At 38.5% G+C, this 44,800-nt stretch carries 28 protein-coding genes; 5 read left to right on the top strand and 23 right to left on the bottom strand.

Annotated elements, in window-relative coordinates; translation table 11 throughout:
* Positions 1 to 152 precede the first annotated feature (152 nt).
* The 4 genes from MWU84_RS20455 to MWU84_RS20440 all read right to left on the bottom strand — a co-directional run bounded on the left by MWU84_RS20455 (position 153) and on the right by MWU84_RS20440 (position 3,460).
* Positions 153 to 497, bottom strand: coding sequence for an N-acetyltransferase (locus tag MWU84_RS20455; RefSeq protein ID WP_246905165.1), 345 nt, complete (start codon positions 495 to 497; stop codon positions 153 to 155).
* A 150-nt stretch (positions 498 to 647) separates the two neighbouring features.
* Positions 648 to 1,517: a sulfite exporter TauE/SafE family protein gene (locus MWU84_RS20450; protein WP_246905163.1), complete on the bottom strand. Its 870-nt coding sequence runs from the start codon at positions 1,515 to 1,517 to the stop codon at positions 648 to 650.
* 118 nt (positions 1,518 to 1,635) lie between these two features.
* Positions 1,636 to 2,364 (bottom strand): cysteine hydrolase, encoded by a 729-nt coding sequence (locus tag MWU84_RS20445; protein WP_246905161.1) that lies wholly within the window; start codon positions 2,362 to 2,364, stop codon positions 1,636 to 1,638.
* Positions 2,365 to 2,818: 454 nt separating this feature from the next.
* Positions 2,819 to 3,460 (bottom strand): peroxiredoxin, encoded by a 642-nt coding sequence (locus MWU84_RS20440; protein ID WP_246905157.1) that lies wholly within the window; start codon positions 3,458 to 3,460, stop codon positions 2,819 to 2,821.
* An 86-nt stretch (positions 3,461 to 3,546) separates the two neighbouring features.
* Here MWU84_RS20440 and MWU84_RS20435 point away from each other — a divergent pair, with 86 nt between their 5' ends.
* Positions 3,547 to 4,305 carry a LytTR family DNA-binding domain-containing protein gene (locus MWU84_RS20435; RefSeq protein WP_246905154.1) on the top strand — a complete coding sequence of 253 codons (759 nt, stop codon included), beginning with the start codon at positions 3,547 to 3,549 and terminating at the stop codon, positions 4,303 to 4,305.
* Here MWU84_RS20435 and MWU84_RS20430 read toward each other — a convergent pair.
* Together MWU84_RS20430 and MWU84_RS20425 are read right to left on the bottom strand one after the other, a co-directional pair.
* The gene (locus tag MWU84_RS20430; RefSeq protein WP_246905151.1) at positions 4,297 to 5,343 is read right to left on the bottom strand and encodes a response regulator; all 1,047 of its coding nucleotides are present in this window, start codon (positions 5,341 to 5,343) and stop codon (positions 4,297 to 4,299) included. The two genes, MWU84_RS20435 and MWU84_RS20430, sit on opposite strands and share 9 nt — an antisense overlap.
* A complete protein-coding gene (locus MWU84_RS20425; RefSeq protein WP_246905148.1) occupies positions 5,333 to 11,110 on the bottom strand; it encodes an ATP-binding protein in 5,778 nt (1,925 codons plus the stop codon). Before MWU84_RS20425 ends, MWU84_RS20430 begins: the two co-directional genes overlap by 11 nt.
* 410 nt (positions 11,111 to 11,520) lie before the next feature.
* On the opposite strand from MWU84_RS20425, the gene MWU84_RS20420 reads away from it, so the two are divergent.
* Both MWU84_RS20420 and MWU84_RS20415 read left to right on the top strand, forming a co-directional pair.
* Positions 11,521 to 12,303 carry an AraC family transcriptional regulator gene (locus tag MWU84_RS20420; protein WP_246905146.1) on the top strand — a complete coding sequence of 261 codons (783 nt, stop codon included), beginning with the start codon at positions 11,521 to 11,523 and terminating at the stop codon, positions 12,301 to 12,303.
* A gap of 382 nt (positions 12,304 to 12,685) precedes the next feature.
* A complete protein-coding gene (locus MWU84_RS20415; RefSeq protein WP_246905145.1) occupies positions 12,686 to 13,420 on the top strand; it encodes a cysteine hydrolase in 735 nt (244 codons plus the stop codon).
* A gap of 577 nt (positions 13,421 to 13,997) precedes the next feature.
* Here the strand turns inward: MWU84_RS20415 and MWU84_RS20410 are convergent.
* From MWU84_RS20410 to MWU84_RS20400, 3 genes are all read right to left on the bottom strand, one after another.
* Positions 13,998 to 14,162, bottom strand: a complete 165-nt coding sequence (locus MWU84_RS20410; protein WP_246905144.1) for a hypothetical protein — start codon at positions 14,160 to 14,162, stop codon at positions 13,998 to 14,000.
* Between the two features lie 11 nt (positions 14,163 to 14,173).
* Positions 14,174 to 14,527, bottom strand: a complete 354-nt coding sequence (trxA, locus tag MWU84_RS20405; protein ID WP_348647881.1) for a thioredoxin — start codon at positions 14,525 to 14,527, stop codon at positions 14,174 to 14,176.
* 508 nt (positions 14,528 to 15,035) lie between these two features.
* Entirely contained in the window at positions 15,036 to 15,425 is a 390-nt protein-coding gene (locus tag MWU84_RS20400) for a DUF983 domain-containing protein (RefSeq protein WP_246905142.1), read from the bottom strand.
* Between the two features lie 144 nt (positions 15,426 to 15,569).
* On the opposite strand from MWU84_RS20400, the gene MWU84_RS20395 reads away from it, so the two are divergent.
* Positions 15,570 to 16,451, top strand: a complete 882-nt coding sequence (locus MWU84_RS20395) for an AraC family transcriptional regulator (protein ID WP_246905141.1) — start codon at positions 15,570 to 15,572, stop codon at positions 16,449 to 16,451.
* Positions 16,452 to 16,747: 296 nt separating this feature from the next.
* Here MWU84_RS20395 and MWU84_RS20390 read toward each other — a convergent pair whose 3' ends face one another.
* From MWU84_RS20390 to MWU84_RS20330, 13 genes are all read right to left on the bottom strand, one after another.
* Complete coding sequence (locus MWU84_RS20390) at positions 16,748 to 18,544, bottom strand: neutral/alkaline non-lysosomal ceramidase N-terminal domain-containing protein (protein WP_246905139.1); 1,797 nt, start codon at positions 18,542 to 18,544, stop codon at positions 16,748 to 16,750.
* A gap of 49 nt (positions 18,545 to 18,593) precedes the next feature.
* Complete coding sequence (locus MWU84_RS20385; protein WP_246905136.1) at positions 18,594 to 21,572, bottom strand: PVC-type heme-binding CxxCH protein; 2,979 nt, start codon at positions 21,570 to 21,572, stop codon at positions 18,594 to 18,596.
* Positions 21,573 to 21,719: 147 nt separating this feature from the next.
* Positions 21,720 to 23,144: a neutral/alkaline non-lysosomal ceramidase N-terminal domain-containing protein gene (locus MWU84_RS20380; RefSeq protein WP_246905134.1), complete on the bottom strand. Its 1,425-nt coding sequence runs from the start codon at positions 23,142 to 23,144 to the stop codon at positions 21,720 to 21,722.
* 190 nt (positions 23,145 to 23,334) lie between these two features.
* Positions 23,335 to 24,525, bottom strand: a complete 1,191-nt coding sequence (locus tag MWU84_RS20375) for an FN3 domain-containing metallophosphoesterase family protein (protein WP_246905132.1) — start codon at positions 24,523 to 24,525, stop codon at positions 23,335 to 23,337.
* Between the two features lie 223 nt (positions 24,526 to 24,748).
* Complete coding sequence (locus MWU84_RS20370) at positions 24,749 to 25,597, bottom strand: endonuclease/exonuclease/phosphatase family protein (RefSeq protein WP_246905130.1); 849 nt, start codon at positions 25,595 to 25,597, stop codon at positions 24,749 to 24,751.
* Between the two features lie 21 nt (positions 25,598 to 25,618).
* Positions 25,619 to 26,464 (bottom strand): endonuclease/exonuclease/phosphatase family protein, encoded by an 846-nt coding sequence (locus tag MWU84_RS20365; protein WP_246905129.1) that lies wholly within the window; start codon positions 26,462 to 26,464, stop codon positions 25,619 to 25,621.
* A gap of 303 nt (positions 26,465 to 26,767) precedes the next feature.
* The gene (locus tag MWU84_RS20360; protein WP_246905126.1) at positions 26,768 to 28,237 is read right to left on the bottom strand and encodes a RagB/SusD family nutrient uptake outer membrane protein; all 1,470 of its coding nucleotides are present in this window, start codon (positions 28,235 to 28,237) and stop codon (positions 26,768 to 26,770) included.
* A 17-nt stretch (positions 28,238 to 28,254) separates the two neighbouring features.
* On the bottom strand, positions 28,255 to 31,350 hold the full coding sequence (locus tag MWU84_RS20355) for a TonB-dependent receptor (RefSeq protein WP_246905123.1): 3,096 nt from the start codon (positions 31,348 to 31,350) through the stop codon (positions 28,255 to 28,257).
* A 1,856-nt stretch (positions 31,351 to 33,206) separates the two neighbouring features.
* A complete protein-coding gene (locus MWU84_RS20350; protein ID WP_246905120.1) occupies positions 33,207 to 34,772 on the bottom strand; it encodes a solute:sodium symporter family transporter in 1,566 nt (521 codons plus the stop codon).
* 59 nt (positions 34,773 to 34,831) lie between these two features.
* Entirely contained in the window at positions 34,832 to 36,016 is a 1,185-nt protein-coding gene (locus MWU84_RS20345; RefSeq protein ID WP_246905118.1) for an aldose epimerase family protein, read from the bottom strand.
* 30 nt (positions 36,017 to 36,046) lie between these two features.
* A complete protein-coding gene (araA, locus tag MWU84_RS20340; RefSeq protein ID WP_246905117.1) occupies positions 36,047 to 37,543 on the bottom strand; it encodes an L-arabinose isomerase in 1,497 nt (498 codons plus the stop codon).
* 21 nt (positions 37,544 to 37,564) lie between these two features.
* Positions 37,565 to 38,266, bottom strand: a complete 702-nt coding sequence (locus tag MWU84_RS20335) for an L-ribulose-5-phosphate 4-epimerase (RefSeq protein ID WP_246905116.1) — start codon at positions 38,264 to 38,266, stop codon at positions 37,565 to 37,567.
* Between the two features lie 11 nt (positions 38,267 to 38,277).
* Positions 38,278 to 39,942, bottom strand: coding sequence for a ribulokinase (locus MWU84_RS20330; protein ID WP_246905114.1), 1,665 nt, complete (start codon positions 39,940 to 39,942; stop codon positions 38,278 to 38,280).
* A 528-nt stretch (positions 39,943 to 40,470) separates the two neighbouring features.
* Here MWU84_RS20330 and MWU84_RS20325 point away from each other — a divergent pair.
* Positions 40,471 to 41,163, top strand: a complete 693-nt coding sequence (locus MWU84_RS20325; protein WP_246905167.1) for an NUDIX domain-containing protein — start codon at positions 40,471 to 40,473, stop codon at positions 41,161 to 41,163.
* A gap of 548 nt (positions 41,164 to 41,711) precedes the next feature.
* Here the strand turns inward: MWU84_RS20325 and MWU84_RS20320 are convergent.
* Entirely contained in the window at positions 41,712 to 43,868 is a 2,157-nt protein-coding gene (locus tag MWU84_RS20320) for a family 43 glycosylhydrolase (protein ID WP_246905112.1), read from the bottom strand.
* Positions 43,869 to 44,800: the final 932 nt, after the last annotated feature.

Here is a 44,800-nt window from a genome sequence, read left to right as displayed (position 1 = left end):
ACAATATCCTCTACCAAGTCGCTCGGAAGTTTACGACGAGCCATAATAGAAAGATAATCCTTGTGTCTAATGGACCACATTTGAGGATCCAATCCCGTTGATTTTACTATTGCTTCCATATTTTCAATTATTAAATTTTATTATAATTTTATTTAAGCCACTGGCTTGGCATAATGATCTAATGGACTATCCAAAGCCACCAACTTTTGGTACTGGGAGTTTTTTTGGAGGTATTTCTTTACCTCAGGGTCTATTGCTACGATCTTGAAATCTGCCTGATGAACATATTCCAACACCCGTTCGATCAGGGCATTTCCAACCTCAACCTTATTGAGATATTTGGATATTTCAAGTCTTTCCAAAACTATTCTACCCTTCTGTTTCATGTAGTATTCAAGTGAGGCGAGCTGGCCGTTTATGTGAAATTGGAAATAGTTTTTGCCGGCATCGGCCTTAAACACTAATGGCAAACGGTTAATATTGCTTTCTGGAAACATAATTTTATAGTTTTCTAGAGAAGGAAATACTTCCCTAAGTTGAAATATTTATAAAGTCATTAGAACCTGCACAGTCACTATATCCATTACAAAAATCATAGTTTAGTAGCTGCTATTTTTATTGGTAATTGCCGGATTATAGTAAAATTGCTATCCATTGGGATATACAAGATGGACCCCCAGCATTAGTAATCCTATTAGCATGAACAATACAGACAACCCAATTCTTAGATGGGCTTCAGGAAGAACCTTTTGTAATCGTGGACCTAATTGCCCTCCGATTAGAACACCGGGGATCGTAAACAAAACCACATTGGTGATTTGTGGCAAAACCCCTTCTTGAGCGTGAAAAAAGAATTGATAGAAATGTCCTGTGGAAGCAATCAATACTGTCAGTACCACAGTAAACACTGCGGTTGCAACCGCTACCGGTGTTGGAATTCTGCATCGCGAAACCAAATGATAGTCTATTAATTCACCCAACCCCACCGAGATTAGACCAACAAATGCCCCTCCTAGCAACCCAAAGAATCGGGCTATCGGCCTATTGCAATAGGTATATCTGAATTCCCGATGCCAGCGATCCACAAGACAAGTGGATTCAACGTAACTATCGGTTTCAACAGTCTGGCTTGGTAAGGAGGTAGCTTTATAATGGGCCCGTAATATCTGAATCCCGATATAGAGAATCCCTATGCCAAATACTATCTTAAGGATGTAGGCAGGAACAATAGGTGATATTAAAGCTCCCATAATGGCTGCGGGTATGGAATACTTTAATATGTCCAATCCGAGACTAAAATCAATTAATTTACTCCGTAAATAGGCTATCACCCCAGAGGTAAAACCAAAAAGTTCCGTCAACAAGGCCGTACCGATAGCGACCTGGGCCTCCAGACCCAAAACAAACATAAAGAGCGGGGAAAAGAAAATGGCTCCACCTACTCCTGAGGCCATAGCAGTAGTGGATATCGCAATGGATACAGGAAAAAGGTACCAAAGTTCAAAATTGAATTCCATATTGTATATTTTAAAAGAAGGGAGGCATTTTTAAACATACCTCCCTTCCAAACCAAACTAATTAAACACCACTAAGACGTTATCGTAAAAATGGGTCGACCCATTCATCAACCCTTAACTATTCTTCTGAAAGAATCCTACGAGCTTCCAACACTACCTCCAATTGACTTGTGGTATAGACCTCGCTTGCCATCATTACAAAATTTGTTTGGGCTGCCTGGTCTCCATCAAGGTTGGGCAATTTGGCGGAACCTGTCGCATCGCCAACCACAGCGACCTCAAATCCACATTCCAAAAGTTCCCTCATATGGGACTCCACACATAAATTTCCGGACATTCCGCCAAGTATTACCTTGTCAATCTTTTGTTTGCGCAATTGCAGGACCAAATCGTTATTCTCTGGGCCATATACCTTATGTGGACTCACCACAGTAACCCTCTCACCATCATTTATATAAGGCTTATACCTAGCAAGCCAGTCTGCACCAGATCCTTCAAAGTCCTCTACATTCAATTGATCTCCCCTATCGAACATATTAATATTGTGCATCAGTTTTTCCAAGGCACCCTCAAACTGCCACCCATGGTCGTGCTCATAGTAATAATGGGGAGAGACAAAAACGTGTATTCCATTCTCGACTCCTAGCCGAAATAAGGTTTCAATATTGTCTACGGTATTATTTTCCATAACACTTTCTCCAACAGCACCCCATGCTACGCCATCAGGGCTTAAAAAATCATTTTGTGGATCTACAATTACGATCGCCGTATGACGGTCAATTTCAAATCCCGATACTGGTAATTGCGCGACTTCCTTTCCTTGGTTTGCTTTTTCTGTAGAATTCATGATGTCTCCTTTTCTTTTAGTTAATTGTATATTTATTCAATTTTAGATACTGTAAATCTCCATGTAATTTGGAATACATACTTTACCTTATTTGCCAAAATGTTTAGAATTTGCTTAGAGGGTGCTTGATTTATCGTACTACAAACGTTTAGGGTCGTCAAGGGTAATCAAATTTCTATCGATGGTCTAGTAACTATAAAATGGTAGTCAGAAGGACTGTTTATTTTGTAGGTGGGTGTCAACATTTGGCAGACAAATTGGAATCATCATGTATTCCTTTTAATCATGTACAAGGTTTGGTATAAATTGATGTGGTGTTCGTTTTTGAAGTTTTAAAACGCCTAATCATAATTAATCTGGACTTTTAATTTTAAATCCAAATAGTATCCAATAAGGGGGTATAAGAAAAAATGGATTAGAGGATTCTTGGAAAGCTTAATTGTGCAATGGAAAACTAATTTTTGATGGAGGGATCTCCTGAAAATCGAAGGTATGGAACTCCCTTGCCCTTGGGATCAGAGTATTGTACATCCAATTGATTGTCGGACACATTGGGATCTAACAGTACGTCCTTTTCAGGAGTCCAATTTGCCGGTGTAAGTACATGGTGTTCGGCGTGTAATTGAAGGGCATCTACCGCACGCAAAATTTCATCGAAATTCCTTCCTATCGCCATTGGATAGGTAAGTTGAAGTTGTATGTCCTTATGCGGGCCGATTATATAAACCGAACGCACCGTATGTTTACTGGAAACGCCTTCGTGAATCATCCCATATAGCTTAGCGATTGTCCCGTCCACATCCGCAATGATAGGGAAACGCACGGATACATTCATGGAATTTTCAATATCTACTTTCCAGCCCATGTGGGATTCCAAGCTATCAACACTCAAGGCGATGGCTTTCACATCCCGTTTGGAAAATTCCATTTCCAACTGAGCTACAACACCTAACTCGGTGGTGCACACAGGTGTATAGTCTTCCGGGTGGGAAAAAAGTAAACCCCAAGAATCCCCAAGCCACTGGTGAAATTTAATTTTACCTTCTGTTGTAGTAGCTTCGAAATCCGGTGCCTTATTTCCAATTCCTAAAGTCATGTATAAATCCCTGGTTATGAACGCAAAATAAAAATATTTATACAAATTTTTCTATATTTAGGTGATTAATTCTAATATTACCTGTAATGGACCCCCGAATTAGTGCAATTCTAGTGGATGACGAACAGCGGCATCACGATATACTTGAAAAAATGCTGGTAACATTTTGCCCTAATGTAAATCTGACCGGTCATGCATTTTCCATAAACGAAGCAATTTCCCTGATCGAGAAGGAGCGGCCAGATCTGGTATTTTTAGATATTGAAATGCCCGATGGAAACGGTTTTTCCCTTTTTGAGCATTTTGAGGAACCACCCTTTGAGGTCATTTTTACTACGGCCCATGACCTTTATGCCATTAATGCCATTAAATATGCGGCCTTGGACTACCTCTTAAAACCCATAAATATTCAAGAATTGAAGCAAGCTGTTGCACGCGCGGCCAAAATTCTTGCTAAGCAGGCGCCTTCCAGAGGGGGAGAATACCAAGTGCTCAGGGAAAATATGCAAATACAGGACAGGAAATTTACCAAAATTGCCCTTAGATCTTCTGAAGGAATCGATTTCGTAGAAGCCAACCAATTGCTTCGTGTGGAGGCCAATCACGTCTATTCCAACTTTTATCTTGATAACGGCAAGATGATAATGGTCTCCAAACCGCTGGGAGATTTTGAACCATTGTTGGAATCCTGTAATTTTTTTAGGGTACATAAATCGCATATGGTCAATCTGGATCACATTAAAAAATATGTCAAAGGCAAAGGTGGCTATCTAATCCTAAAAGATGGGTCCCATGTAGACGTATCCGTGAGAAAAAAAGAGGAATTACTCAAAAGGTTAATGTAGATCATTGGGCAAAGAAAGTTTCACCAAAGTACCCGCAGGCTTCCCTCCCTCCAACAAATCTTCCACTATAACACTAAATTCATCCCCTCCAAATTCCATCTTCAATAGCTCCAAACGCGCTTCAATATTGGACATGGCAACGGATCTATGGTGTTTTCCTTTGATTGTAGAAGCCTTTTCCCTTCCTATTCCATTGTCCTGAATAGTACAGCAGATCAAGTTCTTTGTTTCCACAATTTCCAGAATGAGGAGACCAGGTTTGGTAGATTTGCGCAACCCATGAATGATGGCATTCTCCAGATAAGGCTGGATAAGCATGGGAGGAATCATTATATTTTCCGGGGTAGAAACCTTTACTCGGACCTCATAGTTAAAGATATGGTTAAACCGAGCTTTCTCAAGTTTTAAATAGGTATTCAAAAACTGAATTTCATTTGACAGCGTAATATGCGGGACCATGGAATTTTCCAGATTTTGCCGCATCAGACCAGCAAATTCGGAGAGAAAGTCAAGCACCTTTTCTGTTTCGTTTGCCAAAACGAATTCCTGAATGGAGGAGAGTGAATTGAAAATAAAATGAGGATTCATTTGGGAAGACAACATTTTCATACGCGCTCTAAGAGCCTCATGTCGTCGCTGATTTATTTCACTTTGATGGAACCTGGAGGCAGATATCACCGATCTTACACGAGCCTTTAGTATCTCATGATATATTGGTTTTCTGATGTAGTCGTTAGCCCCTAAATCAAAACATTTGGAAAGCGTTTCATCTTCTTCCTCCGCACTAATAATAATCACTGGAAGTGATTGGTATTTTGGGTTTGCCCTAATTTGTCTCAATAATTCGTAGCCGCTAAGCCCCGGAAGGTTTACATCCAATAGTACCAAATCAAATTGTTGATTGGACAGCCGCTGGAAGAGAAACTGTCCCTTTGGAATAAAAGAGATATTGTACCCGGCATCTGCCAGAACGTGATTCACCTGTTCCAGCACTTGACGGTTGTCGTCCACTATAAGAATAGAACCGCTATTTGGCATCCAAAGTACTGGTTAAAAATTCCTGTAATGCCAGATCATCACCAGTGTATATGGCATCCTCCAATTTACTAAACACATTTGGCGGCAAAATATCGCTCAAAGTTCCAGCCACCGTAACCAACTTTTCGGTTTCAAAAATTGGCAGACTTCTTAAGGTCTCCAGGGCGTTAATTTTCTGTTCCAATAGTTTTGCATTAAGAACCTCTACCCTATTTGAAGGTTCCGTTGTTTCGGGCAGGTAACGTTTAAGTAGTTCAACCAATTGCCCCAATTGAATAGGCTTGGTAAGATATGCCGAAAACCCTGCCTTGAGTGCGGCTTCCTGATGCTCCTTGAAGGCATCGGCAGATAACCCTATTATTGGTACTTTATGGTTAAATTTACGTATCTTGACCAGTGTTTCAAATCCGTCAATCTTAGGCATATGGATATCCATAAATATAATATCCGGATTAAAGCGTTTAGCAATAGAAATACCCTCCTTCCCATTACTTGCCACGAGGATCTCCGATCCCAGTTCGGCAAAAAGCGCACGAATCATTTCTTGATTCAAAGGATGATCCTCAACCACCAGAATCTTACTGGTCAAAGGTACCCTGTAGTTGGCGAACAATACTTCTGGATGCTCTGATTGGGAGGTGGTAGCCAAGTCATAGGGGATCCGAATAGTAAAGCAAGTACCTTTCCCCTCCTCACTTTCCACACTAACACTACCTTTTAGGTTTTCAACCAAGCTCTTGGTTATAGCTAGTCCAAGACCGGTCCCTCCATATTTTCTATCAGTTCCAGCATCAGCCTGGGTAAAAGGTTCAAAAATCCTCTCCAAATCAGAGGAAGGAATACCAATTCCCTGATCTGAAACTTTAAATACTAAAAAACTCCCTTCAACATTTAAATTAAGACTAACACAATTTTTAGGCGGGGTGAATTTTATGGCGTTACCAATAATGTTCATCAAAATTTGTTTGATTTTGCTCCGATCCGAACGTATATAACGTGGAGTACCGGGAGCCATGTCGTAAATCACTCTCACTTCCTTGGCTTTCGCAAGACTATTTTGAATACGGTAAACAGACAGGAACAATTGCCTAAGGTCCATATCCTCTAGAGAGATAGCCATTTTACCTGCCTCTATTTTGGACAGATCCAGTATATCCTGGATTATTTCAGAAAGAGATTCAGCGCTTTGATAAATATTACTTAGGTATCGGCGAAAGGAATAAGTTAAATCAAGGGATTTACTCTGGTTGGCCAAAATTTGTGCAAATCCTACTATCGCATTTAAAGGAGTACGTATTTCATGGCTCATATTGGCCAGGAATTGTGATTTTGCCTTATTGGCATTGTCTGCATCATCCTTGGCAAAAATAAGGTCTCGCTCCGCTTCCTTCCGCATCTCGATTTCATGTCGTAGATGCTGTGTTCGTTCCTTGATCTTCCCTTCCAGAGCCTGATTGAGTTTTGCAAGCTCTTTTTGGGAAGTTGCCAATTCCCGGTTTAAGTTTATGGCTTGTTCGTACAGAATTGAATTGGCAATAGAGATGGCAGCTTGTGAGGCAATAACGCGCAACACCTCCAGGCCTCCTTCGGTAAACATCCCTGTCATTTGGCTATTGGCAATATATAACACTCCAATAAGGTCATTCTGCTTAATAAGAGGTAATAACAACAAGGAACCAGTTGTAGTGGAGCCGGAAAATTCCGAACTGGTATAGTACTCCGCTAAATTGTCTATACACAATTCCTTTTTGCTTAAAATCACATGTTCAATCAAGCTAATTGGTAAGTTGGTCGATGTACTTAAATCATAGTCGGAAAATCGTATATTGGAGGAATTGCTTAAATCAATAAAGGCCGCCACATTTGGCTCGGAATCATTTAGTAAAACAAGAGCGCCCTTATCGGCCCCTGCGTTTTCCATTACAACCTGTAAAAGGTATTGCACAAGTCGGTCCTGATTAACTTCTGCAGAAATCGCCTGAGTAGCTTTTATCAAGCTCTGGAAATCAAAGCCAAGTGCCTGATTACTATAAATTTCCGAAGTCACTTGCGGGTGTATCTTATCTTTGGTTTCCCCGAGTTTCACCCCCCAAGATACAAATACCCTAACAGCTTCATTCTTAAGGGCAATCTTTAAAAATCCAAATCGCTCCTTTGGCAAAGCCCTTTGAAGGACGTCTGTCAATAAGGCTCTGGCAGCTATATGACCACTGCTTTCCGTAAATCTAAGTGCATCCTCGATCTTATCCGTTAAGTTTTGAAAGTCTCCCGTTTTACATGCCATTAAGAGCTCTACCGTCTGATATTCCGCCCAAAAATTATCCGGTAAGGTTTCTGTCCAATTCCTTAGGTGTTCCTGCCTTGATGCAACACGGGTAAAGACATTTTCATCTGGACTCTTCAATAACATAAGGTCACAAACCGACTGCAGGATGCGATACCTAAAAAACTGGGGTTCTGAGGTAGCGTATTGCAAAATTGCTTCATGTTGTCTATAATATTGGTCCGCCTTCCCATAGTTTCCTTCCAGACAATACACCCACCCCACAAGTATATGGTAACTTGCCAATGAAGCTTGACAATTGCATTCTTCCATATACCGTAATGCCCTTTTCTTGTTCTGGGCATAAAATTTAGAACTGTGCCCGCCCAACATATGGCCTATGGTCTTTAGCAAAAAAACCTGTGCAGTAAACCCTTTATGGGAATTGATACCTAAGGTGTCCAGGGATTCATCACACAACCTAAGAAAACCCTTGATTTCTACACCGGACAACAATCGGTTCCGAATTTTAGCATACATTAGATTGTTTGCACCTTGGGAATCACCCCTTTCAATACAATACTCTTTTCCCAAATCCAAATCATTCTCAAGCACCTTGAACTTTTCCCGGAAAGGACTCATTGAAATATGGTATACGGACAATGTTCGTGTATAATACTTGTGAGAGACAGTAGCATCCAACATATTCAATCCTAAATCACCCAATTCCAGACCTTTGGCATAAGCCCCGTATCTATAACAAAGCAGTGAACCCAAATGAATCAGGGCAAAGGGTGTTGAATCAATTGCCCCATTTAGAAACATTAGCCTTCCCAGCCTAAGTAGAATCAAAGCATACAAGTCTTGATTGGAGCGATGTGCAGAGGTACACATGTTCACTAGTAAGACCATCTCGTACCGTTTTACTTCTGAAGGGACATTGTCCTTGGCCATAAAACCCTCAAAGCCATCGGAAAGGGCGTTCCGAAATTTTTCATATTCCAAATCAATGATTTCCGTAAGTTCCATATCGTCATTTGCCATCCCCAAAGGGGCACCCAATGCCTTGAGTGCACATAAACCTTCTTCTATGTTCTCATCGTATCGCGAATAGGCTTCATAGAACTTTAAATTCAAAAGATATACCTCTTGACTTTGCTTTACGCCAGAAGAGGCTTCCAGGGCACGCTGTGCGTATGTCTTCCCTTCTTCCATGGACTTCAAGAGATAGCATGCCTTGGCAAGTCCATACAGAACCTCAAAGACAAAGGTGTCCAAATTGAACTTTTCCTGCAATTCCAAAGCAAAATCCAAATACTTTCGGGCCGTTGACGGTGAATTGGAGTCGTTGGCCAATTGCCCGGCTTGTAATATGAAGCCAATAGCACGAACGACAGTTTCCCGTTCTAAAAGGCTACGGGACTGAAGCAAATGTTCTATGCATTGATTCAATCCGATAGAGTCATTAAACTTTCCTTTATCCAAATGATACTTGGCCAAGGCATAGTGCAAAGCTTCATGCGTAATATCAAAACTTGGTATTTTCAGGTATAAGGCCGCTTGTTGAATTCCTTTGTGGTTAAAGGCGTATGAAACATGGCCTCCATCCGTCCTTGTAAGCTGTCCTGCCTCGGTCAATAATTCCAAAAAAAGAATAACAATTTCTTCTGGAAAATTACAGATAGAAGCTAACAAAGGTACATTAAACCGTCCGTTGTTGTTAGCCGCCACCTTTAGTAATATTTGGGCTTGATAAGATTGCGTTAGTAGTTGCTTTGCATATATGGCTACCATATTCTCAGCCACTTCCTGCTGCTTTACACTTTCCAAATTGTATTGCCAGCAATGTCCGACATTATCGTAAGTCAAGACTTTGTCCTCCTGAAGCGATTCCAGAAAATGTTGAATATAATAAGGATTTCCATTGGTTTTTTTATAAACTACATTTGCCAAATCATCGATATGCCCACTTTCTGCGGATAAGGAATCTACTACGATTTGCTGTGTAGCTTCAGGGCTCAAAGGCTGCAACAGAATGATGGGCAGGAACTTATTGGCATTTTGCAGTCTAAGTTGAAACTGCCGCAAAGCATGATTCTTTGACATGCCATCCGGATTATAGGAGAGCACAAACATAACCCGTGAAATTGGGGCCAATGCCATATACTCCAACAGTTTCATTGACGAAGGGTCACACCATTGAACGTCGTCTAAAAAGACGACGCGCTTTAACCCAATACCATCCAAAGTACGGCAATAACGAGCGAAGCAGTTCATAAAGCGATCCCCTGTTTCCAATGGTCCCAGTTCCTCTGGCGGCGGAAGGCTTCCTGTAAGTTCCTTTAAGTCCGGTATTAGTTCGAACAAGACTGACAAATCTGATTTCAGTCCAGAAATTAAGATATCGCGGATTTCGGAATGACTTCGACCTGACTTAAGTAATATTCTTTGCGCGACATTTTGGAACGCGCGTTGAATTGCACGATATGGGGTGGATTGGGCCTGATCAAATCCTCCCATCGAGAAAAGTACATCTGTTTCTGCAATGGCAGATTCAAAGGCTTTGCCCAAACGTGTCTTTCCTACCCCGGATGAACCCTCCAAGAAAACCACAGCCGATGCCCCTTCACGAATCTCATAATATATGTCCAACAACTTTTTAAGCGCATCTTCCCTTTCGAGAAGTATCTGGGAAACATTAATTACCCCTGGATTGTAGGTAGTACTTAATTTGGGAATGTCTTCAAATTCTCCTCTGCTAAGCCGGAATTGTAGATTTGTCAAATCCCTCAAAATTCCATGGGCAGATTGGTAACGGTCTTCCAATTTTTTTTCCAGAAGTCCACGGATTATTACATAAATCCCAGTGTGCTGCCAGGTAGCTTCCGCCCAATCTACCTCATAAGGCTCGGTTAAGTGTTTATATAGGACTTCCTGCTTATCACTTGCTTTTATAAAATGTTCTCCTGTAAGCCAATAATGAAGTAGAACCCCCAAACCATAAAAGTCCGCCCTATGGTCCGGTTTTACATTGCTTCGCTTGCTATACTCAGGAGCAAGAAAATGGAAATATTGATCTTGATACTTAGTTAAATCATTTTTGGAATACTCCTTTTGAAGTAGATTAAGGCCAAGAACAATAAGCTTTCCGTTGCGACCAATCATAATACGGTTGTCACTGAGTACGCCAAAGCAATATTTGGCCTGATGTACGGCAAGAATCGCCTTTGTAAGAACTATGGCCCGATTGAGATAATCGATGAATTCGTTTTGAGTTTTGGGGGCTTTGGGAAATTTCTTGGCCGGCAAAGGCACATGGTAAGTTACCCTTTCAGGGCTCAGAGAGACCAAATCCCTTATTCCGACACTTTTAAAAAAAGAAGTTTCAGCTAAGCTCTGAATCAATACCGTTTGGATTTCTCCAGACGTCGTTTCTTCTATCAGACACATATCCGAAGACAAACTAAATTTAAGGTCTATACCTTTAATTCTGATCGGTTTCATTAGGTATCTATTTGGAATACAATTTACTAATTTCAATTTAATTCAATGGAACGATAAGAAGCTAAACCGCTACGTTAAGAAGAATGTTAGCATACCCCTGCGATTCAAAAGCTGAAAAAACCGCAAAAACAGCTTATAAAACCTATCAAAACGTCAAAATTTAGCCTTGGCCTGTACACTGGGAAGAAAAACGTCTTCACTGGGAAAAAGTAGCTAGTAAAGCGGTGGGGTGCGTATTACTTTTGAAATGTGCTATTTGTGGAACCTGCAGGATACACCTTAATAGCACAGGTTAAAACACAAGTCTAAAAACTAGTGAACAAATCTAAAGACACATTGAAACGTTTCCAACAAACCGGTACTATGGAACGCTTCAAAAACAATTTGCAAACCGTAAAAAAAAAGAAAACATGAAATACGTAAGCCATATCCACCAGGGAATATTAGACAGGAAATCCATCAAAAATCTTGTGCACAAATACCCAATTATTCTATTTCTTATAGAAGATGGGAAAAAATCAAAGAAAGAATCGGTGTCCGGTGAGAATTACCAATTTATCTATACTTTGAATCCTATGCCGAATTTTAAGCCCAAGACTCCTTTGGTCTTGGGTATGCATAACGGTGTTTTTGGAACTATGAAACCTGAAATGGAAATTGAGAGGTTCGAACCTATACCTATTTTGGACAGTCCTTTAAGCAATCAACTTACCCTCTATCTGGTACAGGAACTGCTATTTTGTCCAAATGAAGATAAATCCTATCTGGAAAATATGATAGCCACCATGGCAGACCTCCTTGTGAAAAGGTATTATTTGCAAGAGGAGCTTAGTTGTAACTTGCAAATGGGGCTAACACCTTTCCTGGTTCAGAAAATACAGCACTATGTTAAAAAACATATTGACCGCCCTATTCTTACCTCCGAACTGGCTAAAGTAGCTCGACTAAGCCTTCACCATTTTATAAGGGTTTTCAAGAAAACAACGGGAGAAACACCCCACCAATTCATAATGAGGCTAAAACTGGAACATGCAAAAAAGCTTCTAATATCCACAGAAGATAGTATAATACAAGTGGGAATGGGTGTTGGCTGTGATAATCCAAGTCATTTCTCCCAATTGTTCAAAACCAATTTCGGTATACCTCCATTGAAATTCAGGAAAGCCTATCACATTAATATGTTATCTGCTTGATATACATGTAGTTAAAGCTACATACAACACCTCTATCAGACACAAAAAAAACACATCCAATAAAGGACTCAGTTTACAATGCCTAAAGCAAGTCCTTTTTCCAAAAATAAAATTGAAAGACTATGAACATAATGCACACTTTAAAATTAATCATACAGCCCTCTCGGAAACAAAAGACTTCAGCATTAATAACTGACAATTTCCAAGAAGCCAGACATTGTGAGAATCTTGAGAACATGGAGGATTTTTTTGACGATACAGGCTTATTCATCTAGTGCAAATGCATGAAGTCCATGAGGCTGACACCTTATACATTGAAAGACATGCAACGAGTGCAATTTATATTAATTAGAAACACATTTTAATCCTTAATACATATATCATGAAAATTACATTCATTAAATCAATGCTATTATTAGCGTTTTTAACAACAACTACCAACGACTTATTTGCCCAATTACCAGAGCCCGGATTTGTAATAGACGGTAATACGGCAATAGTCATCACTGATCCCCAAAATGACTTTCTAAGTCCAGATGGGGTGGCTTGGGGAGCCGTGGGGGAAAGTGTAATGGAGAACAATACCATTGAAAATTTGGAGACCATTTTTAAACTTGGTGAAAAACACGATATCCCCGTTTTTATCTCCCCACATTACTATTATGAGCACGACCATGTTTGGAAGTTCGAGGGCACCTTGGAAAAGTTGATGCACAACATTTCCATGTTCGATCGAGGGGATCAACTGAATGTAAAAGGATTCGAAGGATCGGGAGCGGATTGGCTGCCCAGATATAAAAAGTATATCAAAAAGGACAGGGTGGTAGTTACAAGTCCCCATAAGGTATTTGGTCCGGAGTCCAATGACCTTGCACTTCAATTGAGAAAGCAAAAAATAGACAAAGTGATTTTGGCCGGGATGTCCGGTAATCTTTGTGCCGAATCCCATATGAGGGATCTTATTGAAGCCGGATTTGAGGTTGCTGTGGTCGGCGATGCCACAGGATCGGCCAAATTACCTGGTTTGGACGGAAATCAGGCTGCCCAGACCAATTATAAAATGGTATCGAGCAAAGTTTACACTACTATGGATCTTGTAAAGGAACTTGATAAATAAAAGCCTTGGCATACATAAAAGTAAAGGAAAAATAGTCTTGTAAAAATCATACTATAATTACTTGTTAAATATATCAGTCGGCAAGTCATTAAAGATCAGTTTAGCCTAGAATTAATTCCCTGACACGTACCTTAACTTCTAAACAAGATGCTTATTAAATAAGTCTTTTATTATGCAAAATGTGGTTTGAACAAAAAAGTGGATGACCTCCATGCTTCAAACCACATTTTTTTATATTATTGACCACTAAAACACCTAAATTATATTGGACTATTTATCCTTTACTGTGTTTTATAATTTCCATGTTCCTTCTTGCAAAAATCAAAAATGATTCTAATGTCTTTCTGCTTTTTATTAGGGAACTAAAAAGCCACATCATTGTTACACATAAAGGGCCTTGATAACTTCCTTTTACAAATTCATAAATTCTAATGAATTGGGACTATTGGCCCCATCCGATTAGTGAGGTATAGAATATTGAAAACTCACTTATAATTAAGAAAGGAATTGCCTTCTTAGACAATTCCTTACCAAAATTCGAATTAAATATTATTGGATTCCAAACTATATTCCTACTCTACCTTATTCTACTAAAAACAAAGGACATTTTGTCTGCGCAATAAAAATCATGATGTGCATGTCCATCACAATAATTCTTAGTATCATGGGAATCAGGAATTATTTCCTGCTGTAGATTCAATACTCCGAGCAACAATAATTTCAATTTGCCAACTATTTTCATATAACTTGTTTTTAATTAAGAACTTTTGCTATTTTTTCCCTTAACACGCTATCTGAAGTCAATCCAACTACTCGATCTACTATCTCCTCATTCTTGATAAAGAATAAGGCCGGAATACTTCTCACTTGAAATTGTGACGCTAATTCCTTGTTTTCATCGATATTTACTTTCTGAATTTCAACACTTCCTTTGTACTCTTCCGAGAGTTTTTCAACGACAGGCAATAATGCCTGACATGGAGGACACCAGTCCGCGTAAAAATCCAATAATACAGGTTTCTCCTGTGCTATTAAGCTATCATAATCCTTCTTGTTTTCTACTTTTTTCATAATTAAATTTTTAAGATTAAAGTGCAAATTTATCACAAGGGATTGTGCTGATGTTAGGCGAGAATTCCACTTCGATTGGCAATACTTCCCTCCTCGAATAATTAATTAAACATTAAGGAAGCCAGCATAGTTTGAACCACATTTAATGACAGCCAAGTATTTAATAATTGCTGGTAAGAGTATTAACTGGCCAGTTTTAGATCCAATATTGAGAAACCTATAAGGTCATACCCCTATTTTATCTAATTGATCATGATTACCTCAATTAATCCATAAGTGAAGTATATCTTTCTCTACCCGAAAAAGAAGCTTGATTTATAAAATGTAGCTTACAAAAAACCGATTAAATTATCTAGTAAGTAAGGTCATAACGGCCGTATATACATGCGTGAAATGGACAGACCCTTATAGACAACGTCCCTATACTTTTTTCGAAAATTTTGATGTATAATTTTGAAATTGTGGTGCCTACAATAGGAGTGTGTTGAAATGGAATCCTTATATGAATTGAAAATTGTAATTCGGAATGATAACAAATGCTATTTTATTCCGATTCAATTTTCTTCTTCCCATAAGACTTGAACATATTAATCCAAATATTTCTAGAAATTCTTAGGATAATTGGTAACGAAATTACCATGACGGCCACTATAATGCAATATGTTGTCACCAAACTGAAATCAAAAATTAGGTAACCCAATACAAATGCTGCTGAAGCAAAGGTTAAACCAACAGGATAGCTTACATACATGGCACCATAAAAAAAGGACGGTTCAATCTTGTATTTAGTATTGCAAATAGCACATCTTTCCTTCATTTTTAAAGTACTTTGAAGCTTGTATGGATTTGGTTCCGTATACATACTTTCGTTTTGACAAACAGGACATGTACCTGAAAAAATACCATAAACCTTTGTTCCCTTTAAAAATTTCATTTTTAATATCATTTAATCAATATACGCCCGAAATAGTTCAATTTTAAAGTTTTTACGCTCACAAAGTTCGGAAAATATTATACTTATTAGTTTACACAATACACTCCATTTTTTGTACATTTAAGACATTTTAAAAAACGCATTGTGATTCCTATCCTGAACATTGAACAGTTTGACAAAGAAATCAATTCCAAGGATGTTTATAGTAACGAGTTGGCAGTACATTTACGAAAAAACAGCAAATTCGTTCATAGTGCGCATAGGCATGACTTCTTTTTATGTGTAGTATTTTCGGCAGGCACAGGTATCCATGAGATCGACTTCAATCATTACGCTATTCAACCTGGATGTGTATTTTTTTTGAAACCCGGCCAAACCCATTTATGGAAATTTGAGAGTGCTCCCGAGGGATATATATTTTTTCACACAAAGGAATTTTTTGAATATGGCTTTTCAAACACCGAAATCACTCAATTTCCATTTTATTATTCCAATGAAAATCCTCCAAACCTTCAGTTGACATTGGACGAATTGGCATTAATTAAGAGTCGTTTTAAAGAAATAAATCTTGAATATAATACTAGTGCCACCTACAAGGAGCAAAAATTATGTAGTCTTATTAATCTTGCCTATATCGATTTGGCTAGGTTATATACTAATTTTGAATCCTATACAATTGCCGGGTCAACCACCTACCTTAAAACCCTAAGAGTATTGGAAACACTGATTCAAGAGTTTTACAGAAGCGAAAAATCGGTCGCGTTTTACGCTGATAAACTGAATATCACTACAAAGCATTTAAATAGAATCACCAACTATTCCTTAGACAAAACACCGTTGGAACTTATTAATGAACGTATTATTTTGGAGGCAAAGCGGCTTTTGGTACATTCAGAGGATTCTTTAATGGAAATTTCCGATTTCTTAGGCTTTAATGATTACGCTTACTTTTCAAGGGTGTTTAAATTGAAAACAAAATCCTCACCATCGGATTTTAGGAATCATTATAAAAAGAGAACTATTTAAATAATATTAGGCATGGAGTTATTTCCAAAAAATAGGAAATTAATGGATATAAAGTCTAAAAATCACTATCATTAAAGTGTCAGGATCAATGCTGCAAAATCAAAACCAAGCAGCTAGATTTGCTGATTTTTTATTTATTCCAAAGCCCAAACAGGCTTGGATTTTCCATAAATAAACTACCGCTGTTCAGACCCGAAAGACATTGAAAGGATCCTCATTTTAGATTTCGAAACCCGCCTGAATGGATACGGGCAGGCAAGGGTCGGAGCAGTCAAATCTCGATAATCGAGATTTGACTATTGCCCTTTGACTATTCTTAGTTTTATTTCCCGAAGGTCTAATAGTGCACCTTTGTCAAAATGTTTATTTGCCATGAACACGATTTTCTGACGGCCTGCCCTGAGATGAATGGAACCTACCTTTTCTGCTTTGAACGTTTCCCATGATCCGCTAGGTGCCACTATTCCGGTCAGTTTTTGACCTTTTGCTTTTAGAAGAAATTCCTTTCCTGCTTCTTCATCCGAAACGGACCATTCAAGGATTACTTCATAGTTGCCCGCCCTTTCCACGTCCACATGCCAATCTACTCTATCTTCTGAAGTAAACCACCCAAAGGCTGACCATTCGGGCATATATTTAATTTCCGGTCCTTGGGCATAGCCCTTTCTGGCAGTGAGCCTTAATGAGCCATCCGCATCCGATCGAATTAGTTCAGGCCTATTAACGACATCTGTCTTGGTATTATAAGTTTTAATGCTCCGCATCTCACCTTGCAAATATCCCAAAACAGACTCCTTTAAATCACGCTCACCAGATGGAGTATAAGGAGACACCACCTCTACCTCGTATCCCCCATGTTGAAATGCTTTTTCTGTTGGAAGATACCCTAGCCATCCGTTGGTATAGCCGTAGTAAAAAGTATAGGGAAAGGGAGAGCGATCACGAATTTCATTGGAAATTTCACAAAACAGCTCAACAGGCAAACTCCAGATCGCAACATCCTCATTAATCTTTAGGAATCGTACAGGGAGTCTTACCAAATTAGCTCCGAATTTTGTTGTTCGTGTATATTTATCCAGATCAGAAGGCCATCCCAAATTGGCTTTTCGGGGTGTTTCCAATATCAAAGAACTAGTAAATAGTTTTACTTTATCGGTAGTAGATAAAATTTTATTATTAGCCTCAAGAATCTTATCCCCTAATAACAATTTGAATTGATTTAGGTACCCCGATCCGGTATTTGGATAAACACTGTAAATAGGAGCAATATTACCTGCCGCACCATTAATATAAAGCATAGGGACACCTGTTTTTTGCTCAACATATTCCGCAACTACTCCTTGTGCGTCTGCACTGATTTCTGTATTATCCGGGCCAAATACAGTGCCATGCATCGCATAGTTGGCGATCAAAGCAATTGGCGTACCATCTTCCTTGTCCAGCCGGATCAAACCAATTCTGCGATCCACAGGTAGATCAGGATTCATACCAAGAGAAGCCTTTCCATTTTCATCTATAGCGCGCCGGTTGATATTTGCCATCGAAAATCCCCAGCCTACACCTAGACGCGCCGGAACTAATTTACTGCGGGCCTCAATAATGCCATCTACCAGTGAACGTGCAACAAATGATTCATAATCAGTATCCACCTCATGCTTATAACGTTCTCCCATAAAAACTTCCGGCAATCCCGGAACCCCTAACTCGGGGGCAGAATGGGTGTGAGATAAAGACCACCAAAAATTTGATGGATCGATCCCGAGTTCTCGCTGAAGCATAGTAGCAACGTGGTCATATTCGGAAGGTGACATAACACAAAAATCAGATTGTACCAGAAAAAACTGAGTAAGCCCGTCGTCAAGTGCCACTATACGATGATAAATACGGTCACGAACACCCGTTGACTCTCTTGGGCCATACCCCAGTAACCATTTTGAATCACCCGGTTCGGGCGTAACATCTACTTTTACAACTGATGCACGGAAAAGACCTGTATGTTCAGAATTAAAAGTAGGGAGTGGTTGACCTAATATATAAGGAGTATTCAATAAAAAAAGGAAAACGATTACAATAAAAAACAATTTCTTTTTCATGATATATATAAAGATTTAAAAATGACGGCCTCAAAAATTTTCTACTCATTCAATTTTGCCGTAAAAAACTAAGCAGGTCTGCCATTTGTTGTTGATCTATATTTTTTTCCAAACCTGAAGGCATAGCTGAAACATTTGCTGTTTTCAAAGTTTTTATTTCCTCACGATTAATTGTTATGTCCGGTTTCCCGCTGTTGACCAGTGTAATCGCAGTGGGAGTTTCGCTTTTAATAATACCTTGAACAGATTTCCCCGTATTCAATTCAACATTCCAAAGATCAAAGCCAGCTGATATAGATAAATTTGGATCAAGTATATTGGCCATGATATCTTCTTTCGTCCAACTATGTACCGATCCAAGATCAGGACCGATATCTAGGCCAATTTTTCCCCTTATCTGGTGGCAAATCACACAACTCTGTGCATACACTGTTCTACCATTCAATGGATCTCCCGTTAAATTAAGGGCCTGTTGGTACTTTTCATTTACCTTTTTTCCCTCTTCCTGGCTACGTGTAAAAATCGCTCTCGCTCGATTACGTAGTTTTTTATCGGTTTGCATCATTAAACCTACACTGCCATAATAGCTAACACTGTTTGGCAAGATCAAATCTTTTTCCATTGCCGTTAACAACAAATTGACCCGCTCAGGTTTGCCCATAAAAGTTTCTATTGCCGCGTCCCTTATTTCTGGAGTAAGTTCCTGCCAATGTCGAATAATATATTGACTCACAGAAGTACCCGGCACTAAGTTCAGCGTCCGTACAGCTGCCAATTGCACTATGGATGGTTCTTGGGGGACAAGTAACTTCTCAAGAATAGACACATAATCGGAAGGATCGCCCAGAGCGAGAAAATCGATGGCGTCAGCCCTTCTATCCGCTTTGTGAATAGTATCTTTTATAATCAATAGTGCTTTCTCTATGGACTGGTCCTTCAATGATTCCTCTGATATCCCCCCTACTTTTAATACATGATAGGAGGCAGTTCGCGTTTGGGATGAACTGTTTTCAAAGAAGGTCCGCACCAACCTCTTTTGAAGGTTGGGAGAGATCTGCAATGGTGATTTTCTGTTCCTTAGTCCCTGGGATAATCCTTCAAGAATAGCAACATTACTTTCTAAATTTATATCATCGGGAGTTGTTGCTTGTTGAATTAATGGGTAAATATTGTCAGTACCTCCGGTAATCCCTATCATGGATGCAAGTCGTTGGACCAATGACGAGTAGGCGGGTATTTCAGAACGAAATCTTGCAAGTACTACATTTAATAAAGATGAAGTTTCGGCTCCGGCAGACAGTGCTGCAATCTGAACCCATTTATCATCAATATCCTCAAACAACAATTTTGTTCTGGCCTCAACAGATTGAGGTGTATTTACAAAACCCAGTGTTAACAATAATTGAAATCTTACTCTCGCGTCAGGATCAGTTTGTAAGCTAAGCAATGTATCCGTTAACTGCGGTGAAGAGGACAGATGCAATTCAGCTAAACGAATAGCGTTTTCCCTTATTCCAGCAACCGGATCTTTTAAGGCTTCTATAATTAAAGAAGGTTCGAGAGAATCCATCCCCTCCAATGTCCAAAGTGCATGAAGACGTCCGATGTCAGAGGAGGCATTTTTTGCCATCTGGATTAGCCCTGGAATTGATTTCTTGTCATTACGATCGACCATTAGTCTCTGGGCATTGAGCCTCCACCAATTATTTTTATGGGCAAGATTCGCGATCAGTTCGTTATCGCTTGCATCACCTAGCTTTAACCCTTTTGTCCATTCAGCAGGTTTGGCGTCTGTCGGAGTAACACGAAAGATGCGGCCCATATCGGAACCGGCATACAGGCCTCCTGCAGCGACTGCTTCATCGGCCATCCATTCGGGGGATTCAATAACCTTTCTGTAATAATCCAAGACGTAGAGTGCACCATCAGGGCCCACATAAAAGTTTACGGGCCTCGCCCAGGCATCGGTCGAGGAAAGAAATTCTTTTTGTTCCAAGATTCGGCTCGCAGTAAAGCTCGTTCCGCTATCTTCAAGTACGTCAACATGGACCAGGTTATACACAGGTTCCGCTATAAAGGTTACATTTTCATTATAGGGTGCTGGAAATTCCCCACCCAGGTATGCGGTAAGTCCACTCCCCGAGGTCATCATCCCAACCCCGGACAGCAATTGGCGATCAGGATGGATAGTGGTAGGAAATACCTCCGGCGCATTCAAATGATCGGACATATCTTGCACCGCATCAGAAATTGGCAAGGCCGAGTTTCTTTTAAAATAGCGGTTTGCTATGACTTTCTGGTATCCCTGATTGGAATTGTTGCATCCGAACCAGTGCCCCCATACGTCAAAAGTATGGCCAAACTGGGAACGACTTGAGGTCATTTCAATTTGTTTTTGATCAGGCCGAAAGCGAACGGAAAGTCCATTGGCATTCTTTGGCAAACTAGCGCTACCAGGTGAGGACGGGAAAATGATTTCCGACCCTTCGTCACCAAACTCTTCCTTATACTTTTGTGTGGATACGGATCCCTCGTGTGCTAGGTAAATCCAATTATCCAATCCATATACTGGATTGTTTACATTATGTTGAGGATTGGACAAAGCAAAACCCGTAAGTACTGTATCCCTAACATTTGCCTGCCCATCGCCATTGGTGTCTTCGAGATATAAAACATTAGGGGCATCTGTAACCAATACACCTTTTTTCCATCTCATAATACTATTAGGAAGTTCAAGATCTTCTGCAAAAACTGTTCTGTTATCCATAATTCCGTCTCCATTTGAATCGGTGAGAAGTATTATTTTACCAGTACCACTTCTGTCAAGGGGGTATCCGTGCATCTCAACCACATACATACGCCCATATTCATCTATTTCCATATCTACAGGATCAGAGATCAAAGGCTCGGCAGCAATCATCTCGATCTTAAAACCATCAGCAATCTGGTAGGTTGAAAGTGCATCTTTTGCTTCCACCGGGATTGAATCCGTTTCCGTCTTATTTTCACAAGATAAAATGCTTATCATCGAAAAGATGAAAAAATAATGATAAAAGATTTTTTTTAAAATAGTGTTGTAATACATTTCAAATATTAATTAATGCAAATGGTTGATTATCGATTATTAAATTGTTCTAAAACAACTCTTTCATTGATCCATGCTGTTTATAATGGGTTATCTTTTTCGTTTTTGCTGTAGCTTAGTTCCAACAGGTGATTGCTGGGTCTGCATTTCTCCCTGTAAATAACCGACAACCGACTCTGTGAGATCTCCTGCAGCAGAAGATGTAAAAGGTGAAACCATTTCTACTTCGTATCCGCCATGGGGCCATGCTGATGCCGTAGGCAAATAACCAAACCAGCCATTAGTGTATCCGAAATAAAAGGTAAACGGGAAAGGGGAGCGGCTTCGAACTTCATTGGACACTTCACAAAAAAGCTCAATAGGAGCACTCCAAATGGCAATATCCTTATTAATCTTTAAGAACCTCACCGGGAGCTTGACCATATTAACTCCAGATTTCGTCGTATTCGTGTATTTACTTAGGTCTGATGACCATTCCATACCAGGTTTCCGTAGTGTTTCTACTGTTAGAGAACCTGTAACCAATTTTATACTATCTACATCAGTCTCAATTTTTTTGTTAGCCTCCAATATCTTGTCCCCCAATAACACTTTGAATTGACTTAGGTGCCCCGCTTGGGCATTTGGATACACGCTATAAATAGGTGCAATGTTGCCTGCCGCACCATTAATATAAAGCATAGGAACACCTGTTTTTTGCTCAACATATTCCGAAACAACTCCTTGCGCATCACCACTGATTTCTGTATTTTCCGGACCAAGCACAGTGCCATGCATAGCATAATTGGCGATCAAAGCAAGTGGAGTTCCATCTTCTTTATCGAGCTTAAGCAGTCCTATCCTCCGGTCAACGGGCAAACCAGGATTCATACCAAGAGAAGCCTTTCCTTTTTCATCTATAGCGCGACGGTTGATATTTGCTTGAGAAAACCCCCACCCTATACCAAGCCGTGCAGGAACAAGATTTTTACGGGCTTTTAAAATACCGTCAATCAACTTTTGTTCAGCCATGGCTGTATAAACTGAATCAACAGTATGGCCAATTCGGTCGCCAAGATAAATACCATATTGGCCAAAAACCCCAACTTCCGGAGCGGAATGTGTATGTGTAGTTGACCACCACACATTTAATGGATCAATGCCATATTCCTTCTGAAGCCGGGATGTTACCTTATCATACTCTGAAGGTGAATAAAGACAAATATCTGATGATACTATAAAGAACTGCGTCGTTCCATCATCTATGGCTACAATTTGATGATAGATTTTATCCATAACTCCTGTGGACTTCCGTTCACCATAGCCAAGCAAGTATTGCGAGTTGGAGGGAGTAATATCTTCTTTCACTACAGCGGCTCGAAATTGTGCTTCCGCTGCCGGGCCATTGAAAAGTATTGCACATAGCAGTAATACCAATTGCAGAAATGAGAATGAAGATAGTTGTCTAAATCCCCGTAAACCAAAATGATACTTAGGGAACTTATTTTTTGAATTAATGATTTTTGTGTATTCCATAGCTGTAAAAAATTAAAATTAACGTCATTCAGACAGGTGAAACCAGTATGCATTGCCTACCCGGCATCAAGAGTGGGGTTGGTGTGAGAGGCGCACACCATTCCCAACTTATGGTCGAAGATCTCCACTCGATTAGCAAATGTTTAATGATTCCGTTTTAGTTTCCTTATTTTTCTTAGATATTAGAAACCTATTTATATTTCTCAATAAACATATTTAATACCTCTTTTGAATCGATGTCAATTCCTTTAATTTTAATTCCTGTTTTATCAATTAAGAGATTATATCGAGTCTTATGGTCTGCAACTAGAATGGGAAAATTATTTTCTTCACTCTTTGGAGTTTGAAATGAGAAATGGTGTGTATGGCCAGATACCATTAAATCAATACCCGCCTTGTTAAGTATTGGTACAAACTTTAATCTTACTTCAAGATCCCCATGCCATTCTTGTCCTCTGTTGTCATCATAGGGTGGAATATGCATAAAAGCTATTTTATGTTCGGCATTTTTAAATTCATCTGATTTTACGACTTCTGATAACCATTTGGCCTGTTCGCTACGATATGCATCAAAATCTGCAAATCCATTATATTCTATATCAGAATCAGCCTTATCCTCACCTGAATCCAATATAATAAAAAACGTATTTCCTATTTTATAGGTATAATAATATTTGTCTTCAGGGAAGTGAAAGTATTTTTTTAATTCATGTGCCTTTATACCTCTTGTTTCATGATTTCCTCTTACAATGACCAGCGGTTTCTTTTGAGCAAATATATTGACACATGTATCCAGCACACCTCCGTATAAATCCGATTCTGATTCAAAGGAATCTACAAAGTCTCCATCCAATAGAACAAAGTCTGTTTTATCCCATTCAACTCCTTTCAAAAGGCTACCTACTTTTGCCGTATTTTCATGCATATCACTAAGTACTACAACCGATATTTGATCTTTTTTTAATGGCTGTGTCGTAAAATAAAGCGGTTCTCTTTTATATACTCGGGTTGCCACCGTTTTTCCAAAACTCCTATCTTCTTTCACTTCTTGAGAATAGATGCGGTAGGCATATTTTGTCCCAGGTTTCAAGTTTTTTAGTGTCACACTATGCAATAAACTTATATTCTTAAGTCCATCGGATGCATCAAATATTTTTTCTCTTTCTTTTTGATAAAAATTTGACCCGTCTTCTACATAGTATTCAACCCATGATATAGTATTTTTAGAAGTACTCCAACCTATGGTTACCTCATTAGAGGTTACGTATTGAAGATAAGGCCCATGAGAAATCTCAAGATTTTGGGCGGATATCCATTGAGCTGAGTAAAGCAACAAAGTAATCGTATAAAAAATACTTCTGATGTTGATTTTATTTCTCATAAAGAAGTTGTAATTTTTTTTGATAAAATATGTTTTTTTAGTTTTAAAATACATTCTTTAAGAATCGAATATTACAAAGTTAAAGTCATATTCCTTACTTTAAATACAATCGGAAATATGGCTCCCAGTTCATAGAACCATGTTGTAATACTTTCACCTCTTTCATGCTTGATATATACTCCAAACATTCTATGGGGGAAGTATCATGACAAACTACGGTTGTTTACATTTCAATTTGTACAAAGACCGGACAATGGTCCGACAAACAGATTTCATTTAATTTCTCAGTGAAAACGGCATATCTATGAACTACTGGGATATTTTTTAAAAAGATATAGTCGATTACCCTTCTTTGTTCAAACGGTTTGGTATCGAAGCCTGCGGAGGTCCAATTGGGACCATAGTTTAGTTTGGCCAACTTTTTTGAATCTACCAGGCTATTGTTATCCGTTGAATCTGTTAAGCCGATAATTGCGTCCGATTCTGGCAAAGAATTAAAATCCCCTGTAAGGATAACGGGCCTTCCCTTGGCAATCTCCACTATTTTTGATTTCAATAATTTAGCACTTTGTAATCGGGCTACTTTCCCCCTATGATCAAAATGGGTATTTAGGATCAGGAATTCCCCCTGGCGTTTTTGGTCCTTAAGAATTGCCCAGGTGACAATTCTCTCCAAATTGGCATCCCATCCCCTACTTACTTTATCCGGGGTTTCACTGAGCCAAAAAGTTCCTGATTCAATTTTTTTAAAGCGATCCTTCCTATAGAATATGGGGACAAATTCGCCTTTGTCCACTCCATCCTTTCTGCCAACACCCACCACATCATAATCTTGCAAATTGGTTTTCAGGTAATTTAATTGGGAAAGCAAAACCTCTTGGAATCCAATTAGATCCAGATCGTAAAACTTGAGCATTCTTATCACATTTTCTTTTCTGTGGTGCCAGTTTTGGTCCTTGTCCTTTGGTTCATCGTATCTAATATTAAAGGACATGATATTGGTTTCGGCCCTGTCTTGCGAAAAGATAAAGGTTGTAAAAAACACCATTACCAGAGTGATGCAGTTTTTCATTGTGAATTCTTTAAATGGTCATTAATTTATTTTCAACAGTGCCCAAACAGGTTTGTGATCAGATAGGGGCTCCACCATTTCTATAATTTGCCCATCAATTGCCTTTACTTTGCTACTGGGATAAATTATATGATCTATGACCCTCCCCGTCTCATTTTTTTTAGCTCTTGATTTTACCATGGATCCCAGACCGGTAACGTCTATATTTAAATCGCGCCAACTGGCAAGCATCCCTAATTCCTCAAACATTTCATAATATGGGCTTCTATACTCCCCGGTAGACAACACGAAATTGAAATCGCCCATAACTATAGCAGTTTCACTGGATTGTTTTTCCCTTAAATAGTTTACAAAGGCCGTTACCTTTCCGGTGGTTTCATCTATATGTGCCTGATCTCTCCACCCAAATGGGAAATGAACAGAGTAGACTGCAATTTCCTTGTTTTTCACTATGGTTGTGGCCCTTGTGACCGTATGCAGCGTATCGGCCATTAAGACCTCTTCATAATTTGACAAGGGTGTACGGCTAGCGATTGTTTTGTATTTATTTTTATGGCCAGCAGTTGAATATTTACCAACAATTACATGATCTAGGCCCATTACGGCCCCCACTTTTTTGGTCCAATCCCCTCCTGGGGCTTCTGAAAAACACACAACATCAAATTGGTAGGGCTTTAGGAACCTACCTATTTCTTCAGCGGTACCTTTGTCACTAAACTCTACGTTATAAGCGGCTACTTTTAGGGTAATTGGATCTGTTTGTTTTGATCCATCCTTTTGTTGTGAATTTTGCCCATTGGAAACGTTTGCCATAAGCCAAATAGGAATCCATACTATATAAATCAGGGTTTTTACTTTGTGTTCCATCTCTAATGATCTTAATAATTTAATATTTTTTTAAAGGCATTCCTTATTTAGACGCCCTTGTATTGGTGTTGGCTCAATGTAAAATTCCCCAATAATATTTAGGCACTTTTCCATCTAGAAAAGTACTAAAGACCATTTGGGGAATTTAGCTAACAAAACAAACTAACTCAATCGCAATAATTCTTTTCGAACAAAAATCAGTAATTCCAGTATTTTAAGGAACTATCTACTAGTCCGTTGTGAAAGAAGTGGCTCGTAAATTATGTGCCCTTAGCTTTACAACGGACTGTATAGTCTAGTCTATTAATTGATCCACTCCGGATTCTGTACCAGCACCCCATCAGAATTATCAATATCTGTTTGATAAAGTGGTTGGTAGAAATTTTTTGGTGCAGTCCAAACTTTCCTGCCTACATCACTAGGAATCATTTTTTCTGGTCGTGATAAAAATTCTTCCAAATCGTAAATACCGGCCTTGTGCCATCTAAGCAGGTTTTGATAGCGGAAATTTTCCCCGGCCAATTCTACCCTTGTTTCATGAATTAGGGCATCTATATCAGCTCCCGATACATCGCCCAATCCAGTTCTTAGACGAACTGCATTTATCAAATCATCTCCAGCACCTGCACCATTCAATCTGATTTGTGCTTCTGCCACTAACAAGTAAGTGTCCGCGGCGCGCAAAAACGGGATATTTAGACCGTGGTCAAAAGTCCCACTTTCGGTCCAATCCATATATTTAAAATAGCTATGCCCCGTGTTGGTCAAATCTGGAGTATGTTCTACAAGACCCAAAGATCCCTGAAGTGCAAATTCACCATCAGAAATAATGGTTACACTTTTCCGAACGTCACCGTCTTCAAATTCATTCACAAGATCATCCAAAGGCTCTTGAAATCCGTACATTCCCCAAGGTCTTGGCCCTCTATGCTTGGACATGATTCTTTGGTTGATCCAGTCCAGATCGTTCATCATGATAAATAGGTTTTCTTTCAAATATTGATTGCCTTCCCGAAAGAGCGAAAGATAATCGTCCGCCAAAGGATAATTATCTATTACATTTTGGCCTGCGGCAATTGCCTTGTTCAAAAATTCCGCGTTTCCATAGTCCTCGGCCCTGTGCATGTATATGGAAGTCATTACCGCCCAGGCAGCACCTTTACCAACACTTCCCGGAACATTGTGCATAGGCAAAAGGGCAACGGCATTTTCCAAATCAGACAGTATAAAATCGCTTAATATCTCTGGGGATTCGCACTTGGGAACATTATATTCATTGGTCAAAACATTTTCTTCTGTAATGATAGGGACCTGACCATGAACCAAATACAACCGATAATATGCATAAGCGCGTAAAAAATAAGCCTGGCCCATAATTGAATTATATGAAGCCTCACTTATTGCCCCAAGCTCCTTAACTTTGGGGCCATTGATCAAAATGCCATTTGCACTACTGATCACTTCATATTTATATCTATAGGTGTCCCGTAGTTTATAGTTGGACGGATTCGTGTTGAATGTTTCAATTTCTTCATCTTCGGCATGATCTCCTGCTCTCCAATGGTCATCACCTTGATTGTCAAAAAAGAGGTCGTGCATGCCCAAAGCCCGTGTAGCCCATTGTCCATAGGCACCGGCCAAAGCATCGACCATATCTGCTTCTGTGGTCCAATAGTCTTGATCAGTTCTTTTTCCAACTAATTCTTGTTCCAATATGTCATCACAAGAAATTGTCATGATTATGGACAGCAATAAGATTGTGTATTTTTTCATGTTTTATGGCTTTATAATTAAAATGTAATGTTTGCTCCAAGAACGACACTCTTGGACTGTGGATAATTGTTGAATATTACCCCACGCGTCAAGTTACTGGTTCCGCTTTCCTCTGGATCTACTCCATCGAATTTTGTAAAGGTCAACAGGTTACGTCCAGAAATATAGAACTTTAAATTGCTCATCCCTATTTGTTCCGTCAAGGTCTTGGGAATGGTATAGCCCAGGACAACATCTTTCATCCTAAGGTAATTACCGCTCTTAAGGCCAAGTTCGGAAACTCTATAATTGTCATTTGCCCGTATGGTGGACATTCTTGGATATTTGTTGGAGGTACCCTCTCCCGTCCATCGTTGATAGGCCACTGCGTCCATATTGGCGCTCTGGGTCGGATCGATCCCCCTCATCATCATGGCATCATATAATTCATGACCAAACGCTCCACTAAAAACAGCTGAAAAATCAAAGCCTTTGTAATTTAAATCGGCGTGAAAGCCCAAAAGTAGACTAGGGTTGGCATCTCCTATATGTACCCTATCCTGTTCATCAACAATATTATCACCGTTGGTATCCACAAAACGAACATCCCCAGGAGTAATATCGGCTTTTCTGGGATCCAGTGATATATTGGCATCATTGTCAATTTCAGTTTGGTTCTGATATATTCCATCCGTTTTCCAACCATAGAACGAACTAATAGGCTCCCCTTCATAGGTCCTTGTCTGCGCTCCTCCTGAGATAAATTTGCTAGAACCATAAAGCTTGGTAACCTCGTTCTTTACAATAGTGGCGTTTACGCCCAATTCAAAACTTAAATCGCCGACCTGTCCTGAATAGGATGGTTCTATTTCAAACCCGGAATTGCGCATTTCCCCAATATTGGAATCGGGAATAGCAACCAACCCTGCGGTATTCAAACCTGGTAAGGGAATCAACATATCAGAAGTCAATCTGTCAAAATAAGCTACATCCAAGTTCAATTTGTTTTTGAACAGACCAAGTTCCAATAGGATATTTAAAGCACTGGTAGTTTCCCAGGTAATATCCGGGTTCGCAAAAGTTGCCAAACGTGTCCCTGTTAAATTGGTATCGTTCAATACATACCTGATGTCCTTATTATAGGTATTCAAATATTGAAAGGCACTCACGTTTTGATTTCCAAGTTGTCCCCAGCCCACGTTTAATTTCATATTGGAAATGGTTGGGTTATCCTTCATAAAGTTTTCATTGGAAATCCTCCATCCCCCAGAAATTGAAGGAAAATAACCCCAGCGGTTCCCATCTGCAAACCTTGAAGAACCGTCTGCCCTAAAAATAGCCGATAAATAATATTTATTGCTATACGCATAGGTTCCACGGACAAAAGCAGAGGCTAGGCCAGTGGCTAAATAGTCATTTCCGTTGCCTCTGATTACGGAGGCATTATCCATTACCAATTGATTTTTGTCCACTGAGGCAAAGCCCTCTCCCGACATATTCATATAGCTTCCTTTATCCAATTGTCCAGATATACCAAGCACAGCCCCAATATTGTGCTTTTCCGAAGATTTGGTATAACTTGTAAACAATTCCCCCAGAGCCACGTTGGTTTCATCCGTATTAATTCTCAATATGGGCTGGTTTATTGTCCGGGACTGATTTGGTGTTATGTTCTGAAACCCTTCAAATTTGGAAGTGGACTTCTGATAGGAGGCCCTGGCGGTAAGTGTCAAGGCATCTGTTATATCGTAATCGGCTTTAAGACTCACAAGTGTATTAAACCTATATCTATGCCTCCATTCCTCTTTAGCCTTATACACCGGATTCCACATATCGCCCAACTGCGTAGAGGCCTGACCAGAACCATAGCTCCCATCCTCATATTTTACCGGAATGGCCGGCATATATCTGTAAGAGGAATAAATGGTCTGGGAAGTACCTGTGGCGCCGTCATCCTGCGTCAACAAAGTATGGTTATTGGTTATTCTTATGTTCTCCTCAATTCTAAAACGATCGGATATTTTTTGCGTACCTCTCATGGAAATACCCAAGCGCTTGAGATAAGTATTAATCTGGGTGCCTTCTTCGTCTCTGTAAAAAATATTGGCGTTGATGGTAGACTTGTCAGACCCACCACTTATGTTCATATTGTAATCTTGAAAAAGTCCGTCCCTGAACATTTCATCCTGCCAATCTGTTCTAGTCTGATTGTAGTATTCATCCGCCCAGGGTGAATTTGGATCAATTGGAAGACCGTCCATAGTGTAGCGTTCACGTTTCAATTCATAGAGCTGTTCGGCGTTGGTAACTGGATATTTCTTAATTACACTGTTAAAACCAGTGGAAGCGTTAAGCCTAACCGTGGTTTTTTCGTTAAACCTAGCATTATTGGTAGTTATCAAAACTACGCCGTTAGCAGCTCTTGTACCGTATATAGCACCCGATGCGGCATCCTTTAGAATCTCTACGGATTGTATCTCTGAGGATGCAAGCTGTGCTAACACGTTTGAATCCACAGGTACTCCATCCAAAACTATAAGAGGCTGAGAGTTATTTATGGTTCCGACGCCCCTAATTCGGATACTCGGTGTACTTCCCGGCGTACCGGAGTTTACAAATTCTACCCCGGAAGCGCGTCCCTGTAATGCCATGGCAGCATTTGAAGCTGTGGAAGTTTGAAAATCCTCGCCATCTATCTGGGAAATGGAGGAAGTTACCTCACTTTTTTTCTGGGTTCCATAACCAACCACTACAACATCGTCCAACTGGGTGGCATCCAATGGGAGGGTTGCGTCTATATTAGTATTTCCATTGACCGCCACTTCAACCGTTTTATAACCTAAATAACTAAAAACTAATATCCCATCGGTTCCTACTTCAATAGAATACTTACCATCAAAATCAGTAACAGTACCAGTTGTAGTTCCTTTTACCACAACACTGGCGCCTGGCAGAGGAGTTCTATTGTCGTCATTTACAACTCCGGTAACGGTAAATTGAAGATTATTTTCGAATTTTTTTTTCGAGTCCATCTTATTGGCCAACATAGATTGCATTCCGAAAGCATATAACAATGCTAGCAGGACTAAGCTTTCGGCCTTTAGCTTCTGTCTTAAGTTAATTTTAAATTTCATTTCCATAATAGTTTTTAGTTGATTGTTTCTTTTTTCTAAATATTGAATAGGTTTACTTACGATCTATAAACATGTAAATCCCCATTTACACTAGTACCTGATTATGCCTTTATGTACACGGACGTAAAGAAATTCCCAGTAAAATGTTCGGAATTTTTTCTGTCCCATTCTAAATCGTAGACTTATACTATGTAGTTTTTTAAAGCAAAAAGGCCTAATAGTAATTTGATATTTTTAGTCCATTCCTTATGGTGCATAGCTATACAATTTTAAATTGCACAGAAGTACTTACGAAGTCCATAATTTACAAATGGCGAAGTGGGTTTAATATTTAATTAAACCATGAAAAAAGCTGGTAAACCTAAAAAAGTTACTGAAGTTTATTCATATATTTGTAGTGCTTTAGGTGGTTAGACATTGGTTTTAATCGCTTATTTATATCTCGGGAAATGTGACAGCATTTCCCGTTTTTTTTATGATTGAAAAATATAAGTTTATTCTCTTAATAATATATATTTTACATTAACAAATAGTTAATATTTTTGCATTACTATCAAATCAACAAAAAAACATTGAACAATCCTAAAGCATTCACTTCTTTTTAATGCAAAGGTTTGCATTGATATTTTTTTTTACGTATTACTGTGTTAATAACCTATCGGCTAACCAATGGGTACAAATTGATAAATAAGTAAAAGATGCCATTGGCAATCGTATAGATTTGGAGAGGTATTCTGTGACAATACCTGTCGATAAGCCAAATGGAAGATGTTAAGGGAATATATACTGCAAAAAATGGAATGAATGTATAATCAATTTTCTCCCTTAAAGTGAATTAAATAAATTTTATCGAAGTGAAAAAGAATTGAAAAATAAACTGGTTCCTAAAGCATGCTGACAATATATCAAGAGCTTCTTTCGCTATTGTATTTGATGAAATAATAAATCCCTTTGACCTGAGAGGGGTGGCTATTAATAGTAATATTCTTCGTTGAAGTTATGTCCAGATGTAATATCTCTTTCTAGCACTATAATTGGAAGGCTAGAAATCATACCTAACCCTTTACTTTTTAATGTGAAAAAACAAAAGTGAGCTTTTTGATTTACCAAAAAAGCCCCCCAATTCCTTGGGAGCTCCATTTTTATTGTCGTGATGGCAGAAGGATTACCTACAGTGATCCTTCTTGATCAATGTTGCAAATTCAAAACCAAGCAGCTAACGCTGCCTGTTCTTTGTTTTATTACAAGGCTTCGAACATTTTTGGTTGAAAGTACACGGTTTATTGGAATATAGGCGGCTATTAACAATAAACTAGTGGAATATGAAAATATGTGTTTCAAAAGGGCCTGTACAAGTATTTAAATCATTCCTAATACTTCTTCTACCGAGACCGATGTATAAATAAATAATAGGGGAATATAGAATTATGCTAAACAAGATTACGAAGATGAATTTATATATAGAACATCACGCAGGAATAAAACTCTACTAAAAACATTCACTAAAACGTTACTTTTATGGGTCTGTGTTCCATAATTATTTTTGTTTTTCTGTTTTTCATCCACGCAAGTATGTGCTAAACTTACTAAATCCCTGTGAATTCAAAAAAGCACCTTAAACCCATTTATCTACATCAGTACTGTCATCAAAACCCATATCATTCCCTTGAGGCGTTCAATGGCATGAAGACCTCGTTATCTAAGAATTTTATAAAGAAAAGGTGCGGTCAATAGTAATATTGCGGAAAGCCCCCCAAGCTTTAAACTTAACTCCCTGTTGTGAGTTAAGTAAAGAAGAGAAGCGCTATCACACTTCAGTCCATAAAGTCATCACATAAACTTGAAAAAAGCATATACTAGGATAAATAAACATAAATCCCAATTACTGCAGCCAAAATAGCATACCCAACCGGCTTTGAATATTTCCAAGGTTCAATATCAACCTGCCTTGTATATTCTTGGGTGTAGTCTGTTTCCCGAGGCGCAAATTGGCTAACAACAAACATGATTATTATAGTTAATAAGAACAATATGCCCATAAGGTGTAAGAAACTGATATTGGGTTTAATGACATACAGTGTAACCAAGTATGTAACAACACTAAACAAAATAGAGATGTTTGCAGCTTTTCCAGACACACGCTTAGAAAAAATCCCAACAATAATTATTGCCAAAATGGGGACGCTATGTGTACCGTTCAATTCTTGCAGGTATGTAAATATCCCACCTTGAACACCATAAAGCAACGGTGCAATTCCCATCGAAAATAGAGCCAAGATAATACCAAATATTTTACCTGCCTTTACTACCTGTTTCTCTGAGGCGTCCTTATTTATATATTCTTTATAAAAATCAAGACCAAATAAAGTCACCGAACTATTTAAAGCGCTATTAAAAGAACTCAAAATGGCTCCAAAAAGTACAGCCGCAAAAAATCCTATAAATGCCAACGGGAGCACTGCCTTTACAACCATAGGATATGCTTCATCTGCATTGGCCAGATCACCATTGAAAAGATAAAACGCTATTATACCGGGCAGCACCACTATAAAGGGGCCCAACATTTTAATAAATGCCGCCAATAGAAGGCCTATTTGCCCTTCTTTTAAATTTTTAGCACCAAGTGCTCTTTGAATAATCGCTTGATTCGTTCCCCAATAGTAAAAGTTAACTATAATCATCCCAGTAAAAAGTGTCCAAAATGGTACGTCGGAATCTGGTCCTCCAATAATATCAAATTTCTCAGGAAGTGCTGTGGTCAATATTTTTAAACCTGAAAATACATTGCCATCACCTATCTTCATCAAACCAAAAATGGGAATTAGAGACCCCCCAATAATCAAACCTACTGCATTAACAGTATCAGATACGGCCACTGCTTTTAGACCTCCAAAAATAGCATAGATACTACCAATTATGCCAATTGACCAAACCGTTACCCAAAGTGCCGGCTCTGGGTTCATTCCAATCATCTCAGGAATATCGAACATAGAATTAATGGCCAAAGCTCCTGAGTATAGAACAGTAGGAAGCATAGAAATGGCATACCCCAAAAGGAACAGCATAGAAACTATGGTCTTGGTAGATTTACCATATCTTTTTTCCAAAAATTGAGGAATGGTGGTAATACCTCCTTTTAGATATTTAGGCAATAATATAAAGGCTGTAAAGACCATTGCTACAGCGGCAACTACTTCATAGGCCATAATTGGCAATCCATCTCTAAAGGACACCCCGTTCATTCCTACAATTTGTTCAGTGGACAGGTTGGTAAGCAACAATGAACCTGCTATAACCGGACCAGTCAAACTTCTTCCTCCCAAAAAATAACCATCTGAAGACTTTTCATTGGTCTTTCTCGTAGACCACCAAGCTATGACAGCTACCAATAATGTAAAAGCGGCAAAAGAAATCAATCCCATAATTCAAAAGGTATAATTAGTTGGCTTAAAAATGTACTCCAATAGCAACCTAATGGTTCCTATTTTACTGAAAATACAAATGTGGTTTTTGATGTATATTTTTCACCTGGGTTCAAAACAACCGTTGGGAAGTCTTTTTGATTGGGCGTATCTGGAAAATGCTGCGTCTCTAGGCAAAAACCCGTTCTATGGGCATAAGTCCCTCCACTTGGCGCGGGTAAGGTGCCATCCAAAAAGTTTCCCGTATAAAATTGAATTCCTGGCTCATCCGAAAATACTTCCATCATGCGGCCACTGCCATTATCATAAGCAGAAGCAACTGGACGCATGGTATCGTCTTCCCCATTTAAAACCCAACAATGGTCGTATCCCTTGCCTAAAATCAACTGTTGATTGTTAGTTCCAATTTCCTTTCCTATTGCTTTTGGTTTTCTAAAATCAAATGGTGTACCCTCTACCTTTTTAATTTCACCCATAGGAATTAAAGTAGCATCCACTGGCAAATAGGCATCCGCATTTATTACAATATCATGACCTAGAATATCCTTGTTAAAATCCCCTGTTAAGTTGAAATAAGCATGTTGGGTCAAATTAACTATCGTTGTTTTATCGGTAGTAGCCTCATACGTTACCTCCACTTTATTATCATTTGTAAGCGTATAAAGTACTGTAACCTCTAAATTACCGGGATAACCTTCTTCTCCATCCCTGCTTACATAGATTAATTTTAAGGTCGCACTATCCTCTCTTTCAATGGGTTGAGCCGTCCATACAACCCGATCAAAACCGTTGACACCACCGTGCAAATGATTGGGACCGTCATTGGTAGCTAAGGTATATTCCTTATTATTCAATGAGAATTTACCTTTAGCGATGCGGTTACCATAACGTCCTATCAGGGCTCCAAAAAAAGGATTCTCCTTTAGGTAATCCTCCAAATTGTCAAAGCCTAAAACCACATTTTCGAACTCACCATTTTTGTTTGGAACTTTTAATGAAGTAATTCTACCTCCGTAGGTAATTACATCCATTTCAACACCTTTTGCATTTTTTAGATTATACATCTCAACCTTAGTGCCATCGGGCATTGTTCCGTAATCCGATTTGATTATAGTCAATTTTATTTTGGGGCTAACGCTCATGTTTTCGATGGATTTATTTTGTTTTCCGTTTTTACACTGAATATTTAAGCCCACTAGGGCTACCAGTAAAACCTTAAAAAAGGAACCTTTATATATTCTCATATTAATTAATTTTAGTCAGAAGAGTTAAGGTTATTTAAACATATAATAAGCTTCATTGACTTTGATGGTATTTTTGAAGTCTCTTATAGTGGTATCTTCGTCAATTACCAATGATTCTATATTGGCCATCTCGGCAAAATCTTCCATTTGCTCTACCGTAATATTTTCACTGTAGCAGGTATGATGCGCACCTCCACCTAATATCCATGCCGTACAAGCAGTTTCGAAATCGGGTAAAGGTTTCCACATGACTCTGGCCACTGGTAAATTTGGTAAATCCTCATGAATTTCTTCACCGACCGTTTTATTGATTAATAACCTGAATCGGTTTCCAAAGTCCATTAAGGCAGCCACGAGCGAATCCCCGGTCCTACCGTTAAAAACTAAGCGTACAGGATCTTCTTTACCTCCAATTCCTAAAGGATGAATTTCACAAGACGGTTTTTTGGCTGCCAAAACGGGATCAACCTCCAACATATGTGACCCTAAAACTCTAGGAGCTACCGGATCTAAGTGATAGGTGTAATCTTCCATAAAAGCATTTCCTCCTTCCAAACCAGACCCCATAACTTTCATGGCACGGGTTAATGCGGCAGTTTTCCAATCGCCTTCCCCTGCAAATCCATAACCCTTTTGCATTAAGCGTTGTACGGCTATTCCAGGTAACTGTTTTATTCCGTGCAGGTCTTCGAAAGTATCACTGAAACCCTTGAATTTGCCATCCACCAAGAATTTTTCAAGCCCCAATTCTATTCGCGCTGCTTCAATTAAAGATTGTCTGTTTTCACCTCCTTCAAGAAGTGAATCCATCATGGTATAGGACACCTCATATTCCTTAACAAGTTGGTTTATGGCATCATTTGAAATAGAATTAATAACCTGCACCAAATCTCCAACCGCATACGTATTTACAGAAAACCCAAACTTGGTTTCTGCCTCCACTTTATCACCATCGGTTACGGCAACAAAACGCATATTGTCTCCAAACCTTGCAAATTTGGCTCCTTGCCAATCATCCCACCCGGCTGCAACACGCGTCCAATCCCCAATTTTCTTTTGAACACGGTCTGTCGACCAATGGCCAACAACTACTTTTCTGTTTTTCCGTAAGCGACTGACCATAAATCCAAATTCCCGGTCACCATGTGCCGCCTGATTTAGATTCATAAAATCCATATCCATAGTATCCCACGGAATATCCCTATTAAATTGCGTATGCAGATGTAATAATGGTTTTTGAAGTGCGGTCAGCCCCCTTATCCACATTTTTGCGGGAGAAAAGGTATGCATCCATGTAATTATACCAATACAATTCTTTTCTTGATTTGCAGCCGTCAAAGTCTCATATATTTCATCTGATGACTTTACAGTTGGTTTGTAGATGATATTGACAGGAATTAATACAGAATCATTTAATACACTGGCTATTTTAGTGGAGTTGTCAGCAACCTGCATTAATGTTTCTGGTCCATATAAATCCTGACTTCCTGTTATAAACCAAACTTCCTTTTTAGAAATATCTATCATTTCAAATATTTATGTTATTGTTTATTGACCGTAGTAGGAGTTGGCACCATGTTTACGATCGTAATGTTTTTTTATCAATGAGTCCTTTAATCTGGGGGCTTTTGGATTTATCTGCAGAGTTAAATACGCCATTTCTGCAATTACCTCCAAAACTTTGCTATTGTAAACTGCTTTAGCTGCACTTTTTCCCCAAGCAAATGGACCGTGATTACCGATTAATATCATTTCTACTTCCCTATACGAAAGTTTTTTTTCTTTGAAACAATCAATAATTTGAACGCCTGTATTGTGCTCATAATTACCTTCTATAAGATCATCGCGCATAGGCTGTGCACAGGGAATATCCGCAGTTAAATGATCGGCATGTGTAGTTCCAAAAATTGGAATATCCAATTGGGATTGGGCCCAAGCGACCGAGTAAGTCGCATGAGTATGGGCAATTCCTCCTACATCCTCCCAATTTTTATAAAGATAAGCATGTGTTTTTGTATCCGAAGAAGGACGCATACTTCCTTCAACTATATTGTTTTCAAAATCAACGATTACTATGTCCGCTGGTTTTAAAGCCTCATAGGCAATCCCACTTGGTTTAATTGCAAAAACACCATTCTCCCTATCAACGGCACTTACATTTCCAAAAGTATAAACAACTAAATTTAATTCATTCAGATGCATATTGGCATCGTAGCATTCCTGTTTTAAATGTTTAAATTTTGATCTCATGATTTCTTAATTTAAGTAACAGATTCGATGAACTCACTTAATTCCGAATAAGAATCCATTAAAAGATTATAGTCCGCAAGTTTATGCGGCTCAGGGAAATATTCTGCTTCAAAATCACTTCCCATATGTTTAGCTGCTTCAATGACAGTTGGATAGATACCTGCAGCCACTGCTGCATAAATAGCAGCTCCCAATGCCGGTGCCTGATCGGATTCTGCCACTTTTATAGTTTTGTTTAAAACATTTGCCAAGGTTTGCATAATAAAAGGTGATTTTCTGGCCACCCCGCCTATGCCTATTACACTGTCTATTCTTACACCTTCTTCCTCAAAACGAGCCACAATTTTCTTGGAACCAAAGCAAATCGCATTTATCAAGGCTTTAAAAATATGTGGTGCTTTTGTTCCCAAGGATAAATTGGACATGGCCGCTTTCAACTCCTGATTTGCATCAGGTGTTCGTCGTCCGTTGATCCAATCCAAAGCGGTAGGGATACTTTCTGAAATGGGAATTTGAGAGGCTTGATCACTTAATACACGGATAAAGCCAAAGTCTATTTCCTCTTTTAATTTATTTTTTTGATCTTCGGTAAGGATATCGGAGGACAACACCAAATTATCAATTGGCCAATACAAAACATCTTTAAACCAAGCCAATACATCCCCGAAGGCCGATTGTCCAGCTTCCAGTCCAATGGATCCAGGAATGACAGATCCATCAACTTGACCACATATACCTCTTACTGTTCTACTTCCAATAATTTCTTTTGGAGAAACCAAAATATCACAGGTGGAAGTTCCCATAACACGTACTAAGGTGTTTTGATCTATTTTTGCTCCTACTGCACCTGCATGTGCATCAAAGGTGCCAACGGAAATTATGGTATCCGTCGATAAGCCCAGCTTTTTTGCCCATTCTTTGTTCAAGTTACCTGCAACATGATCGGATGTATAGGTTTCATCATAAAGCCTTCCTCTAAGTTGGGAAAGATATGGATCCAATAGATGCAGGAAGTCTTCAGAAGGCAACCCATTCCAATCCTCATGCCACATAGCCTTGTGGCCTGCGGCACAACGACTTCGTTTAAATGTTTTTAAATCCTTATCCTCAATTAACAAATAGGTCATTAAATCACAGTGTTCCATCCAGGTATAGGCGGCATTCCCAACAGCTTCATCTATCCTTATGATATGTAATATTTTGGCCCAAAACCATTCCGATGAATAGATCCCACCTTCATATTTAGTAAAATTAACTCCGCCCCAATTAGCTGCCAACCTATTAATTTCGTTGGCTTCATTAATGGCCGTATGATCTTTCCATAGAACCATCATGGCATTGGGGTTCTCTTTAAAACCTTCAACCAAGGCTAAAGGTGTCCCATTTTCAGTAACCGGAACCGGTGAAGAACCTGTTGTATCAATACAAATACCTTTTATTTCCAATGGGCTTACATTTCCCTTTTTAACGACTTCCTTTATAGTAACTTCAAGACCTTCAATATGATCTAAAGGATGTTGCCGAAATTGGTTAATGGATTCATTGCAATATTTATTTGTTCTCCATCTTGTATAATAATCAACACTAGAAGCCAATTCCTGTCCTGTTGCTGTGTCAATTAAAATTGCCCTTACAGAGTCCGAACCATAATCCAGCCCAATCACATAACTTTTCATACAGCAATTATTTGGTTATTTGACAAATGTAACATTTATAAATGTTATTTACACACTTATATTTATAAATATAAATTTTCATCTAACATTCAATTAAAAAAGCTATAACACCACTCTTGGAACACCTCTTTTAATGCGGTTATATCTTCCTTTGGCTTATTTATTTTTGTTTGATTGAACGTATTATGTTTATCTAAACTGCCACAGTCTAGAAATATAAAGCCGTATTTTGATTTGCCCTTTACATTAGTCTTGACTTTTTACCTAAAACACTTTTTAACTTTCAAAAGTGCAGTAACTATTACAAAGCGATGGTAGGAGCAACCAACTTAATTACTTTGTCCTCTTTGCCCCATATTCAATTGGCACTTTCCCACCACTACGCATAAATTATGTTGTATGTATAATTTTTGTGTAGTTGCCAAAAAAAAACATCATGAACAAATGTATTTATATTAAATGTCAGGCCAACACTTATCTTTTGTGTCTTCTATAAATATTATATCTTAGCCTAAAAATAAGGAAATGGTGGTAGAAGGGTACAACCTTGCAGATAAGGTTTTTCTAGCTGTAGATTGTATAATCTTCGGATTTGATAATGAAGATTTAAAAGTGCTATTAATTCAGAGGGACTTTGAACCTGAAAAAGGGAAGTGGTCACTGATGGGCGGGTTCGTACAACACCACGAGACCTTAAATGATGCCGCTTCCAGAGTTCTGCATAGATTAACCGGTGTACACGATATCTATATGGAACAACTTTATACATTTAGTGAAGTTGACAGAGATCCATTGGCGAGAACTATTTCCACATCCTACTATGCCATCATCAATATTGAAAAACACAACGAAGAAATTACCGAGCAAAACAATGCCAAATGGTTTAGTTTGTCCGATGTACCAAACTTAATATTTGATCACAATCAGATGTTGGCTAAGGCTATCAAAAGATTACGTAGAAGAACCTCTATAAATCCAATTGGTTTTGAACTTTTGCCTGAGAAGTTTACAATGCGTCATTTGCAAAAATTGTACGAGGCCATCTTGGACAAAAAATTAGACAAAAGGAATTTTATAAATAAAATAAATTCTATGGACATCTTGATCAAGCTAAAGGAAAAAGACATGACCTCTTCTACAAAAGGCTCTTACCTTTATATGTTCGATCAGGAAAAATATGACGCGAAAAATAGAAATGACTTTTATTTAAAATTATCCTAGAGTAGAATTTATTTAAAAATAAAAAAGTCCCATTTATTTGTGCCAATTTGCTATTAGTTATTTCCTTTCGAGTAATCAGCTACGCCTTGAACATATACATCATATTGCCAACTTGTCCAAATCATTCCTAATCGATTAGTCCTGTTCTAAATAAGAAAGGACCGTCCATAACTTTAATAGGTACATTATTTCTGTGGAATATATTAGTTCTGCTGTAATTCCGGCCATAATTTTCATTGGTAGTTTGTTCTCTACCACCTATTTAGGGACACACCTCATCAGATGAATCCCTAACTTTCCGAAGCTAATGGATCGGCATTCGACTTTATTTCATGTTCCTTTACTGTTGGCCCATAAGATTCCCAACAATTCCAAACTAAAGTCGGCGTTATTTCCCAATTTTTGAAGTTGGCATTTTCCTTAGACATAGGACTCGTTTTCTTTATTGCTTGCCCACAAGAAATTGATAGAGCCATCAACCCAATTAAGGCAAAAAAACTAAACATTCGCATGAAAATAAGTTCCTATAGACTATATTAAATTTCTATTTATTTTATACCTGAAAGCGATGGCTTTATTGGTATTATACTTCCGTCAGGTTTAAACTCTAATTTATCAATACAAACCTCTCTATTAAAACCTGCCGAATTGCCCATATCAATACCGTTTGGACGGTTAAAACGATGATATACCATATGCCAAACATCACTATTGGGAGTTTGGATCACACTGTTATGACCTGTTCCGTAAATACCATGCTCAGCGTCTTTTACTAAAATCAAGTTGTCCTTCGGTATTTCCAGAGGTCCTGCTGGACTCTTCGATGTTGCATATCTCACACGATAATTAGGACTCCGTGTATCATCTTCGGACCATAAAAAGTAATAAATTCCATTTCTATAAAAAACTTCCGTTCCTTCTCTAAATGTTTTATCGGGAGTCAATATTTTCAATGTATTTTCCTTGATGGAAACCATATCATCATTCAATTCAACACAGGCCATATAGCCATTGCCCCAATACAAATAATTTTTGTCCGATACCGGATCTATAAATATATCCGGGTCTATTTCCTGTCCTCCATTTGCTCCTTCTGGTTTTGATGCTATTAAAGGTTTTCCTAAATCCACAAAAGGACCTGTTGGGCTGTCTGAAACTGCTACCCCTATTTTTTGTGCTGCTGTGTAATAATAAAAGAACTTATATTCCCCTTTTATTTTCCTTTCAATAGCTGTGGGTGCCCAAGCATTCCTATCCGCCCAACTAACATCTTTTTTAAGGTCCAAAACAACACCTTCATCCTTCCAGTGGATCAAATCGTCTGAAGAAAATGTTTTGAAATAAGTGCCTGACCAATTTTTAAATCCATCACTAGTTGGGTATATATAATATTTTTGTGTTTTCTGAGAGTAGATTATTTCGGGGTCCGCATAAAAACCATTCAATACCGGATTATTATCCTCCTTTACAATTACTTTATAGGTTTTTTGTTTGCTTCCTGATACAATGGTATAATTAACCGCACCTTTGGTAAAATCATTGACACCGGTAGCAGAAATACTTACCCATGAAACTGTCTTCATTTCGGGATCAAATTTTTTGATGTCCGTTCCCAAGTTAACGGGAATATAAATAGTATTGTCATCATCATTGACAACCACATTGTTCTTTTTAACATGAGTAGAGTTAAAGCCTAAGAACGATCCCTTACCTAAGAAACCCCATTTTTCAATCAACGCTTGGGTTTCATTTTCCGTGATGCGGATCACCGTACCATGTCTTGGGTGAAAATTCATGGTAATATCATTGTCCACAATCGAAAAATTTTGCAGATCCTTAGTTTTAGTAAATTGATATTTTCCTGAAGTATACATATCATACATCAAAATATATTCATCAGAATCTATCAATTTAAAAATTCCAGAGCCCTCAACGGGCGCATCTGTTTGATCGAAAAAACCCTCCTGTTGAACATATCCTTCGGTCAGTTTATCGGACACCGCTTTTCTAATACCACCTCCAGAGCTTTCGTTCTTAAAAAACAAGTTATACATACCATCCTTGTATATGATATCACCATCAATACAAGCACTATTGGAAGGACTATAAAACAATTGTTTTGGCACAGAGGACAAACCGGTAAAATCCTTATTGGCGTAAGCATAGTATATGATATCCCGTCCTTCATCTCCAAGCATTGACCAATAAATCATGTATTGATCTGTTTCCTTATCATAAATGGTCTGTGGAGCCCAAACACGTTTGATGTCACTAAATTCCTTTGGATAAGTTTGTGGGATATTCACAATACTTGACGACCAATTGATGAGATCGGTCGATTTCATTAAAATCATGGCATAGTTGTTCCAACCTTGTTCAGGCACATACAAATCCGTTACCACCATGTAAAATGTCTTACCATCTGCTCCACGTAGAATATGTGGATCTCTTACACCTCCTGATGAACTTATCTTTTTTGAATCTATTATAGGTTGATTATTATTAAGAGCTTGATAGTTATATCCATCTTTACTTATGGCATAGTGGATTGCTTCTTCTCCAGGTCCGTTTCCGGTAAAATAAGTAAATAGATAATTGGTGAATTTACCTTCCTGCTGCTCAATGGAAGCTGATTTACAAGAAAGTAAAGTTGTTCCTATAATAACAACCGCCAAAAGCCCATATTTTAATTTTAGGTATTTCATTTACAATTGAATTTATTACTGTTATTTCGTTTGAGAATAGTTTTAATCCTGTGCAATGACACCCATTAAAATAACGGGAGCAAATCATACAATTAACAAATGTTAAATTAACACTTGTCAAATATAGAGCTATTTTTAATAACTTTTATTATTAATTGATAAACTTTTGATTAATAATAATTCAATAAAAAAAACAGCTATTGAACATTAATATATTTATGCAAGATTAATTATGACTTGATTTCCAATAGTCAGCACCACAGCTCAACCTACATATTAAGGCCGAATAAATGTGGACCTTGAAATAGGTTATCTAAATATGTTATCTCTAATAAAGTCTGTAGAAATATCATTGAATATCCTGTAATACACCACTTCCGTCTTCTATGCGACTATCCATCGCCACCACACAAAAACCACTCCAACGGCAGCAACCCTGGACATATGAACCAGCCTACCCTGAGATCTTAAAAATTGGCATCTTTCAATCTCCTAATTTTAAATCCCAAAGATATATTGAATATAAACAGAATTATTTCTGACATGATTTCGAATATTGATTTCATTTCCTATTTCGAGGTAGTATTGGCTTGCTCTAAATGGACTAAAATACCCTACCATGCAACAACATTCATATCCAGCAGGATTAAACATTGAAATTAAAAGAACCCAAATGAAATCATTTTTGAACTTGTTCCAAATGAAAAAGTGAGATATATAGCCATAATTAATATTAGGTAAAGTTAAAATTTCTGACCCCCTGCTTTTTGATTTGCCAACTATTTTTAGAATGAAAAATAAAAATAGCACCAATAACTGATTATCAACAATTTATAAAACAGCCAGCTATGTATCCATGCCGAAATGCTCTATCAGTTTTAAAAAAAGTGAGCCTTTTCTGAGCCTTTTGTAAAACCAAAAAGGCCCCCAAT

Source organism: Arenibacter sp. F20364 (assembly GCF_023015905.1).
Classification (GTDB): domain Bacteria; phylum Bacteroidota; class Bacteroidia; order Flavobacteriales; family Flavobacteriaceae; genus Arenibacter.
The sequence above is the reverse complement of the archived record's forward strand: the minus strand, read 5'-3'. Positions and strand labels throughout refer to the sequence as shown.

Bases quoted from the DNA above. Each gene is read 5' to 3' on its own strand.
- MWU84_RS20345 (WP_246905118.1), bottom strand. From the start codon at position 36,016: ATGAGAATATATAAAGGTTCCTTTTTTAAGGTTTTACTGGTAGCCCTA.
- MWU84_RS20415 (WP_246905145.1), top strand. From the start codon at position 12,686: ATGAAAATTACATTCATTAAATCAATGCTATTATTAGCGTTTTTAACA.
- MWU84_RS20420 (WP_246905146.1), top strand. From the start codon at position 11,521: ATGAAATACGTAAGCCATATCCACCAGGGAATATTAGACAGGAAATCC.
- MWU84_RS20375 (WP_246905132.1), bottom strand. From the start codon at position 24,525: ATGAGAAATAAAATCAACATCAGAAGTATTTTTTATACGATTACTTTG.
- MWU84_RS20350 (WP_246905120.1), bottom strand. From the start codon at position 34,772: ATGGGATTGATTTCTTTTGCCGCTTTTACATTATTGGTAGCTGTCATA.
- MWU84_RS20385 (WP_246905136.1), bottom strand. From the start codon at position 21,572: ATGATAAGCATTTTATCTTGTGAAAATAAGACGGAAACGGATTCAATC.
- MWU84_RS20390 (WP_246905139.1), bottom strand. From the start codon at position 18,544: ATGAAAAAGAAATTGTTTTTTATTGTAATCGTTTTCCTTTTTTTATTG.
- MWU84_RS20355 (WP_246905123.1), bottom strand. From the start codon at position 31,350: ATGAAATTTAAAATTAACTTAAGACAGAAGCTAAAGGCCGAAAGCTTA.
- MWU84_RS20450 (WP_246905163.1), bottom strand. From the start codon at position 1,517: ATGGAATTCAATTTTGAACTTTGGTACCTTTTTCCTGTATCCATTGCG.
- MWU84_RS20365 (WP_246905129.1), bottom strand. From the start codon at position 26,464: ATGGAACACAAAGTAAAAACCCTGATTTATATAGTATGGATTCCTATT.
- MWU84_RS20435 (WP_246905154.1), top strand. From the start codon at position 3,547: ATGGACCCCCGAATTAGTGCAATTCTAGTGGATGACGAACAGCGGCAT.
- MWU84_RS20410 (WP_246905144.1), bottom strand. From the start codon at position 14,162: ATGAAAATAGTTGGCAAATTGAAATTATTGTTGCTCGGAGTATTGAAT.
- MWU84_RS20330 (WP_246905114.1), bottom strand. From the start codon at position 39,942: ATGAAAAGTTATGTGATTGGGCTGGATTATGGTTCGGACTCTGTAAGG.
- MWU84_RS20370 (WP_246905130.1), bottom strand. From the start codon at position 25,597: ATGAAAAACTGCATCACTCTGGTAATGGTGTTTTTTACAACCTTTATC.
- MWU84_RS20445 (WP_246905161.1), bottom strand. From the start codon at position 2,364: ATGAATTCTACAGAAAAAGCAAACCAAGGAAAGGAAGTCGCGCAATTA.
- MWU84_RS20430 (WP_246905151.1), bottom strand. From the start codon at position 5,343: ATGCCAAATAGCGGTTCTATTCTTATAGTGGACGACAACCGTCAAGTG.
- MWU84_RS20320 (WP_246905112.1), bottom strand. From the start codon at position 43,868: ATGAAATACCTAAAATTAAAATATGGGCTTTTGGCGGTTGTTATTATA.
- MWU84_RS20425 (WP_246905148.1), bottom strand. From the start codon at position 11,110: ATGAAACCGATCAGAATTAAAGGTATAGACCTTAAATTTAGTTTGTCT.
- MWU84_RS20455 (WP_246905165.1), bottom strand. From the start codon at position 497: ATGTTTCCAGAAAGCAATATTAACCGTTTGCCATTAGTGTTTAAGGCC.
- MWU84_RS20360 (WP_246905126.1), bottom strand. From the start codon at position 28,237: ATGAAAAAATACACAATCTTATTGCTGTCCATAATCATGACAATTTCT.
- MWU84_RS20440 (WP_246905157.1), bottom strand. From the start codon at position 3,460: ATGACTTTAGGAATTGGAAATAAGGCACCGGATTTCGAAGCTACTACA.
- MWU84_RS20380 (WP_246905134.1), bottom strand. From the start codon at position 23,144: ATGGAATACACAAAAATCATTAATTCAAAAAATAAGTTCCCTAAGTAT.
- araA (WP_246905117.1), bottom strand. From the start codon at position 37,543: ATGATAGATATTTCTAAAAAGGAAGTTTGGTTTATAACAGGAAGTCAG.
- MWU84_RS20335 (WP_246905116.1), bottom strand. From the start codon at position 38,266: ATGAGATCAAAATTTAAACATTTAAAACAGGAATGCTACGATGCCAAT.
- MWU84_RS20400 (WP_246905142.1), bottom strand. From the start codon at position 15,425: ATGAAATTTTTAAAGGGAACAAAGGTTTATGGTATTTTTTCAGGTACA.